45 protein-coding genes (1 of these 45 only partly in view) are annotated in these 49,673 nt (G+C 35.7%); 24 read left to right on the top strand and 21 right to left on the bottom strand.

All coding sequences use genetic code 11. From position 1 onward, the window contains the following. Positions 1-595: the start of a M14 family metallopeptidase gene (locus tag DFQ08_RS15270; protein WP_114310910.1), read on the bottom strand. 1,154 nt of this gene lie to the left of the window's left edge; the window shows 595 of its 1,749 coding nt (coding positions 1-595); it begins with the start codon at positions 593-595; the stop codon falls past the left edge of the window. Between the two features lie 39 nt (positions 596-634). Here DFQ08_RS15270 and DFQ08_RS15275 point away from each other — a divergent pair, with 39 nt between their 5' ends. Continuing rightward, complete coding sequence (locus tag DFQ08_RS15275) at positions 635-1,003, top strand: DUF7793 family protein (RefSeq protein ID WP_114310911.1); 369 nt, start codon at positions 635-637, stop codon at positions 1,001-1,003. Between the two features lie 68 nt (positions 1,004-1,071). After that, entirely contained in the window at positions 1,072-2,004 is a 933-nt protein-coding gene (ctlX, locus tag DFQ08_RS15280) for a citrulline utilization hydrolase CtlX (protein ID WP_114310912.1), read from the top strand. 45 nt (positions 2,005-2,049) lie between these two features. On the opposite strand, the gene DFQ08_RS15285 is transcribed toward ctlX, so the two are convergent. Further along, positions 2,050-4,092 carry an ATP-binding protein gene (locus DFQ08_RS15285; protein ID WP_114310913.1) on the bottom strand — a complete coding sequence of 681 codons (2,043 nt, stop codon included), beginning with the start codon at positions 4,090-4,092 and terminating at the stop codon, positions 2,050-2,052. A gap of 510 nt (positions 4,093-4,602) precedes the next feature. Between DFQ08_RS15285 and argS the strand changes: the two genes are divergently transcribed. Next, a complete protein-coding gene (gene argS, locus DFQ08_RS15290; RefSeq protein WP_114310914.1) occupies positions 4,603-6,381 on the top strand; it encodes an arginine--tRNA ligase in 1,779 nt (592 codons plus the stop codon). Between the two features lie 226 nt (positions 6,382-6,607). Continuing rightward, positions 6,608-7,900: a carboxypeptidase-like regulatory domain-containing protein gene (locus DFQ08_RS15295; protein WP_114310915.1), complete on the top strand. Its 1,293-nt coding sequence runs from the start codon at positions 6,608-6,610 to the stop codon at positions 7,898-7,900. Between the two features lie 121 nt (positions 7,901-8,021). Here the strand turns inward: DFQ08_RS15295 and DFQ08_RS15300 are convergent, their stop codons facing one another. The 3 genes from DFQ08_RS15300 to DFQ08_RS15310 form a co-directional block, all read right to left on the bottom strand. After that, positions 8,022-10,337, bottom strand: coding sequence for a TonB-dependent receptor (locus DFQ08_RS15300; RefSeq protein ID WP_114310916.1), 2,316 nt, complete (start codon positions 10,335-10,337; stop codon positions 8,022-8,024). Next, on the bottom strand, positions 10,330-11,226 hold the full coding sequence (locus DFQ08_RS15305) for a FecR family protein (protein ID WP_114310917.1): 897 nt from the start codon (positions 11,224-11,226) through the stop codon (positions 10,330-10,332). The genes DFQ08_RS15300 and DFQ08_RS15305 overlap by 8 nt, the downstream gene beginning before the upstream one ends. Before the next feature lie 144 nt (positions 11,227-11,370). Next, the gene (locus DFQ08_RS15310) at positions 11,371-11,886 is read right to left on the bottom strand and encodes an RNA polymerase sigma factor (protein WP_114310918.1); all 516 of its coding nucleotides are present in this window, start codon (positions 11,884-11,886) and stop codon (positions 11,371-11,373) included. 110 nt (positions 11,887-11,996) lie between these two features. Between DFQ08_RS15310 and DFQ08_RS15315 the strand changes: the two genes are divergently transcribed. The 3 genes from DFQ08_RS15315 to DFQ08_RS15325 all read left to right on the top strand — a co-directional run bounded on the left by DFQ08_RS15315 (position 11,997) and on the right by DFQ08_RS15325 (position 16,551). Continuing rightward, complete coding sequence (locus DFQ08_RS15315) at positions 11,997-13,919, top strand: hypothetical protein (RefSeq protein WP_147269484.1); 1,923 nt, start codon at positions 11,997-11,999, stop codon at positions 13,917-13,919. A gap of 294 nt (positions 13,920-14,213) precedes the next feature. Beyond that, complete coding sequence (ffh, locus tag DFQ08_RS15320; RefSeq protein WP_114310920.1) at positions 14,214-15,545, top strand: signal recognition particle protein; 1,332 nt, start codon at positions 14,214-14,216, stop codon at positions 15,543-15,545. 124 nt (positions 15,546-15,669) lie between these two features. Beyond that, on the top strand, positions 15,670-16,551 hold the full coding sequence (locus DFQ08_RS15325) for a bifunctional 5,10-methylenetetrahydrofolate dehydrogenase/5,10-methenyltetrahydrofolate cyclohydrolase (protein WP_114310921.1): 882 nt from the start codon (positions 15,670-15,672) through the stop codon (positions 16,549-16,551). Positions 16,552-16,635: 84 nt separating this feature from the next. On the opposite strand, the gene DFQ08_RS15330 is transcribed toward DFQ08_RS15325, so the two are convergent. From DFQ08_RS15330 to DFQ08_RS15355, 6 genes are read right to left on the bottom strand one after another with little or no spacing between them, the layout of a single operon-like run. Continuing rightward, complete coding sequence (locus tag DFQ08_RS15330; RefSeq protein ID WP_114310922.1) at positions 16,636-17,058, bottom strand: VOC family protein; 423 nt, start codon at positions 17,056-17,058, stop codon at positions 16,636-16,638. Beyond that, complete coding sequence (gene rluF / locus DFQ08_RS15335) at positions 17,058-17,825, bottom strand: 23S rRNA pseudouridine(2604) synthase RluF (protein ID WP_114310923.1); 768 nt, start codon at positions 17,823-17,825, stop codon at positions 17,058-17,060. The genes DFQ08_RS15330 and rluF overlap by 1 nt, the downstream gene beginning before the upstream one ends. 21 nt (positions 17,826-17,846) lie before the next feature. Then, the gene (locus DFQ08_RS15340; RefSeq protein WP_114310924.1) at positions 17,847-18,674 is read right to left on the bottom strand and encodes an alpha/beta fold hydrolase; all 828 of its coding nucleotides are present in this window, start codon (positions 18,672-18,674) and stop codon (positions 17,847-17,849) included. A gap of 4 nt (positions 18,675-18,678) precedes the next feature. Continuing rightward, positions 18,679-19,041, bottom strand: coding sequence for a cupin domain-containing protein (locus DFQ08_RS15345; protein WP_114310925.1), 363 nt, complete (start codon positions 19,039-19,041; stop codon positions 18,679-18,681). 23 nt (positions 19,042-19,064) lie between these two features. Further along, the gene (locus DFQ08_RS15350) at positions 19,065-19,619 is read right to left on the bottom strand and encodes a hypothetical protein (protein ID WP_114310926.1); all 555 of its coding nucleotides are present in this window, start codon (positions 19,617-19,619) and stop codon (positions 19,065-19,067) included. Positions 19,620-19,635: 16 nt separating this feature from the next. Then, positions 19,636-21,165, bottom strand: a complete 1,530-nt coding sequence (locus DFQ08_RS15355; protein WP_114310927.1) for a helicase HerA-like domain-containing protein — start codon at positions 21,163-21,165, stop codon at positions 19,636-19,638. A 184-nt stretch (positions 21,166-21,349) separates the two neighbouring features. Here DFQ08_RS15355 and DFQ08_RS15360 point away from each other — a divergent pair, with 184 nt between their 5' ends. Continuing rightward, the gene (locus tag DFQ08_RS15360) at positions 21,350-21,982 is read left to right on the top strand and encodes a 7-carboxy-7-deazaguanine synthase QueE (RefSeq protein ID WP_114310928.1); all 633 of its coding nucleotides are present in this window, start codon (positions 21,350-21,352) and stop codon (positions 21,980-21,982) included. 81 nt (positions 21,983-22,063) lie between these two features. Here the strand turns inward: DFQ08_RS15360 and DFQ08_RS15365 are convergent, their stop codons facing one another. Beyond that, positions 22,064-22,609, bottom strand: a complete 546-nt coding sequence (locus tag DFQ08_RS15365) for a DUF2911 domain-containing protein (RefSeq protein ID WP_114310929.1) — start codon at positions 22,607-22,609, stop codon at positions 22,064-22,066. Between the two features lie 270 nt (positions 22,610-22,879). Between DFQ08_RS15365 and asnB the strand changes: the two genes are divergently transcribed. The 5 genes from asnB (at position 22,880) to DFQ08_RS16425 (ending at position 26,890) form a co-directional block, all read left to right on the top strand. Next, on the top strand, positions 22,880-24,553 hold the full coding sequence (asnB, locus tag DFQ08_RS15370; RefSeq protein WP_114310930.1) for an asparagine synthase B: 1,674 nt from the start codon (positions 22,880-22,882) through the stop codon (positions 24,551-24,553). A gap of 96 nt (positions 24,554-24,649) precedes the next feature. Then, positions 24,650-25,246 carry a Crp/Fnr family transcriptional regulator gene (locus DFQ08_RS15375; RefSeq protein WP_114310931.1) on the top strand — a complete coding sequence of 199 codons (597 nt, stop codon included), beginning with the start codon at positions 24,650-24,652 and terminating at the stop codon, positions 25,244-25,246. 98 nt (positions 25,247-25,344) lie between these two features. Further along, entirely contained in the window at positions 25,345-25,686 is a 342-nt protein-coding gene (locus DFQ08_RS15380) for a hypothetical protein (RefSeq protein ID WP_114310932.1), read from the top strand. A gap of 19 nt (positions 25,687-25,705) precedes the next feature. Then, the gene (locus tag DFQ08_RS15385) at positions 25,706-26,587 is read left to right on the top strand and encodes a pirin family protein (RefSeq protein WP_114310933.1); all 882 of its coding nucleotides are present in this window, start codon (positions 25,706-25,708) and stop codon (positions 26,585-26,587) included. Between the two features lie 132 nt (positions 26,588-26,719). Then, positions 26,720-26,890 carry a pirin-like C-terminal cupin domain-containing protein gene (locus DFQ08_RS16425; protein WP_114310934.1) on the top strand — a complete coding sequence of 57 codons (171 nt, stop codon included), beginning with the start codon at positions 26,720-26,722 and terminating at the stop codon, positions 26,888-26,890. Here DFQ08_RS16425 and DFQ08_RS16040 read toward each other — a convergent pair. After that, positions 26,866-27,072 carry a hypothetical protein gene (locus tag DFQ08_RS16040; protein WP_147269485.1) on the bottom strand — a complete coding sequence of 69 codons (207 nt, stop codon included), beginning with the start codon at positions 27,070-27,072 and terminating at the stop codon, positions 26,866-26,868. The two genes, DFQ08_RS16425 and DFQ08_RS16040, sit on opposite strands and share 25 nt — an antisense overlap. A gap of 274 nt (positions 27,073-27,346) precedes the next feature. On the opposite strand from DFQ08_RS16040, the gene gyrB reads away from it, so the two are divergent. Further along, positions 27,347-29,296: a DNA topoisomerase (ATP-hydrolyzing) subunit B gene (gene gyrB, locus DFQ08_RS15395; RefSeq protein WP_114310935.1), complete on the top strand. Its 1,950-nt coding sequence runs from the start codon at positions 27,347-27,349 to the stop codon at positions 29,294-29,296. Between the two features lie 52 nt (positions 29,297-29,348). Here gyrB and DFQ08_RS15400 read toward each other — a convergent pair whose 3' ends face one another. From DFQ08_RS15400 to DFQ08_RS15410, 3 genes are all read right to left on the bottom strand, one after another. After that, a complete protein-coding gene (locus DFQ08_RS15400; RefSeq protein WP_114310956.1) occupies positions 29,349-29,945 on the bottom strand; it encodes a porin family protein in 597 nt (198 codons plus the stop codon). A 31-nt stretch (positions 29,946-29,976) separates the two neighbouring features. After that, a complete protein-coding gene (locus tag DFQ08_RS15405; protein ID WP_114310936.1) occupies positions 29,977-30,753 on the bottom strand; it encodes a membrane metalloprotease in 777 nt (258 codons plus the stop codon). 80 nt (positions 30,754-30,833) lie between these two features. Beyond that, a complete protein-coding gene (locus DFQ08_RS15410; RefSeq protein ID WP_114310937.1) occupies positions 30,834-31,886 on the bottom strand; it encodes a hypothetical protein in 1,053 nt (350 codons plus the stop codon). Between the two features lie 211 nt (positions 31,887-32,097). On the opposite strand from DFQ08_RS15410, the gene DFQ08_RS15415 reads away from it, so the two are divergent. From DFQ08_RS15415 to secDF, 8 genes are all read left to right on the top strand, one after another. Further along, positions 32,098-32,607, top strand: coding sequence for an RNA polymerase sigma factor (locus DFQ08_RS15415; protein WP_114310938.1), 510 nt, complete (start codon positions 32,098-32,100; stop codon positions 32,605-32,607). Between the two features lie 65 nt (positions 32,608-32,672). Beyond that, positions 32,673-33,590: a FecR family protein gene (locus DFQ08_RS15420; RefSeq protein ID WP_114310939.1), complete on the top strand. Its 918-nt coding sequence runs from the start codon at positions 32,673-32,675 to the stop codon at positions 33,588-33,590. Continuing rightward, complete coding sequence (locus tag DFQ08_RS15425; RefSeq protein WP_114310957.1) at positions 33,577-36,117, top strand: TonB-dependent receptor; 2,541 nt, start codon at positions 33,577-33,579, stop codon at positions 36,115-36,117. The genes DFQ08_RS15420 and DFQ08_RS15425 overlap by 14 nt, the downstream gene beginning before the upstream one ends. 70 nt (positions 36,118-36,187) lie before the next feature. After that, entirely contained in the window at positions 36,188-37,204 is a 1,017-nt protein-coding gene (locus tag DFQ08_RS15430; protein ID WP_114310940.1) for a DUF6588 family protein, read from the top strand. A gap of 133 nt (positions 37,205-37,337) precedes the next feature. Then, a complete protein-coding gene (mdh, locus tag DFQ08_RS15435) occupies positions 37,338-38,264 on the top strand; it encodes a malate dehydrogenase (protein WP_114310941.1) in 927 nt (308 codons plus the stop codon). Between the two features lie 93 nt (positions 38,265-38,357). Continuing rightward, complete coding sequence (locus DFQ08_RS15440) at positions 38,358-39,014, top strand: DUF4412 domain-containing protein (RefSeq protein WP_114310942.1); 657 nt, start codon at positions 38,358-38,360, stop codon at positions 39,012-39,014. Between the two features lie 77 nt (positions 39,015-39,091). Further along, the gene (locus tag DFQ08_RS15445; protein ID WP_114310943.1) at positions 39,092-39,703 is read left to right on the top strand and encodes a hypothetical protein; all 612 of its coding nucleotides are present in this window, start codon (positions 39,092-39,094) and stop codon (positions 39,701-39,703) included. A 179-nt stretch (positions 39,704-39,882) separates the two neighbouring features. After that, a complete protein-coding gene (gene secDF / locus DFQ08_RS15450; RefSeq protein WP_114310944.1) occupies positions 39,883-42,933 on the top strand; it encodes a protein translocase subunit SecDF in 3,051 nt (1,016 codons plus the stop codon). 439 nt (positions 42,934-43,372) lie between these two features. Here the strand turns inward: secDF and DFQ08_RS15455 are convergent, their stop codons facing one another. From DFQ08_RS15455 to folE, 5 genes are all read right to left on the bottom strand, one after another. Next, a complete protein-coding gene (locus DFQ08_RS15455) occupies positions 43,373-43,870 on the bottom strand; it encodes a DUF192 domain-containing protein (protein ID WP_114310945.1) in 498 nt (165 codons plus the stop codon). Continuing rightward, a complete protein-coding gene (gene lgt, locus DFQ08_RS15460) occupies positions 43,870-44,694 on the bottom strand; it encodes a prolipoprotein diacylglyceryl transferase (protein WP_114310946.1) in 825 nt (274 codons plus the stop codon). The genes DFQ08_RS15455 and lgt overlap by 1 nt, the downstream gene beginning before the upstream one ends. 65 nt (positions 44,695-44,759) lie before the next feature. Beyond that, positions 44,760-44,993 carry a membrane protein insertion efficiency factor YidD gene (gene yidD, locus DFQ08_RS15465; RefSeq protein ID WP_114310947.1) on the bottom strand — a complete coding sequence of 78 codons (234 nt, stop codon included), beginning with the start codon at positions 44,991-44,993 and terminating at the stop codon, positions 44,760-44,762. A gap of 3 nt (positions 44,994-44,996) precedes the next feature. After that, positions 44,997-46,478, bottom strand: a complete 1,482-nt coding sequence (cysS, locus tag DFQ08_RS15470; RefSeq protein WP_114310948.1) for a cysteine--tRNA ligase — start codon at positions 46,476-46,478, stop codon at positions 44,997-44,999. Positions 46,479-46,530: 52 nt separating this feature from the next. Continuing rightward, positions 46,531-47,208 carry a GTP cyclohydrolase I FolE gene (gene folE, locus DFQ08_RS15475; protein ID WP_114310949.1) on the bottom strand — a complete coding sequence of 226 codons (678 nt, stop codon included), beginning with the start codon at positions 47,206-47,208 and terminating at the stop codon, positions 46,531-46,533. Positions 47,209-47,392: 184 nt separating this feature from the next. Between folE and DFQ08_RS15480 the strand changes: the two genes are divergently transcribed. Continuing rightward, the gene (locus tag DFQ08_RS15480) at positions 47,393-47,848 is read left to right on the top strand and encodes a hypothetical protein (protein ID WP_114310950.1); all 456 of its coding nucleotides are present in this window, start codon (positions 47,393-47,395) and stop codon (positions 47,846-47,848) included. A gap of 27 nt (positions 47,849-47,875) precedes the next feature. After that, positions 47,876-49,673 (top strand): PKD domain-containing protein (locus DFQ08_RS15485; RefSeq protein WP_114310951.1); only part of this gene is annotated, 1,798 nt, incomplete at its 3' end.

Consider the following 49,673-nt stretch of genomic DNA (forward strand, 5'->3'; position numbering starts at 1 on the left):
CGGGTTGTACCATGTGGAAAATTTCAGCAAAAGTTTGTGCGTTCTTGGTGTCCGACTTTATAAAATCACGATTTAAGTCATAGTTTCTAGCATTTCCTCTAAAGCCATAGGTTTCAGGACCATTTTGATTGGTTCTAGAGTTTGCATTTCTATTTAAACTACCTCCAACATTATAAATAGGGATGGTAACAATAACCGTATTTGAGGGCGACTCTATTTTACCTTGGGCCAAATCTCTAAATAACATCATGGTGGCATCAATACCGTCCGGTTCCCCAGGATGAATACCATTATTAATGAAGAGAATTTGCTGCTTCTGTCTTAAAACTTCAAAATCAGTAGGAGTGTCTGTACTATTAAATGTAGCGACGTGTAAAGGTTTGCCGGCATCGGTTTCTCCTATCTCTTGTAATAAAATTTGAGGGTAGGTTTCAGCTAGAGCGTTATAATAGGTGATGGTTTCTTGGTAAGTTGCCGTTTTTTGACCTTCACTTTGCTCAAAAACGGTAGTGAAATTGTAAGAAACTTCAGGTTTATCAACCTTATTTTTTTTACAAGCAACTAGTAATAAAGCGAGTACAAAGAGTTTTTTCATAACAGAGAATTTGAGCTAAATTTACTTATATTTATTGACATGAAGACCTATAAATTAAGCTTTGGGGAGATCAGTATTCTTAACCCTAAACTCGCGGAAGTTATTATTAACGAAGGCGTAATCATGGACGTTGACATAGTTGTAGATTATCATAAATTTCTCATGGATCACCTTGAGGCACCCTTTACCCTCTTGGTAAATAAAAAACATTCGTATACCTATACGTTTGAAGCCCAAAAAAATATTGTTAATCACGATGTTACTAAGGCTATTGCAGTGGTAAATAGGGTTTATGCCTCTAAATTGGCGACTGATGTTTTAATCAACATTAACAGAGAAAGTAAGTGGAATATAAAAACCTTTAGGGAACGTGAAGAGGCTTTAAAGTGGTTAGAAGAACAAGCTTAGTTTTAACTTTATTTTCGCTTAAAAAATTATAACTTCGCATTTCATTATTTACCCCTATTTTATAATAAATGCAACAAACAACAAATACGATATTGATGATTCGTCCTATCAACTTCAGGATGAATGAACAAACCGCAGTTAACAATTATTTTCAAGAAGATTTAGATCTTAAAAACGCAGAAATAAACGCCAAAGCTCAGGAAGAATTTGATGCTTTTGTTGAAAAATTAAGAGCGGTCGGAATTCAGGTTATTGTAGAAAATGATGACGTTTTAAACGATACGCCAGACTCTATTTTTCCTAACAATTGGGTGAGTTTTCATAGTAATGGTGATGTGGCCAAGTATCCTATGTTTGCAGAAAATAGAAGACGAGAACGTAGAGATGAAATTTTTGTAAGACTTGAAGAAGAAGGGTTTTTAATTGAGAATATTATAGACTATACTTCAGCAGAACACGAAGGTTACTTTTTAGAAGGCACTGGGAGTGTTATTCTAGACCGTACCAATAGAAAAGCCTACTGTGCTTTATCACCTAGAGCGGATGAAGAATTGTTTATTGAATTCTGCGAAGATTTTGAATATAGTCCCGTTATTTTTACAGCCTACCAATCTGTAGATGGCGAACGCTTGCCAATTTACCATACCAATGTTATGATGTGTATTGCAGATCAGTTTGCTGTGATTTGCTTAGATAGTATTGATGACAAAAAGGAGCGTAAAAATGTAGTGAAGAATTTAAAGCAAGAAGGAAAAGAAATCATTTCTATTACTGAAGCTCAAATGCACAATTTTGCTGGAAATATGCTACAATTGTTAGGAGCCAATGATAAGCAATATCTCGTAATGAGTGAAGCGGCACACCAGAGTTTAACAGCAACACAAGTGGCAAACATAGAAAAGTATTGCCCTATTATTTCGAGTTCTTTAGAGACTATTGAAACTTGTGGTGGCGGTAGTGCCCGTTGTATGATGGCAGAAGTGTTCTTGCCTAAAAAATAGATAAATAGATAGAAAAGAAACGAATTTAAAGCTTAGGTGTTAGGCTTAAGTTTTAAATTCTGACTTTGGGAGTTCAACGTAAAATTTACTTCCTACGTTTTCTATACTTTCCACCCAAATCTTACCATTATTAAGTTCTACTAAGTCCTTAGCAATAGAAAGCCCTAAGCCGGTACCTTTTTCATTTTTAGTGCCTTTGGTCGTAAAGTTTTTATGGGCTGCAAATAATTTGGAAATATTACCATGAGAAATACCAACACCGGTATCTTCTATAGTAATACGACAGCTACCGTCGACCTCACGATTAGAAATGGTTATAACATCTCCTGTTCTGCTGAATTTAACCGCATTGGTAATTAAGTTCTGGATTACAATTTCTACCATACTACGGTCGGCATAAATTAAATCGTACTGCGATTCATCATTCAGAACAATGCGTTTGTTTTCTATCTTTTGTTCTACTAAGGCAATCTTAGTATGGAAGACTTCTTGTATGTTAAAAACTTCGGGTTTAGGTTCTAAACTTTGTAGTTGCGATTTGGACCAATTCAGTAAATTAAATAATAGGGAAGAGGCATTGTTCGCATTTTCGCTTAACTCCGGAATTAATTCAAAAAACTCTTCTTTAGAGATATTATCTTCAGTTAAGAGGTCTATAAACGCTTTTATTGAGGATATCGAATCTTTTAAGTCGTGAGATACAATAGAAAATAATTTATCTTTCACTTGGTTAACTTCTTCCAAATGTTGCGTTTTTTCTAATATGCTTTCCGTTTTTGTCTTCGCTTCAGCCAACTTGAGTTGATGGGCTTTAATAGCTTCTTTATGCGCTTTCAGTTTTAAGAGCGTAAAGGCTAAAAATAGCATTAACAACAAGGCAAGAGTTATAGAACTGTATAAAACATAAGGCTTATCTTTTGTTGGTACTGCAAGCTTTGTGTTGTCTGTAGTTTTTTTTGCATCTGAACTATTAGCAATAAGATCTAGGTGCTCAATATGCTTAGGAACAACGGGCATTTCTATTTTATTAAGTGTGGCTTTAAGCGCGTAATATTTACTTTGCCAGGTAAAAGCTTTTTGGAAATTACCGCGTATAGAGTCTAAACTCGTACGGAGTTTATAGTTCTCTAAAAGTGCGGGATTGTGGTTAAGTTCTGTTGCAATACTATAGGCTTCACTTAACTGTTCTTCTGCAATACTAAGCTTGTTATTTTTAATATTTAAGTTTCCTACAGCATTTAACGCATCTAATAAACCTGCTTTATTATTGTATTTACGGTTATAGACTAAACCTTCGTTTAAATATTCTGAAGCTTTATCGTATTCTTTAAAATGTAAGTATTCTGTTCCTATTTTTGGAAGAATTTCACCTCGTAATTTCTGATCTTCCAAAGGGTCTAAAAGTCCTAATGCATCTTCATAATAATGAATGGCTCTTCGGTGTTCTTGTAAAACAGAATAAAGTTCCGCAATATTTATTGTTGTGGTTTTTATCCCTTCGGTATCTAGTATTTGTTTTCTAACCTCTAAGGTTTTAAAGTTAAACGCTATTGCTTCATCAATCTGGTTGATTTTATAATAGGCTTCGGCGAGATTATTATAGGCAGAACTCAGCTCGTGTTTTAAAGAGAGCGTTTCAAAAATATCGATAGCGGATAGCGAGTTTTGTAAGCCGGTTTTGTAATTGCCTCGCTTTAGTTCTATAAGGCCAATACGGTTACTTACACGCGCTACCCCTAAGGTGTCTTTTAATTGTTGGTATAGATCTCTAGACTTTTCATAACTATCAATAGCATTGTAGTAATCATTACGATTGGCATAAATTAAAGCTCTGTAGTAACTGCTTTCGGCTAAACCTCTAGTGTAATGAAGTGTTTCAGAGAGTTTAGTAGTTTCATCAATAAAAAGTAAGGCCTTACTGTGGTGGTTGTTCTCGTAAAGTTCATTTATAAGCATAAGCGACACTTCTACTTTTGTAGTGTCGGCATTTAAGTAAGCTAATTGAATAGTGAGTCTATCTATTTTTTCATTTTGAGAAAAAACAGTAAACGACAAGAGACAAACAGCTATGGTAAGGTACTGTTTCATCTCAAATAGCGTTATAACAAATTGCGCTGTTTCGGTGTAAAAAACTTTTATAGAGGGATAGCAAAAGTAAGTTAACACAAAACAATAACAATCTTGTTAATGTTTGATTATTAGGCTTCATCAATGTTTGGGACATAAATTAATAGCAGACCAAAAGTGCTATTCTGAATGCAGATATGCTAATTATTAGGATTTAATACCAATATATTAGTTAAACTGACTAAAAATATTTCCTTAATTCCTAATAATGCAATATTAAATATAGATTAAGAATTCTGAGTGTTTTCTTCGGGCTGATATCCCTGATAATAAAGCGGTTTGAAATAATGCGTTAGTTTTAGAACCTAAAGACGCTGCATTCTATAGACTTTATACAGCGCTTTGAAAAGTGATTTAGAGTCTGTAATACTCACCGAAACCGACTTCCTTAATTATGTGTCCACTGAGGAAGAATAAAATAATAAAACTGCTATCTTTGCCAACGTTTTAAAATAGATAATACGTCAAAATATGAAGCTTCAAGAAACTTTAGAATTACATGTAAAAGCAGCGATACAAGCGTTGTTTGAAAAGGAATTACCATCAGTAGAATTTCAAGCAACTCGCAAGGAGTTTGCAGGAGATGTAACCGTGGTTGTATTCCCTATGTTACGTGTAGTAAAAGGTAACCCTGTGGTTATTGGCGAGCAAGTTGGTCAATATTTACAAGATCATGTAGATTTAGTCAAAGGATTTAATGTAGTTAAAGGATTTTTAAATATTGAAATTAGTGATCAGTATTATTTCGATTTCTTTCAATCTATAAAAAACGATGATCAGTTTGGTTTTGTAAAGCAAACCGATGATAAAGCGATTATGGTGGAGTATTCTTCGCCTAATACTAATAAACCTTTGCATTTAGGACATGTTAGAAATGTGCTTTTAGGGTATAGTGTTTCAGAAATTTTAAAGGCTTCAGGAAGAAAAGTTTATAAAACGCAAATTATCAATGATAGAGGAATTCATATTTGTAAAAGTATGTTGGCTTATCAGAAGTTTGGTGAAGGTGAGACTCCAACAGAAACCTTAAAAGGCGATAAATTAGTTGGGAATTACTACGTAAAATTCGATCAAGAATATAAGTCTGAAATTGAAGAATTAGTAGCCCAAGGCCAATCGGAAGAAGCCGCTAAAAAGAATGCCCCAGTATTATTAGAGGCTCAAGAAATGCTTTTAAAGTGGGAAGCTGGTGATGCAGAAGTGGTTGCTCTTTGGGAAAAAATGAACCAGTGGGTTTATGATGGTTTTGATGTGACTTATAAAAATATAGGGGTAGATTTCGATACCTATTATTACGAAAGTAACACCTATTTATTAGGAAAGGAGTTTGTTGCTGAAGGTTTAAAAACCGGAGTCTTTTTTAAGAAAGAAGATGGCTCGGTGTGGTGCGATTTAACGGAAGATGGATTAGACGAAAAAATTGTTTTGCGTAGTGATGGTACTGCTGTTTATATGACGCAAGATATTGGGACGGCTATACAACGTATTAAAGATTACCCTGATGTAGGAGGGATGGTTTATACCGTAGGAAATGAGCAAGACTACCACTTTAAAGTGTTGTTTTTAATCTTGAAGAAATTAGGATTTGAATGGGCTGAAAACTTATTTCATTTAAGTTATGGTATGGTCGATTTACCAAGCGGGAAAATGAAGAGTAGAGAAGGAACTGTTGTTGATGCTGATGATTTAATACAGGAGATGTCCGATACTGCTGAAGAAATTTCTAAAGAGTTAGGTAAACTTGAAGACTATTCCGAATCAGAGAAAAAAGCACTTTACAGAACTATTGGTTTAGGAGCGCTTAAATATTACATCCTAAAAGTAGACCCTAAAAAACGAATTTTATTTGATCCTAAAGAGTCTATCGATTTCCAAGGGAATACAGGGCCGTTTATTCAGTATACTTATGCTAGAATTCAATCTATTTTAAGAAAAGCGAATAGTGAGGCGTCTGAAACTAGCGATGTAACAACTTTTAACTTCCATGAAAAAGAAAAACAATTAATAAAGCAATTAGAGCAATTCCCTGAAGTTATTCAGAATGCAGCAGATCAGCATAGTCCTGCTTTAATTGCTAACTATACGTATGAATTGGTGAAGGACTTTAATTCGTTCTACCAAAATGTCTCTATTCTTGGAGCCGATACAGAAGCCGAAAAAACATTTAGAGTGGCCTTATCTAAAACGGTAAGCCAAACTATTAAAAATGCTTTAGCGGTATTAGGTATAGAAGTTCCAGAACGTATGTAGTCATTTGGCTTAAACATGCCTTAATTAATATCCTTATAATATTTTGAGTATTATAAGATGAGTAACGGTTTCTTAGTCTTTTTATAAAGATGAAGAAACCGTTTCTTTTTTAAGATTCATAGAGGGTTGTTTTTTTTTTTTTTTTTTTTTTAACATTCTGAATACGAGTAGTTTCTGCTGTTTTTCGTATCTTAAGGATGTTGTTGATTCATTAAATCTTATTGTTATGGAAAAATCTTACCGATTAAAATCTTTAGGTGTTACCCTTATAACACTTTGTTTTGGGCTTTTCTTTTTAAACGCTCAATCGGATTTCAAAACTTATCAGGGAACAGTTATAGATGGTGTAACGGAAGAGGCTATTGAGTTAGCGAGTCTTAATGTTTTAAAAACGAACATTAGTACCATTTCAAATTCGGAAGGCGCCTTTACATTAAAAGTTCCTGAAGCCCATCTTAATTCTAAATTAAAAATCGCTTACTTAGGGTATAATTCTTACGTTATCCCTTTATCAGAATTAGAGAATGATAAAGCGGTTATTAAACTTTATAAAGCCGTTACAGCCTTATCTCCTGTAAGTATTTCCGCTTTTAAAAATGCAGAACGTTTAGTTCGAAAAATATTTGAAGACAAGCATCACAATGTTGGGACCCCCTCAGTATTTATGACGGCTTTTTATAGAGAGACCATCAAACGCCGTAATCGAAATGTCTCTCTTACTGAAGCCGTTGTTAATATCTTAAAAGAACCTAATACCTCACAGCAGCGTGATGCTATTCAATTGAGCAAGGCCAGAAAGAGTACCGATTATAAACGTCTCGATACCGTGTCTGTAAAATTACAAGGAGGTCCGTTTTCTACGATTTATATGGATATCATGAAATATCCTGAATACATTTTTACGGATAAAAGTATTTCTGGATATCAATTTTCTTTCGATACGCCTTCGGTAATTAATAATCGTTCGGTTTACGTGGTGAATTTTGTGCCTAAAAGTGAAAAGCAACCGATTAAGTATCTAGGGAAACTTTACGTAGACGTAGAATCTTTAGCTTTAGTCAGTGCACATTATACCTTAGATCTTAGCGATCAGAAACAAGCTAGAAATTTATTGGTGAAGAAAAAACCTCGAGATGTTATTGTCTATCCTTTAGAAGCTAATTATCGTGTAGACTATCAGCAAAAAGGAGACCAATGGTACTACAGTTATTCAAATTTAAATTTGACCTTTAAGGTGAATAAAAAACGTCAGTTGTTTAATAAGGTTTATACCCTTGCTAGTGAAATGGCGGTGACGGATTGGGAAGTTAATAGTGAGATAAAACGGATAAAAAATAAAGATAGATTAAAGCCTACCGTAATTATTACGGATGCGATTTCCGGATTTTCAGATCCTAACTTTTGGGGGAAATACAATCTTATAGAACCTAATAAATCTATAGAATCTGCTATTGATAAGATTCGAAAAAATATTAAAAAGCAAAAGAAACGCGAAAATAAGAACACTGCAAATGGCTAGATCATAGTCATAAAAATTATAAATTGTGTTAGTCTGAACGTCTGCCTTCCCTAAGGTGGACGTTTTCAGTTAAGGACGTAACTTATGCTGAGGTTATAGCGTGTGCGACGTAAAGCTTTTACTAAAAATTAATTCTCACACTAAAATTAGGCGTGAATTTCAAGGATTCATTGTTAATTTCTGAAAGCGCTCCTTCAGCATCCTTAATATAGTAACGGTTAATAATATTGGTGTGATTAAAAATATTCCAAAGTGCAATACCAACTTCAGTATTACTAGTGTCAGAGAGGTCTATACGGTAGGACGCTGAGACGTCTGTTCTAAAATAATCCTCTAAACGTGCACCGTTAGGACTCTTGTATTGTATCGTATTGGTATTAGGGTCTTGAGATTCTGAAGGTAAGGTATACGGCCGTCCTGAATGCCAATTAAAACTCATGCCTAGTTGTAAAGCGTTTTTATTGTAGGTGAGCGAAGCGTTAGCAACATGTCTTAAATCTAAGGTGTTTGGAAATAACTCGCCTTGATTTAAAGTTTCAAAATGGTAATCATTTTTACTATATGTATAGCCCAACCAAGTATTAAACAGGCCTAAGCGTTTATGAATTAAAAAATCAACCCCTCGTACTTTGTAAGATCCTATGGTGTTTATAAACTGATATTGGTTCTGAAACCCTTGGCTTCTCGTAGTGATATCATTGACCACTTTATAATAGCCTTCTACAGAGACTAGTAAATTATTATGGTTATAGCTAAGGCCTAAAGAGGCTTGTTCGCTTGTCATTAAAGGCACGTCATTACCATTGGCTAATTGCCAACGACGCTTTTCTATACCGAAAAAATCTTGTTGTAGATCGATGATTTGTGTAATGGATTGGCTTTTTAATTCGCCTAAAATTTCAAGTCTGAAAAAATCAAAAAACTGATAATTTACCGAAAACCGAGGTTCTATTTTAAAGCTGGCTAATTGGTCAAAATAATTAATTCTAGACCCCAATCTAATATGGGTTTTACGAGAAGGGGTGTACCATTCAATTTCACCGAATAAGGCATGAGATCGTATGATTTCTTTCGTATAACTCGTAAAATTTGGAGCGCTTACATCTTCAAAATAAGCCACACTGACTTCATTAAATTGATAGCCTGTATTAATATTCAGATCCGTATTTACGGTTTTTGTAAAGTCTAAGCGTAAACCATAGTCTTCAACTTTATTTTCTTGTGTTAGTACAAGATTATCGTGTACGTTTTCATTTTTGGCATCTAAGTCGTACTGCGAATAATAAAGTTCAATAGTGCTTTTAAACTGGTTATTGAACGCTTTTGTATAATTGGCGCTTGCCCCGTAGGTCAATTGGTTGAGTTTACTTTTTGTTTCTTCTAAACGGTGTTCTGTAGAAATGTAGGCTTGGTTGTAATCCAAACGATTCCGAATCGCTAAAGCATTAAACCTGAATTTTGAAGTTGCATTAATATCGTATAAAAACTTCGCATTAAAATCGTAAAATAAAAATCGTTCGTCTAAGGCTAAAGCATTGTTTGTGGCATTGCTGTTATTGAGTTCAGAATCTTGAAAGATGCGTTTAAAATAGGCATCATAAGTTTGGGTCACCATCACATCTGTATAGGCGCGTCTGGCCGAAAGTTGAATTTCGGATTTTGGAGATATCGGGGTTTTGGCAAATCCGTCAACACTGAGAAGATTACCACCAATGCTGGCTTGCGTTTTATGGTCAATGACATCTTTACTTTTAATAGCAATGGTACTTGATACGGCATCGCCAAACCGTGCACTCGTTCCATTTTTTGAAATAGAAATCTCTTCCGTGAGATAGGGATTAAACGCTGAAATTAATCCGAAGAAATGTCCCGATTGATACATGCGAATCCCTTCGTATAAAATTAAATTTTGGTCGTTGGTTCCGCCTCTAATATTAATGTTAGAGATTCGTTCGTCTATACTGATAATTCCAGGTAAATTTTGAATAATTTGTAAAACATCCGGTTCTATAAGACCAGGGAGCATATTAAAGCCTTTAGTGTTCGCTTTAATGGTTCCGTTGTTTAATTTTGAAATACCCTTGGTTAAATAATTGGTCACAACGACTTCATTAAGACGCTGTGTGTGCTGAGGCTCATTTTTGACAGCTTTTAGCGCAATGGTTATAAACCGACTATTTAAAATTTTAAAATTTAAAGGGGTGTTAGTGCGGAGTTCCTGTAAGGCTTCTTCTAAAGAATAATTAGGATTTAAAGGCTTTACTGATAGGTTTGCAATGGTTTGAGGTTCATAAGAAAACGTGACCTGATGTTTTTTTTCTAATACGGAAAGAATCTGTATAAGTGGCAGTGCATTGGGCTGCGTTTGGCTATAGGCCAACGGTGATAGGGATAAGCTTAGTAAGAAAGATATTAAAATGAGTAGGGGCTTATTCACGTTGTATTAAAATAGACTTTCCTGAAATAGTATAGTTTAAATTTAAGGGAATTGTAACAGATTGCAAGGCTAAATCTAAATCATTATGCGTAAAACTTCCGGTAAACAAACGCGAGCTATCAATATCTTGAGGTGTTATCGTAATGTCGTATTGGTTTTCTAACTCCATAAGAACATATTGTAAGGGTACACTTTTAAAACTACTTTCTCCTAAAAGCCATTCCGGTTGTTCTGGGTTATTTGCTGTTTTGGTTGAGGTCATACCGTAAATAGAGCTGTAGGTATCTCCCGGTTTTAAATTAAAGGATTGATCTTGATGTGTTACGGCTACTGCACCTTCATAACAGGTGACTTCAAAATAATTTTGGCGTTGTTTAACATTAAATTGCGTTCCTAAAACGGTGACTAAACCTTGTGGGGTAATCACATCGAAGGTGGCGCCTTTCGCAACTTTAAAAAAAGCTTCACCTTCTAAATTTACCGATCGAGTTTCGCTCCAACGTCCTTTGTTAAATACAAGTTTAGAATTGGCGTTTAATTCTACAACCGAAGCATCGGGTAAGGCTACTGTAGATTGCTGAGCAATGGGCGTCTCTACGGCAGTATCTAAGGTCGCGGTATAATAATAGAGGCTTAGGCCTAATACTAAAATGGCGGTGATTTTTAAAGCTGGTTTTAACCAAGAACTCTTTTTATGTTGACGCAGTTTTAATTCCTTTTGTAAGGCTAGGTAAGAATGGTCTATGGATAATCCTTCGTTCTTAAATCCTTTTAAAGTCTCATCCATTTGTGTTAAGGGCTTGGCATCTTCAAGTTGCTCAAAAGCAATTTGCTCTTCAGGAGTGAGATTATGGTCTAACCATTTTTTTATGAGTTCTTCTCTATTCATTCGCTTTGTATCCCTTTATAGGGTTTCATTTCTACGGGACTATTTTTTTTGCTTATTACGGCTTCTGTGTATATAACAAGTTAAGAGGTAAATCTCCTACTTTACGGATTCCTTATTTATTATTGAAGCGTTTTAGCGGTGCTATTAGAGTTCTTCAATATCATGTCTTAATTTTTTTAAAGCGCCATAAATACGTTTTTCTACCGCCTTAACGGAGATGCCTAAGAGCTCAGCAATCTCTTTAAACCGTTTGCCTTCAACTCTATTCATTAAAAAGGCAACGCGCTGCGCTTCGGTTAAATTACTGATTGCTTTTTGCAGTTTAAGATGGTATTCTTTCTCCTCAAGTACAAATTGTGGGGTTTCTAGAGTGGTCTGCTTTTTGGGGATTTTATGATATTTTAAAACCACTTTTTCATGGGCCACAGCATTTAACATTAAGTTATTGGCGGTGGTAAATAAATAACTCTTGGCTTTGTCTGGCGTTACTTTTTTACAATTCTGCCAAAGTTTAATAAAGGCCTCCTGAACTTTGTCTTCCGGATTACGATGGTCTCCAAATTTGTAATATAAAAAGTCGTGCAAATTTTTGGCGTGTTTTTTATACAAACGCTCAAATAAATGCGATTCACAAATGTTATTTTGTAAAGGTTGACTCATGGGTATTTTACGGTGCTACAAATTAGAAATAAATTTTTACATAATCAGGGTAGGGGATTTTTGCTCTAACTTGTTATGTAATAAAAAGATAAGGTTCTTAGATTATAAAAATGAAAAGCAACAACATTCTATTTCATGTCCTTTTTGCCCTTTTTTGCCTGATGTCTTGTCAAGAGGAGGTCAGTCAGATTGAAGATCCTACAGATCAGGAAGCCTTAGTTTTTAATTCTAGCTTAGTAGAGGTGTTGCGTAGTACAACTTCTAATTATAAGAGTTCAGATGACTTTTTAGATGGTGCCAGTTGTGTTTCTGTGCAATTGCCTGTAACCCTCATTGTCAATAATGTTGCGATGACTTTAACGAGTGATGCAGAATTGCAGGAATTTCAACTCATGTTGAATACGGCTAATACTACTGAAATTGATTTTAATATCGTTTTTCCTATAACGGTGATTTTATCGGATTATACCACAAGCCTTATTGCTGAAGAAGAAGAACTTGAAAATTTAAGTGCTGCCTGTGAGGGTATAGATTCGTCTTACGCGTCTTGCCTAAATTTTATCTATCCAATTTCGTTTTCCGTTTTTAATGCCAATTTTAATACGGTTGAAATTGTTCAGGTTGAAGACGATCAAGCGTTTTATGAGTTTTTAGGAACGTTGAGTCAGGCTGAAAACAATCTAATTGTAAGTTTAAATTACCCGTTGCATCTAAATCCTTCCTATGGAGACAATTTTACGGTTACTGATAATGATGACTTACTGGTTAATGTAACTTCGGCTGAAACCTTTTGCAATGAAGAGCCTACAAACTGTGTGGAAGATGAAGTCTTAACCCGTTTAGAAGCTTGCTCTTGGTCGCTTGTAGAAAATTCTGATTTTAATAATTTACGTTTTGTGTTTCATGCTGACGGGAGCTTAGAACTTTTAGAAGGTCTTATTGAATCTGAAATTATAGGGAGTTGGAATCTATCTTCAACAAATGGTGAGATAATGTTGACGTTTTCAGATTTAACCACATTTGAAACCGATTTAGAAGGAAATTGGATTATTGAAGATTGTAGCGGTGACGACTTCACCATAAGTCAAAATTCAACAACATACCTTTTAGAGCAGCAATGCGACTTGGATGCACTTTTTAATTGTTTTAATGATTTTGAATTGGTAGCATGTGCGGACCTTAACGGTGAGGCCGTATTTAATTTAAGCGCCCAAACGATAGAAACGATAAGTTGTACTGAAACTTACAATGCCACTTTTTTTACTTCTCAAAGTGATGCGCAATCCCACAGTAATCCTATTCCAGATCCAGAAGCTTATATCTCAGCAACCGAAACGCTATTCTTAAAAATAGAAGCGGCAGAAGGCGAGTTTCAACTGTATTCCGTGTTCTTAAATGCCGTTGGTTGTAATGATTTCGAATGTTTTGATGCTGAAAATCAGGTGTTGGAAACCTGCTATACCGATACAGCGGTGCTGTATGCCTTTAATCTTATGTTTGCTTATCAAGAGTGTACTGCGGAGACCATCACCTTTTATGAACAATTAATGGAGGCGGAAACCGAAGTAAATCCTATTTCAGATCCTACCGCATATCAAACCGCTTTACTTAACACTACCGTATATGCTCGAGTTGAAATTAATCAGCAATTTCAAATCTATCCGATAACCTTAAATGTGGTGACTTGTAATGAAGAAAGTTGTAATGCAACGACTGTTGAAGCACGTTTAGCCACATGCCTGTGGACCATGAGTAGTTACAACGGAAGCGATAATTTAGACGGGTATACTTTAGATTTTCAATCAGAACCTGGAGTGCTTGAGGTGTATGACGATTCTATTTCAGTAACAGCAGCTTGGTCGGTTTATGAAAATTATGATGGTGTGGGCATTGATTTTTATGGGATATCGACTTCAAACATTCAAGTGATTAACGGCAGTTGGCTCATCATAACATGTCATAGTGATGAGATGATGCTACAGTCTTTAAATGATAATAATCTAGAGATGGTTTTAAACCGTACCTGCGAATAAAATTTTAAGTTGAGTTGATTGAAAAGGAGCCGCTTGCCATGAGGGGCTCTTTTTTTTATTTAAACAACAAAAGGCTTGAGCTAATAGGTTTCGGGCTTGCTACTCATGACAGTTATTTTAGGAGTATAAATCTCATAACTTAAGGCTTCAAATTTAGATTGAACAGAGCCGCATTGCATTCAGAAATCATTTTTCAATATCACATTCGTATTTCCCTCATAAATTCTTAAATTTGCAACTTATTAAAATAACACAGACTGCTTATTTGCAGGCTGGAAACTTAAGACGAGAAACATGTTCAATAATTTAAGTGATAAGTTAGATAAAGCGTTACACGTATTAAAAGGTCATGGAAGCATTACAGAAGTGAATGTTGCTGAGACATTAAAAGAAGTTAGACGTGCGCTTTTAGATGCCGATGTTAACTTTAAAATTGCTAAAGAATTTACCGTTCGTGTAAAAGAAAAAGCACTAGGGCAAGATGTATTAACCACCTTGCAGCCAGGTCAGTTAATGGTGAAAATCGTTAAAGATGAATTAACTGAATTAATGGGAGGTGATGCCGAAGGAATTAATCTTTCTGGTCAGCCAACAGTGATTTTAATGTCTGGTCTTCAGGGATCTGGTAAAACAACCTTTTCAGGTAAACTTGCCAATTATTTAAAAAATAAAAAAACAAAGAAGCCTTTATTAGTGGCTTGTGATGTTTACCGTCCGGCGGCGATTGATCAATTACACGTGGTAGGAGATCAAATTGGTGTTGAGGTTTATAGCGATAAAGGAAATACAGATCCTGTTGCGATTTCTCAAGCTGGTATAGCACACGCTAAAGCTAATGGGCATAATGTGGTTATAATTGATACCGCAGGTCGTTTGGCAGTAGATGAAGCCATGATGACTGAAATCTCTAACATTCATAAAGCTATTGAGCCACAAGAAACCTTATTTGTGGTCGATTCTATGACGGGTCAAGATGCTGTTAATACAGCGAAAGCCTTTAATGATATCTTAAATTTTGATGGTGTTATCCTTACTAAATTAGATGGTGATACCCGTGGTGGTGCTGCCATTTCGATTAAGTCGGTTGTAGATAAGCCAATTAAATTTATTGGTACAGGTGAAAAGATGGAAGCTATTGATGTTTTCTATCCTTCTCGTATGGCCGATCGTATTCTTGGTATGGGAGATGTGGTGTCTTTAGTGGAGCGTGCTCAAGAGCAGTTTGACGAAGACGAAGCAAGAAAACTTCAAAAGAAAATTGCTAAAAACCAATTCGGGTTTGATGATTTCTTAAAACAGATTCAGCAGATCAAGAAAATGGGTAACATGAAAGATTTAGTAGGCATGATTCCTGGTGCAGGAAAAATGATGAAAGATATAGATATTGATGATGATGCATTTAAAGGGATTGAGGCTATTATTCATTCTATGACGCCTGATGAACGTGCTAACCCATCAATTATTAACGCAAGCCGTAAAAAACGAATTGGAAAAGGTTCAGGAACCTCTGTACAAGAAGTGAATCAGCTTCTAAAACAATTTACTCAGATGAGTAAAATGATGAAGATGATGCAAGGTGGTGGCGGAAAACGTATGATGCAGATGATGCAGAATATGCCTAAATAAACCTAAGTACACTATAGAGGGTTTGTTTTACATACAGACTTCAGTAGATTTTAAAATATTTTAATTTATAACCCAGTAATTTTTTGCGCAATAGCGCTTTTGCTAGAAAACAATAACCAAAAGCATGACAATTTTAGACGGAAAGAAAGTAAGTAACGATATTAAAAACGAAATCAAAGCTGAGGTCGATAAGATGAAGGCTAATGGTGAAAAGGTTCCGCATCTCGCAGCAGTTATTGTTGGTAATGATGGTGCCAGTTTAACGTACGTTGGTAGTAAGGTAAGAGCTTGTGAGCGCGTAGGGTTTGAATCTACAATGGTACGTTTATCTAATACGACAAGTGAAATTGAATTATTAGATAAAATTGATGAGTTAAATAAGAATGACGATATCGATGGTTTTATTATTCAATTGCCATTGCCACCGCAAATTAATACCCAAAAAGTATTAATGGCTGTAGATCCTAACAAAGATGTTGACGGATTCCACCCAATGAACTTTGGTAAAATGTCTTTAGACATGTCTACTTTTATTCCTGCGACACCGTTTGGAATTTTAGAATTATTAGACCGTTATGGGGTAGAAACAAAAGGGAAGCATACTGTTGTAATTGGCCGTTCTCATATTGTGGGACGCCCAATGAGTATTTTAATGGGAAGAAAAGGTTTTCCAGGAAACTCTACAGTAACCTTAACGCACAGTCATACAAAGAATATTACTCAGATAACTTCTCAAGCGGATATTATTATTTCTGCCTTAGGTATTCCTAAGTTCTTAAAAGCTGAAATGGTGAAGGATGACGCTGTTATTATTGATGTTGGAATTACAAGAGTTCCTGATGATTCTGAAAAAGGATACTATATCACAGGAGATGTCGATTTTGCTACAGTTAGTAAAAAAGCGAGTTTTATAACACCTGTTCCTGGTGGAGTAGGACCAATGACTATTGCGATGCTGTTAAAGAATACATTAATAGCAAGAGATCAACATAGAAATAATAACTAAGAATTAGTTAATCATAAAATAAAAGGGCAATAATTTTAATTATTGCCCTTTTATTATGTGCTAGATTTAAATTTGAAAAGCTTTTTATTTCGCAAATAGTTGACTTCGGTCTTTAAAGGCTTTAAACTCTAAAGCATTTCCTGACGGGTCTTTAAAAAACATCGTGGCTTGTTCACCTACCTGACCTTCAAAACGAATGTAAGGTTCTATAACAAATTCTATAGACTTAGATTTTAATAATTCAGCAAAGTCATGAAAAACATCCCAATCTAAAACCACCCCAAAATGAGGAACCGGCACATCTTTACCGTCAACCACATTGATAATGTTTTGGTCGGCTTCTTTTTCTTTATAATGAATAACCAATTGGTGGCCAAAGAAATTATAATCAACCCAATGTGAACTGCTTCGTCCTTCTTCAAAATTTAAAACCTCGGTGTAAAAATGTCTACACTCAGAAAGGTTGTCTGCAGGGATTGCAAGGTGAAAGGGGGATAGAGCCATAATTAACGTCTGTTTTTTCTAAGGGTGTTTTGACTTTCTTCAAAAGTTTTATCAGAATCGGCAATAAGGGCACTCAAAGTTTTAAACTCCTCTTGTGTTAATTCTCTATACTGTCCTATAGGCACATCAAGTTTTATATTCATAATTCTTACTCGCTTTAAGGTTTGTACTTCGTAATTTAAGTATTCGCACATACGACGGATCTGACGGTTTAGACCTTGAGTTAGGATAATACTAAACGTGAATTTATCTATTTTTTTCACAACACACTTTTTAGTACGTTGCCCTAAGTCTTCAATATAAATTCCTCCAGACATACGTTCTATAAAGGTTTGAGAAATAGGAATATCTACAGTGACAATGTACTCTTTTTCGTGATTATTACTTGCTCTTAATATCTTATTAACAATATCGCCATCATCAGTGAGTAAAATAAGACCTTCACTAGGTTTATCTAAACGACCAATAGGAAATATACGCTTTGGATAATTAATATAATCTATAATATTATCTTTCTCTACACGTGTATCTGTGGTACAAACAATACCAACGGGTTTATTAAAAGCGAGGTATACGAAATCTTGTTGACGTTGGCCAATGACTTCTCCGTCTACTTTTACAATATCGTCTGGAGATACTTTTGTGCCCATTTCTGGGACCACATCGTTTATAGTTACACGACCCGCATCAATTAATCGGTCTGCAGCTCGGCGAGAGCAGTAACCGGCTTCGCTGAGGTATTTGTTAAGGCGTTTTAGTTCTTGTGACATCTTGCAAAAATACAATAAAGATTACGCATTAATGAAATCTATAATCTTTGGGGTTAAGGATTCGTCTTTTAAACCATGGCCAAAACCAGAGGTGGTTACAAACTCTGCGTTTTTGTAACGGTTTGCTATGAGTTGCCCATCTTCATAAGGAATAATTTGGTCCTTTTTATCATGGATCACTAAGCCTTTTGCCACAATAGACTCCGTAAAGTTAGCCGTAGAAAAGTAAGACACAGGTTGTTTAAAACGATTTAATATAATGGAATCTAAACCTTTTGAGATTCTTTTGTTAAACCCCATCATACTTTTATACCGATCAAAAACACCTGTAAAGTGTGCCGGTGCTCCTAATAAGACCAGTTTTTCAATAGAGGGAAGTTCATGGTTATGCAACGAGAATACACTTGCCATACCACCAACAGAATGTCCCATGAGAACTTCTGGTTGAAACTTTTTAATTATAGTTGCAATAAATTCTGAATATAAAATGGCATTAAACTGTTTGCCATCAGATCGTCCATGTGCAGGTGCATCTAAGGCTATAATATTATAGTCTTGTGCCTGTAGGTCTTTTAGAATATAATTCCAACGTGAGGTGTTACTTTCCCAACCATGCGCTAAGAGAACGGTTTTTCCTTTTCCTACCCATCGGTAAGTAGCGATGTCCATGTTATTATACCGGGTTTCTTCAAAAAAAGCCGAATTAATAATCTGTTTTTGGTAATCGTTATAACGCCCTTTTCTTGGCGATGCAAATAGGTTAATGGCTCTCTTAGCTGCAAATTTTGTTGAGATGATACTCGATGCATTAAGTGCGCCGCCTATAGATTTTACAATAAAACTACTCATAGGACTAATCTTCTCTATTAACCGCATCCATAGTAAAGGCTGGGCGGCAAATGGCTAAATATTCACAAGGTTCTGTAAACGGATTTGAGTATTGAAGCCTTGTGTTTTTTTCAACTTTAATAGATTGACCGGCTTCTAAAATAATAGTTTCACCGTCTATAATAAATTGCTTCTTACCTTTTATAATGAAGGTGTATTCGTCAAACTCTGGTGTCTGAAAAGGTTCAGACCAGCCTGCTGGCGCTATCATATGTGCAATGCTTATGTCGCTATTACCGTCACTAGCTTGCCCAAAGTGTTCTTTTATTACTTTTCCGTCTGTTGTAGGAACAACAAAAGGAGCATTCTGTATGGTGTATTTTTTCATGTTATCTCGTTCTATTTTTTATATTACCAATGCAACATAAAAAATTTAATTTTTGCTTTTTCAGGAATTTGAAGCGGGTCTATAACTAAGTCCCTGTCAAATCGCATACTTGCAGGTAATTCATTTTTATCAATAGTGAAAGAGGCATTGATCTCATTTACAGAGACCACAATAACATTGATAAGGTTATCTATTTTAGAGATTTTGTAATTGTCTCTAAGCGCTTTAAATGTACTTATTGTAGAAATATCTTTGTCCGTCTTATAACGTTCGTCAATAATACGTACAGTAGAAATGACAGACATGGAATCTAAAGGTGTTTTAGGAGATAAATCTAAAAGTTTTTTACCGCCTTTCTCAAAGACTTCAATAGTGTTTCCTCCACCATAAATTTGGTTTCTATTATTAACGTTTACTACAGAGTCTTTGCTAAAAATGGTTTCTAAATCTTTAACTTTTGTAGAATCGTTTAATAACCCGATATGATCTTTTTTTATTAAAAACGGATTGCTATTGTCCGTTGTACAACTTGTAATGATAAGCGAAGCAGCAAGGGCTGCTAAAAAGGGTTTATTCATGTTTAATTTTTACAATTTATTTAATCATTTTACTGAGAATACCAAGAACGCTTCTAATAACTGTAGCGCTCGTTAAAACCTTTACTAAAGGATTCATACGCGTGCTTTGACGTCGCGATGTTTTTTTAGTGGCCGCACGTTTTAGGGCTTCCTTTTCTTCTTGGGCTTTTTGTTTGGCTTCTTCAGCTTCAGCTTGTTTAATTTTTTTATTAAGCATCTCGTAAGCACTCTCACGATCTATAGTTTCATTGTATTTCCTAGCCAGTTTAGATTCTGCTATAAGTCCGCTTAATTCACTATCCGTTAAAACATCCATTCTACTCATTGGTGCTCGTAATAGTGTTGCAGCTAATGGAGTAGGTTTTCCTTTTTCATCTAAAGCAGAGACTAAAGCTTCTCCAATTCCTAATGACGTCAGCACATCAGCAGTGTCGTAATATTCCGTGTCAGGGTAATTCTGTGCTGTAAGTTTTATGGCTTTTCGGTCTTTTGCTGTAAAAGCTCTTAAAGCATGTTGCACTTTTAAACCAAGTTGGCCTAAGACTTCCTCAGGAACATCCGTTGGATTTTGAGTTACAAAATATAAGCCGACCCCTTTACTACGAATTAGTTTTACAATACTTTCTATCTGATCTAATAAGGCATCAGAAGCTTCATTGAAAATTAAATGAGCTTCGTCAATAAACATAATGAGTTCCGGACGTCCACTATCGCCTTGTTCCGGAAATGTAGAATAAATTTCGGCGAGTAAACTCAACATAAACGTTGAGAATAACTTAGGTTTATCTTGAATATCGGTTAGTCGAAGTATATTGATATAACCTCTTCCTTGGTCGTCAACACGTAATAAATCTTCAGTATCAAATGATTTTTCACCGAAGAATAAGTCACCACCTTGTTGTTCTATTTCTATTATTTTTCTAAGAATAGCACCGGTAGAGGCTGTTGAAATTCGTCCATAAGCTTTTTGAAACTCTTCTTTCCCTTCATTAGTGGCATATTGCAAGATCTTCTTAAAATCTTTTAGGTCTAATAGCGGCAGGTGGTTATCATCACAATATTTAAAAATAACCGAAATAATACCAGCTTGGGTTTCGGTAACATCTAAAATTCTTGAGATTAACACCGGGCCAAATTCACTTATGGTAGCCCGTAAGCGCACGCCGTCTTGTTCTGATAAGGTTAGCATTTCAACAGGAAAAGCTTGAGGATTAAAAGGTAAGCCAATTTGTTGGTGACGCTCGTCTATTTTAGCATGGCCAGGACTTGGTTTTGCAAGTCCACTTAAATCCCCTTTTATATCCATAAGTAAAACCGGAACCCCTTTTTCTGAAAGATTTTCAGCCAAAACTTGTAGTGTTTTAGTTTTTCCGGTACCTGTAGCCCCAGCAATTAGCCCATGTCGGTTCATGGTTTTTAGCGGCACATTAACAAAAGTATTGGTCATGGTTTGGCCCTCTAACATTGCAGCGCCTAGGGTAATATACTCACCTTTACAGGTGTTTCCGTCAGTAATTTCTTTTACGAAAGCTTCAGAGTTCTTCATTCATCAGAAAATTTGTATAAAAATAATGTAATTTACTCAGCTATGAAACAGTTTTCACATTCATACTTTAGCAAAGATAGCTGTTGGTCCTTGTGTTTATTGGACTTGCCGAATAAAATTTAACCTGTAGATTAGTGGGTGTAGAGATGGTGACTGACAACTAAATAACTATCTTTGCAGCCTTATGACAAGAAGAGAACGACAAGAATTAATAGATAAAGGTTTATTATTACCTTTAATGGAAGAATTTTACACCATTCAAGGTGAGGGATTTCACAAAGGAACAGCGGCTTATTTTGTAAGAATAGGAGGGTGTGATGTGGGATGCCATTGGTGCGATGTAAAAGAAAGCTGGTTGGCCGAGTTACATCCGCCTACAGCAACAGAGAAGATTGTAGATAATGCTGTAAAATATAGTAATACTATTATTGTTACCGGTGGAGAGCCTTTAACTTGGGACATGGGGCCGCTTACAGCGCAGTTAAAAGCTAAAGGGGTTCAAACACATATTGAAACTTCTGGAGCTTACAAACTAACAGGGGAGTGGGACTGGATCTGTCTATCGCCTAAAAAAATGAAATTACCTACAAAAGAAGTTTATGAGAAAGCTCATGAGCTAAAATGTATTATTTATAATAATGACGATTTTAAGTTTGCTGAAGAGCAAGCAGAAAAAGTTAACGGAGATTGTATTTTGTATCTGCAACCCGAGTGGAGTAAACGCGATAAAGTTATTCCTAAAATTGTAGATTATGTTATGGACCATCCAAAATGGAAAGTGTCGTTACAAACCCATAAATATTTAAATATTCCTTAGTGAGCCTAAAGCGAATTATTTAAAACAAAAAAAGTTCCGTTGATATAATCAGCGGAACTTTTTTACTTTATAAAAAGGATATTATTTTGTAAACGGTACAGCAGCTCTTATTGTGCCCCAACCTAAATGCATATCAACACCTTTTTCAGATTTATCAAAAGCAATAGAAAATGCTTCTAAAGATTCTTTAGCTGTTGTTACAGGCACAGAAATACGTGCTACATCATTGTCTTCATTATAAAAATAGCTTCCCCAAACATTAAGGTCTGTATTTATAATGGCTGTCCATTCTTTCTGACCAGGAATAACATAAAATGTGTAGGTTCCTGCTTTTACCAATTGTCCGCCTAATTTCATGTCTGTATAAAGCGTAAGCTCAGCTGCTTCATTAGCACCAACGCGCCATACATCTCCTTCTTTTACTAATTCTTCTACGGCACGTCCCTTTAATTGAGGACGACTGTAAGTAATTTTAATCAGTTTGTTAGCCTCTTTGTAACTCGTAGGAAATGATGCGGCATCCATTGGGCTTTTGTCTAAACCTTTAAATTCTTGTGCACTCACATTCAGCGTTAAAAGGAATAGCAATGCAAAAGCTATTGAGGTCATTAGGTTTGATTTTTTCATAAGTCTTTAGGTGTTAGTTGTTTTTGTTAAATGCGTTTATAATTTACTAACTAGTCGTAATTAATGTGTAAAATTTACAGTTTCATAGCTAAAGGAGTTATAAAGTCGTTATTTTGTTTTAATATGAATATAATAGATGGTTTTAAGTTGTAATTTAAAACCATTATGTGTTTATCTGTTTTTAAAATGAAAGTTTAATTTCATATTTGTACTGTAATTAATAATTAATGGCTTGATTTTAGAAGTCATATCCTAATAAAAATAAAAGTTATGTGCGGAATAGTATGTGCGTTTGATATAAAACAGAAAGTAGACGATTTAAGACCTCAAGTATTAGAAATGGCGAAAGTTATCCGTCATCGTGGTCCAGATTGGAGTGGTATTTTTAGTGATGACAAGGCGATAATGGCGCATGAGCGTCTAGCGATAGTAGATCCAGCTTCTGGTAAGCAACCTTTATTCAGTCCTGATAAAAAATTAGTTTTAGCAGCAAATGGAGAAATCTATAACCACAGAGAACTGCGTCAGCAATTTGAAGGGAAATATGATTTTCAGACCGAGAGTGACTGTGAGGTGATTCTTGCTTTATACCAAGAAAAAGGTGTGGATTTTGTAGATGAAATGAACGGTATTTTTGGCTTTGCCATTTATGATGCTGAAAAAGATGAGTATTTTATTGCAAGAGACCATATGGGAATTATTCCTTTATACATCGGATGGGATAAAAGTGGAACTTTCTATGTGGCATCAGAATTAAAAGCTTTGGAAGGTATCTGTACTAAAATTGAACTGTTTCCTCCAGGACATTATATGTCGAGTAAAGATGGTGAATTTGTACAGTGGTACAAACGCGATTGGAAAACCTATGAGGCGGTAAAAGAAAATGAAACTAGTATAGCTGAAGTTAAAGAAGCTTTAGAAGCGGCCGTACACAGACAATTAATGAGTGATGTGCCTTACGGGGTATTATTATCAGGAGGTTTAGATTCTTCAGTGACCTCTGCTATAGCAAAAAAATATTCTGAAAAACGTATTGAAGCCGATGACCAAGAAAAAGCATGGTGGCCACAATTACACTCGTTCTCTGTTGGATTAGAGGGGTCTCCAGATTTAGCGGCAGCTAAAAAAGTGGCCGATCATATTGGTACGGTACACCATGAAATTAAATTTACCATACAAGAAGGGTTAGATGCTATTAAAGATGTAATCTACAACATTGAAACTTATGATATAACAACTATTCGTTCGTCAACACCTATGTATTTAATGGCTCGTGTAATTAAATCTATGGGAATAAAAATGGTGCTTTCAGGGGAGGGAGCTGATGAGTTATTTGGAGGATATTTATACTTTCATAAAGCGCCAGACGCTCAAGAGTTTCATGAAGAGACTGTACGTAAACTCGATAAGTTACATATGTACGATTGCTTAAGAGCGAACAAAAGTTTAGCCGCTTGGGGTATTGAAGGTCGTGTGCCATTTTTAGATAAAGAGTTTATGGATGTGGCTATGCGCATTAACCCTAAGGATAAAATGATTAACGGGGAGCGTATGGAAAAATGGGTTATCCGTAAAGCTTTTGAAGATTATATTCCTGAAAGTGTAGCATGGCGACAAAAAGAACAGTTTTCAGATGGTGTTGGGTATAGCTGGATTGATACCTTAAAAGAATTGGTAGAAAAAGAAGTTTCTGATGAGCAAATTGAAAATGCAAAATTCCGTTTTCCAATTAACACGCCATTAAACAAAGAAGAGTATTATTACCGCTCTATATTTGAAGGTCATTTCCCTAGTGACGCTGCGGCATTAAGTGTGCCACAAGAAGCTAGTGTTGCCTGTAGTACAGCCACGGCTTTAGAATGGGACGAAGCCTTTAAAAACATGAACGATCCTTCGGGGAGAGCGGTTGCTAAAGTGCATTCCGATTCGTACGTAAAAGCTTAAACTATTTTAATTACGATGATAAAAGACCAATCAAAATAAGATTGGTCTTTTTTTTTATACCCACATTGTTGTAAATTCATCATCTTAATTAAAGTTATGAGCTTACCAAATTTTACAAACTTTCTTATTGAAAAAGGAGGACTGACAGCAGAAGAAGTTCTTCAGGTTACACCTTTTATGCGAACAGAAACCGTAGCTAACAATGCGTTTTTATTAAAAGCAGGTGAGGTGTGTTCGCATTCGTTTTTTGTTGAAAGTGGTGTGCTTCGTCTTTATGCCTTAAATGAAGAAGGAAAAGAGAATATCTTACAATTTGCAACTGAAAATGGTATTGTTAGCGACCGTGGAAGTGTGTTTTTTCAAGAACCCTCTACCTATTATATCGATGCTATAGAACCTACCGTTGTGGTGTTGTTTGATGAAGCATTTGTAAATGAAGTCGCCAAAGTGAATTCAAGTTTTAGAGTGCATAACGAAAAATTATTACAGAATCATATTCGTCATTTATACAAACGCGTCAGTTTGTTAATTGGTGCTTCGGCTAAGGTGCGCTATTTAGAATTTGTACAGCGACACCCCGACCTTATGCTGCGTGTACCACAATGGATGATTGCTTCCTATTTAGGGATTACTCCAGAAAGTCTAAGTCGGGTACGTAAAGCCTTGGCGGCAGAAAACTTTAAATCTAATTAAAGTCCATTCTTAAATGGTATAGCACAGTGCTTCTTATCAAATATCAATGCACATGCTTTTATGTTCCCGTAATTTTACAGTCATAAAACAAAGCAGCTATGAGACAATTAGAAGTGTTAGTGGTAACCAAAGCGACTACAAATCCGAGAATTTTAAATTGGAAGGTCTCTACAGTGCGTCATGTAGAGCAAGCAATTGAGCACCTGCAACGGCATCATTTTGCTGTGGTTGCGCTCTCTAGTACGTTAAGTGAATCCGATAAAAAGAAGTTAAACTCTCTTCTTCCTCTACTAAAGGAGAATTTAGTGTTGGTGGAATATACCGAGGATAGCAGTTTAGCTGAAACGGTTAAAGCAGCGTATTGGAAGACCAAGAAGCCCAACGCTCAGACCAATTATCTCGATAACTCATTAGCATTAAACTTAGCGCAACGCTTATAATTTAATACCTAAAACGATTATGAAAACATATAAAGAAAGACAAATAGAAAAAGTAACCGCACCAGGAACACCACATTTTGTTGGTGATGGATTTAGAGTTCACAATTTTATACCGGGGAGCTCAAGCATGCAGCGTATGGATCCGTTTATTATGCTCGACTATAATTCCAAGTATAATTTTCCGGCGACCGATAAACCAAAAGGTGTGGGCGTACATCCGCACCGTGGGTTCGAAACCGTAACCATTGCTTACAAAGGTTGTGTAGAACATGGCGATAGTGCTGGTGGTGGCGGTATTATTGGCGAAGGAGATGTGCAATGGATGACGGCAGCTTCAGGGGTGTTACATAAAGAATTTCATGAAACCGAATGGAGTAAAACAGGAGGTGAATTTCAAATGGTACAGTTATGGGTTAACTTACCGGCTAAGGATAAAATGAGTGCGCCCAAATACCAAGCCATTGCAAATGCTGAGATTACCAAAGTAGCTTTGCCAAACGCTGCCGGAGAATTAGAAGTAATTGCCGGTGCGTATGAAGGAGAACAAGGTCCGGCGTCTACATTTTCGCCAATTCACATGTATAATGTCAAATTAAAAACCGGAGCTAAAACCCAATTGTCATTTCCTGCTCATTACACCACGGCTATTTTAATGGTTGAAGGCGATGCTGTTATTAATGGAGATACCAAAGCAGAGGAAGATCATTTTGTAATGTTTGGTAACGATGGGGAATCTTTTACCGTTGAAGCTGAAAACAATGCCGTGATTTTAGTGTTAAGTGGAGAACCTCTCAAGGAGCCCATCGCGGCGCATGGTCCTTTTGTAATGAATACAAAAGAGGAATTGATAGACGCATTTCAAGATTTTAATACCGGTAAATTTGGGTACTTAGAAGATTAGTACCTATAAGAAAGCAGCACCATTTTGGGCTGTTTTTTCTTTGTAAGCAAGGACGTCTAATAAACGATAGACCTACTTACTAGGCCAAACAGTTAGGGGGCGCCAAAGACAGTATATTTTTTTACTTTTGAAATTGAAGCCAATTCTACCATTTATAATTTTGGCGGAGAGGCCTTTCTAGATGAACAATTTATAGAATGGAATTTTGTGGCGTCAGATAAAATACCAATTGCAAAAGCTAAAGCAGCTTGGAAGGCAGGCCAGTTTCCAAAAGTCCTTCATGATACCCGGCGTATTCCTTGACCACAACCTAAAGGGGGTGCAGGTGAATCACCATCGAATAAATCTGAAGATTGAAGACGAATTTTATCAGTTTTAATAAAAAAGTCTTCCGTAGAAAAGAAAATAAGCCTAAAAAATAAGCGGTTTGCGCCCATTTTGATTTTTGAAATAGAATCAAAGCGTTGAAAATTACTAAAATCCATTTTAAGGTTGTTTTTAGCCTTTTTAAGCGACTTTTTTAATTTTGAACAAATGTTGATAATTATTGGCTTAGAGGGGTAAAAAGCTTTTTAAATGCGTTTAAAATCCTTATATTTGTTAGTATTCTAAAAATGATACAGCTGTGTCATTTTTTTATGTCAAAAAAGCTCTTAATTTTCGAAATGAAATTGAAGGAAATTGAGATAGCTGAATTGATTCCGTTGAAGAACGGAACCTTTTATAAAATAAAGATTAGAACTAAACGTATTCAAAATAATGAGCGAAAAAAGAGAAGAATTTAATAAGGATAATTATTCCGCAGATAGTATTCAGGCCCTAGAGGGTATGGAGCACGTGCGTATGCGTCCTTCCATGTATATCGGTGATGTGGGGGTTCGTGGTTTGCACCATTTAGTATATGAAGTTGTAGATAACTCTATTGACGAAGCTTTAGCCGGTCACTGTGATAACATTAGTGTTACTATTAACGAAGATAACTCAATTACTACCGAAGATGATGGACGTGGTATTCCTGTAGATTTACATAAAAAAGAAGGCGTTTCTGCACTTGAGGTTGTGATGACTAAAATTGGAGCCGGTGGTAAATTCGATAAAGATTCTTATAAAGTTTCTGGTGGATTACACGGTGTTGGTGTAAGTTGTGTTAACGCCTTATCAGAGCACTTAAAAGCTACGGTTTATAGAAAAGGTGAAATTTGGGAGCAGGAGTACGAGCGTGGTAAAGCCATGTATCCTGTAAAGAAAGTTGGCGATACGGATAAGAGAGGTACAATTGTAACCTTTAAACCAGATCCAACCATATTTACTCAAACTTTAGAGTATAGTTATGATACCCTTGCGAGTCGTTTACGTGAATTAGCGTACTTAAATAAAGGGATTACCATTCATTTGATTGATAAACGTCATAAAAAAGAAGATGGTGAATATGAAGGTGAAACGTTTCATTCTGAAGAAGGACTTAAAGAATTTATTAAGTTTTTAGATGAAACACGTGAGCCTTTAATGAAAGATGTTATTGCTTTTGAAGGTGAAAAAAATGGCGTTCCTGTTGAGGTAGCCATGGTTTATAATACTTCTTATGCTGAAAATTTACATTCTTATGTAAATAATATTAATACGCATGAAGGAGGAACACACTTATCTGGATTTAGAAGAGGTTTAACACATACCCTTAAAAAGTATGCTGATGAATCTGGAATGTTAGAAAAGTTGAAATTTGATATCTCTGGAGATGATTTCCGTGAAGGATTAACCGCGATTGTTTCAGTAAAAGTTGCTGAACCACAATTTGAGGGGCAAACGAAAACAAAATTAGGAAACCGTGAGGTCTCTGCTTCTGTGAGTCAGGCCGTTTCAGAAATGTTAACGGATTACTTAGAAGAGCATCCTGATGATGCTAAAACCATTGTACAGAAAGTGATTTTAGCCGCTCAAGCCCGTCACGCTGCACAGAAAGCGCGTGAAATGGTGCAACGTAAAACCGTTATGAGTATTGGTGGTTTACCTGGGAAATTATCGGATTGTTCTGAACAAGATCCTGCAAAATGTGAAGTATTCCTTGTCGAGGGAGATTCGGCAGGTGGTACGGCTAAGCAAGGTAGAGATAGAGCCTTTCAAGCGATTCTACCATTAAGAGGTAAGATTCTTAACGTAGAAAAAGCGATGACCCATAAAGTTTTTGAAAACGAAGAAATCAAAAACATTTTTACCGCTTTAGGGGTGACCATCGGAACGGAAGAAGATAGTAAAGCCTTAAACCTTTCAAAATTAAGATACCATAAGGTTGTAATTATGTGTGATGCCGATATTGATGGTAGTCATATTGCCACACTAATTTTGACTTTCTTCTTTAGATATATGAAAGAATTGGTAGAAAACGGATACATCTATATTGCAACACCGCCTTTATATTTAGTTAAAAAAGGAGCGAAAAAACAATATGCATGGTCAGATAAAGAGCGTGATGCTATTTTAGCTGAATTTGGTGATAATGCTAAAATTCAACGTTATAAAGGTCTTGGAGAAATGAATGCGGAGCAATTGTGGGATACAACAATGAATCCAGAATTTAGAACCATGCGTTTAGTACAAATAGAAAATGGTGTAGAGGCAGACCGTGTGTTCTCAATGTTAATGGGAGATGAGGTTCCGCCACGTAGAGAGTTTATTGAAAAGAACGCTATTTATGCTAATATTGATGCCTAAATAGAATATTATAGTTACAAAAAAACGCATATTTAATATGCGTTTTTTTTGCTTAAAAGTCAAAACCTAAGGAGAATTTCCACACTCTATTTCTAGGGTTTCCGTCGTCGTAGATGTCTCCTAGTCCTAAATGATATCTTACACCAAAGCTTACACCGGAGTCCGTTTTAACACCGCCTCCAAAATTCATTCCCCAATCAAAACGATTAGGATTAAACTTTTGTTCGGTATCAAAAAGATTAAAACTACTATCAAATTCTTCTTTATGAGAGATTGCTAAACCAATTTGTGGTCCAGCCTCTAAAAAGAAATTGTTACTAGGATATAACTTTAAAAGTAAAGGCATATTGATATAATCTAATTTCTGTGTGAAGGTGCCACTGTTGTCTTTCACTTCATAACCTTGTTGCGCGTATAAAATTTCAACCTGAAAGGCTAGCTTGTTAGTGGCAAATGATTCACCATAAAAACCAGCATGGAACCCATGACGCTGTCCAGTTTCAGTGTCTCCATCAAAACTTACTGCGGCTAAATTGTAACCAAATTTTAAACCTGCATTAGATTTGTTATTTGCGGTCTGGGCGTCTTGAGCGTAAAGATTAGTAAGCATTGAGAATGCTAATACGAGATAGATATAAGTTGTTTTCATAATGTTATTTTTAATTAAATTTGAGATGATTTTATTTCCCGCCATGGGCTAAAAGGTCATTAAGACAAGCGTTGTCTAATTCAGGTGCAGCGCTCATGTTAATCATGTTTTCTAAACCTGCAGACGATTCTGAAGACCAATACATTAAACAGTTTTCATTATTACAATGTTTGGGGTGAGCCTCATCTTCATGTTCGGTTTCCATTGGGGTGCCTAAGTTTGTAAGTCCAAGGAGGTGGCCAAATTCATGAGTAATCACTGTGGTTTCTAATAATTCCCGATCAGGGTCAAATGGACCGTTGCTTACACTTTGAATACTGTCTTCAAAAAGAACAAAGGAGGAGTTCCAATAAGCGGTACCTAAGACTACATTGGTTTCGGTATTGCTTGAAGCTTGTCCGTCAGAAAAATAGACCCATAAGGTCATTTGATCTTCCGTGTTGTAATGGGTTCGCTCTGCCATTTCAATATCAGCAATATCCTGAATACTATAAGTTTCTAAACCAGGTGAGGCGATACTTCTTTTTTCTACCGTAACACCATCAGGTTTGTAGGTTCTGTTGTTAATAAACGTTATTAAATTACTGATGCTGCTTTGTTGGGGGTCAAAACCTTCAACATAAACCATTTCAATAAGAAGACTTGTATAGGTGTCATCTGATAAAAAGTCATGCGCAGAGGTTCCTACATTTTGTCGGTTGAGGCTAACATTGACATCGTCTGCTTGCCCATCATTGAGCGTGTTTTCTGTAGCACACCCTGTGATTAAGAGTAGTAAAACCGATATTGCTAAAATTTTATAAACCATCGTTATTTGTTTTAATTAAAGCAGCTACCAAAACGGTAGCTGCTTACCATAACCTGTACATTTCACCTGAAGCTTTGGTCTTATATTTGGGCTAAAACCAAAGTGACTGCTCCATTTGTTGTACTTTGTAGGGAAATTGTGCTTTCAGAATATTGGGTAACTTTCCATGTGTCGTTTAAGATTTCAAAATTTGAACTTTGAGAAAACGTTAAGCTAACAAAGATGTCTAATTCAGATGCGACTTCATAGGTGCCGTTTACAGCTTCTACAGTTGCATTCGTGGTGTGTTCAGCTGTTACCGTAAGATCATTAGCAAAGTTTAAAGTGTAGTCGCTAAAATCATTTGCAGTATCTACACCTGCTGTAATAAACGCGTCTATAGTAAATATGCCTTCAACTAAAATTTCCTCTACATCTTCAGCATCATCTTCAGCGTCTTCCATATCATCCTCTATTTCTAAACACTGGTTAATATAACTTTGTAAATCGGCATCCGATGTAATTTCAACAGTGGTATTACTATTTAAAGTTGCTGTAATTGGGTAACTCACGGCAAAGAATTCCGTATCGTCAAAATTGTTCATATACGCATATAGATGTTGTTCAGATTCAATCACAACACTTCCTGTTTGTTCAATATTAGTACTGTAAGTTAGGATGGTAATTGGAAAATCTATGTTTAAACAATTAATGGCATCTTCCGCTTCATCTTCTGCGGTTTCGCAAGCCTCCATTAAAGTCTCAAAATCAGCTTCATTAGTAACAAGAACTTCATTGTAGTTACTAAGCTTTACGGTTAATGGAAATTGAAATTCAATCGTATCTTCATCATCGGTATAGGTTCCAAGAAGCTCTAAAACAAGGCTGTAATCTGAAGCCGTTACTAAAGAAACCTGGGTGTTATTTACCGTTACCGTAGCTGGTAATAAAATAGAAGAGCAAGAGGTGTCGTCTAAAAAGTCATCAAAACTTCCATCGTACATTGCTGAACGCTCTAAATTTTTTGCTGTTGTAGAATTGGCTGTATTGGTATTAGGGTTGTCTCCGGTTTCATCGTTGATTTCATCTTGACAAGACGACAATACCAAAGCGGCCATAAATAATAATGCGGTTAAGAATTTTGAATTTTTCATACTATTGATTTTTGGGTTTAACAAATATAAATTCAAAAGCGTGTTTTTACGCTTTCTATAACTAAGACGTTTAACTTGTAATTTACCCTATGCTTTTTTGCTATTTTTTAAAGTTTTTTATAAAACGTTCATCATTAGGGGATTTAAACTTGATTTTTTTATACTTATTTTTGCCTTTAGATATTTGCCATTCTAATTTATAAGTGACCTTATGTCCAACCTTTGCGAAGAAAAGCATTTTAACGCCTTCTACCTTTCTCATGTAAAGGCGGCTCATAATTTTGCCTTTTATAAATGTGGCGACCAATCTAAATCGTATGATTTGGTGCAGGACGCTTTTGCCAAAATATGGGAGAATTGTTCGCAAATCGATTATAGTAAAGCAAAAACCTACTTGTTTACTACTGTAAATAATCTCTTTTTAAATGTAATGCGCCACCAAAAAGTAGTATTTACTTACGCCAAGGAAGCCCCTTATAGAGACCAAACCAACTTGAACCCTGAATACCTATTAGAGGAAGAGGAGTTTAAAACTAAATTACAAAAGGTTATCGCAAATTTAAGTGCCGAGCAACGCGAAGTGTTTTTACTCAACAGAATAGAAGACAAAAAGTATCGTGAGATTGCAGTGCTCTTAAATATATCTCAAAAAACGGTGGAAAAACGAATGTCTGCAGCCCTAAAAGCAATACGATCTCAGTTAGACGGCATTAAAATTTAAATTTTTTAAGAGGTGCCGTAGGGTAATATAATGTGAAGGTGTCTTAATACTGAATAGCTCTAGATATGACTAAAGAACGTGACATATTAAAATGGTTTAATGACGAAATTTCTAGTGAAGAAATAAAACGTTTGTACCCTGATGAAGATTTTTCAGTATTAGAGAAATCAAGATTCTACACCAAACAATTTAGTCTCCCAGAACTGGATGAAGAGAAGGCACTTGCCGATTTTAAAGCAAGGCAAAAGCAGAATAAACCGTCTAAGGTTGTGTCTCTAACCTTCAAAACCTTTTTTAAGGTTGCTGCGGTTTTAGTTGTGATGTTGGGGCTTTCTTATGCTTTATTCTTTAATGACGCTTCGGTATCGTATAGCACCGAGATAGCACAAACGGAAACCTTTAACTTACCCGATGATTCAGAGGTGATTTTAAATGCAAAATCAGAGCTTAGGTTTAATAAGAAAACCTGGGCGTCAAACCGAAATTTAAATCTAGACGGAGAAGCTTTTTTTAAAGTTACACAAGGTAAGACCTTCACAGTAGAAACTAGTGCTGGAGCTGTTCAGGTTTTAGGTACCGAATTTAATGTTAAAGAACGTGAGGATTATTTTGAAGTGACTTGTTATGAAGGATCGGTAAGCGTCACTCATAATACTAAGAAAACCATATTGACACCAGGGAAAACCTTTAGAGTTGTAAAGGGCGAGGTGATGGCAGTTACAGAGGTTATTGCTAAAAATCCGGCATGGATTATAAAAGAGTCTAACTTTAATAATGTACCGTTGTGGCAGGTTATAGACGAATTAGAAATCCAATATGGTATTACAATTTTAGCAAATGCGGTGGATACGTCTCAATTATATACAGGAAGTTTTACACATAACGATAGAAGTATAGCATTGCAATCGGTAACGATTCCTTTAAAATTAAGCTATAAAATTAAAGGCAATACGGTTGAATTCTACAATTATGAATCGCACTAAATATGTTTCACTTGTTGTTTTGCTTTTTTTGAGTCTTAATGCGGTTGCGCAAATTCAAAAGCAACTGCCATTGGTTCAGCTTCTACAAGATTTAGAAGCTAAGTTTGATGTGAAATTCTCCTACAAATTAGATGATGTTGATAATATTTTAGTTGAAGAACCTGAGGGAAATACAGCTTTAAAAGCTATTATTTCGGCGCTAAATGAAACCACCTTATTAAATTTTAAATTCTTAACGGCACGCTACATAACGATTTCTACCATAGAAAAAACAATTTCAATTTGTGGTGTACTCAAGACAACAGATAACATACCATTGTATGGTGCTTCGGTTTATGTAGAAGGGCAATTAAAAGGGACAGTTACAAATGAAGAAGGCCATTTTAAACTTGAGGCTGTTCCGGTAGACGCAACCATTAAGATGTCATTTTTAGGGTTTAAAACACAAACGCTTTTGGCTAAAACCTTGTGGGCAAAGGACCACTGTGAAACGGTGGTGATGCCTATTGAGAGCGAATGGCTTAATAAAATTGTAATCTCAAAATTTTTAACCACAGGTTTGCAACAACGTATTGAAGGGAGTACCCAATTAAATACGGCAAAATTCGGAATCTTACCCGGACTTACAGAGCCCGATGTATTACAATCTATACAAGCTTTGCCAGGGGTAGAAAGTTTAAATGAAAGTATTGCTCATATCAACGTGCGTGGCGGAACTAATGATCAGAATTTAATGCTATGGGATGGGATAAAAATGTACCACTCGGGGCATTTTTTCGGGCTCATATCGGCCTATAATCCTTATTTAACGGATAAAGTAATTGTAACTAAAAACGGAACGTCCAGTGCTTATAGCGATGGGGTTTCGAGTACAATTAATATGTTCACTAAGGATGAGGTGACTGAGGAATTGTCTGGCGGCTTTGGAGCTAATCTTATTCATGCAGATGCGTTTTTAGAAATTCCTTTTAGTGATAAAATAGCTTTACATATTTCGGGGCGACGTTCGTTTACCGATGTTTTAAATTCCCCAACTTACGATAATTATTTTCAGCGTAGTTTTCAAGATAGTGAGGTGGCTACAAACCCAGATCCAGTTCAAGAACAGCGCAGTGATTCTGAGTTCTATTTTTATGATTATTCCGCAAAATTATTATTTGATTTAAATACGAAGCATCACTTTAGAGCGCATGTTATAGGAATTAGTAATAACTTAGATTATGAGGAAGGGTATACCAATACATCTAATCAAAGTTTGTCTAAAGCAAGCCGTTTAAAACAAGAAAATTTAGGATTCGGTGGGCATTGGGAGGCGCTGTGGAGTGATAAATTTCAAACCAATTTAAGAGCTTATTATAGCCAGTATAATGTTGATGCCACAGATTATCGCTCAGAGACCGATCAGCAATTAATTCAAACAAATGAGGTGTTAGAAACAGGACTAAAGTTTCATGGGCATTTAAAACTTCATGAAAACCTAACCAGTTTTAGTGGCTACCAATTTACAGAAACAGGAATCTTAAACGGAACCTCTGTTAGCAATCCGGCTTATAGTCGTACCAAAAAGGATGTACTTTTAAATCACGCCATGTTTACAGAATTAGAATGGCAATCCAAGCAGTTGTATTTAAGAGGTGGGGTTCGCATGAACTACTTTCAAAAATTCAATAAACTACTCGTAGAACCTCGTCTAAATTTGCGTTACCAATTTCTAAAGGATATAGCGCTTAAGGTGCAAGGCGAATTTAAAAATCAGTCTGCTACACAGATTATAGATTTTCAAGATGATTTTTTAGGTGTTGAAAACCGACGTTGGATTTTAGCTGATGAGCAAAGCATTCCTATTTCAGAAAGTCAACAAGCCGCATTAGGGTTTCAGTATAAAAGGAAAGGATTTGTTGCTGATGTAGAAGGTTTTTATAAAACGGTAGAAGGGATTACCGTTTCTAATCAGGGCTTTTATAACAATTTTCAGTACCTCAATGCTATTGGGAGTTATACTGTGAAAGGAGTAGAGGTACTGTTAAATAAAACAGCCAATCGTTTTAGTACATGGGCAAGTTATACCTATAGTGTAAACAATTATAAATTTGAGACCTTGAATCCGTCTGTTTTTCCTAATAACGCAGATATAAGACACTCCGTTTCCTTTGCTTTCAATTACGACCTTTTTAAAAATTTTAAACTTGCTTTTGGAGGTATTTGGCGATCCGGACAGCCTTATACCACGCCATTAGAGACCAATCAAACGGTACAAAACGGAAATACAACCTACGTGAATTATGATACGCCTAATAATAACAACTTAAGAGATTTTATGCGTTTAGATGCGTCTTTAAATTATAAATTCAAAATTAATGACGCGCTGTATTCTTCAGTAAAAATAGGTGTGCTTAATCTTTTAGATAGAAAGAATGTTATTCAGCAATATTATGAGGTAGACCCTAATAATGAGAATGCTGCAATTGCGATTCAAAACACAGCCTTAGGACTTACACCCAACATCAGTGTGCGTTGTAATTTCTAAAGTAAAAAAACATAATTTTAAACCCCACTACAAATACAGCGATGTGTAATCGCTCATAAAATTGAAACTTATGAAAAGACTAATTCTGTTTACCCTTTTGGGCTTTTTAGCCAATGATCTTAAAGCTCAAAATGATATTGACGTATTTCTTGCTGCCGGTATTGATGATGCGCAGCGTTTTGCTAACGACTATTTAGCACCGGGAACCAATGGTATAATGCATAGTATGAATGCCAATTGGTTTAATTCTGCAGAGGTAAAACCCTTAGGCGGATTTGAAGTGTCGGTTGTTGTGAATGCGGCCTTAATTAATGATGAACACAAGACCTTTAGCTTAGATACGGATACCTATAATAATGTGCAATTTGTTGCAGGGCCAAATGCGCAATTGGTGTCTTCAGTACTCGGAAAAAACGAACCACCGATATTTGTAGAAGTCACTTATGAAGATCCTATTTTCGGTACCCAAACCACAGAGGTAGAATTACCAGAAGGCATTGGTGAAAATAGTGCCAACATGCTACCAACAGCTTTTATTCAAGGAGCCGTGGGACTTGGTAAAGGCGTTGAGCTTAAAGCCCGATTTGTACCCAAAGTTGATACGGATGATGTAAGTTTAAGTATGTACGGCGCAGGGTTACAATTAGAGGTTACGGATTGGCTTCCTACAAGTCAACTATGGCCTGTAGCCTTATCGGGATTAGTCGCCTATAATCATGTGGATGCCTCTTATAATTTAATGGAGTCTTCAGGGATTGATGGAGAAAACCAACGCTTAGAAAATGATACCAATACTTGGTTGTTTCAAGTTATTGCTTCTACAAAATTACCGGTTATTAATGTCTATGGAGGAGTGGGCTTAATTAACGGAACATCAGAGTCTGATTTATTAGGAAGCTATAGAGTTACCAATGGTTTACTGTCTTCCGAGACTATTGTAGATCCTTTTTCTGTGTCTAGCAACGTTAGTTCGGTTAGAGGGACTATAGGTGCAAAATTAAAAGTCGGATTTTTTAGATTAAATGCCGAGTATCATATGTCAGAATACGATGCATTTTCTGTAGGAATCAATTTTGGATTTAGATAATCTAATTTTTTACCCTAATAACATGCAAAAGCACAAGATTTAGACTTGTGCTTTCTTCTTTTAAAGTAATTTTATTTGTAAATTTACAGTGATTTTTAACACTTAATTTTCACATTAAAAAAATATAACAAACATGAAAGTAACAGTAGTTGGTGCAGGTGCCGTAGGAGCAAGTTGTGCAGAGTATATTGCAATTAAAAATTTTGCATCAGAAGTAGTCATCTTAGATATTAAAGAAGGATATGCTGAAGGTAAAGCGATGGACTTAATGCAATGTGCCTCTTTAAATGGTTTTGATACTAAAATCACAGGAAGTACAAATGATTATTCTAAAACTGCAAATAGTGATATTTGTGTTATTACTTCTGGAATTCCTCGTAAGCCAGGGATGACCCGTGAAGAGTTAATTGGAATTAACGCTGGAATTGTAAAAACAGTATCTTCAAGTTTAGTTGAACATTCTCCAAATACAATCATTATTGTGGTAAGTAACCCAATGGATACAATGACGTATTTAGTGCATAAAACAACAGGTTTACCTAAACATAAAATCATCGGAATGGGTGGAGCTTTAGATTCTGCTCGTTTTAAATACAGATTGGCTGAAGCTTTAGAAGCTCCAATTAGCGATGTAGATGGAATGGTAATCGGTGGTCATAGTGATACTGGTATGGTGCCATTAATTTCTCATGCGACTAGAAATAGTATTAAAGTTTCAGAATTCTTATCTGAAGAGCGTTTAGAGCAAGTTGCTGCAGATACTAAAGTTGGTGGAGCAACCTTAACTAAATTGTTAGGGACTTCTGCTTGGTATGCGCCAGGAGCTGCAGTAAGTGGACTTGTTCAGGCTATTGCTTGTGATCAAAAGAAAATTTACCCATGTTCTACCTTATTAGATGGTGAGTACGGTTTATCTGATCTTTGTATTGGTGTACCAGTAGTTTTAGGTAAAAACGGTATCGAAAAAATCGTTGATGTTTCTTTAAGTGATGCAGAAAAAGACCATATGAAAGCAAGTGCTGAAGGTGTTAAAAAAACAAACGCCTTATTAGAGTTATAAGCCTCATATAGATACACAGACTTTAAAAACCTTACCGACATTATTTGTCAGTAAGGTTTTTTGTATAATAAAACTAAATTAAAAAATAACAAGATGAAAAAAATACTATTCTTAAGTGTTGCAATGCTCTTAACAATGAGCTTATTTGCTCAAGAAAAAATTAATGAGGGGATCCTTATTGCAAAGCAAAGCATGTCTAGCGATAATGAGCAGATGAATGCCCAGTTAAAAGCTATGGGAGATACCAATGCAACAACTTATTTTAAAGGTGAAAAATCTAGAAGTGAAACTAGTAGTCCTATGACGGGTGACGTTACTATTATTATTGATGCGGCAGAGCAGCAAATGTTAATGATGATGGACCGTCCGGGGATGGGTAAAAAATACATGCTTCAATCTTTTGCACCTAGTGAAGAAGATTTAAAAAATGTTACGGTTGAAAAAGGAACGGCAACTAAAACGATTTTAGGTTACGAATGTCAACAGTACATAATTGGCATGAAACAAAATGGTCAAGATGTAAAAATGGAAATGTATACCACAGATCAAATTTCTGCAGTAAGCCAAAATACAACGGCTATGGGAGATAAGGTTGAAGGTTTTCCTCTTTATTTTGTAATGACTATGAACCAAATGGGGGCTACTATTGAAGTGACTTCAGAAATTGTAGAAATTAAGAAGACTACAGTTACAGATGAGAAGTTAAGTTTAACACCTCCAGAAGGCTACACTAATATGGGAGGGCTTTAAGAGCATCACTACCAAGACTGTAAATTAAAAATAAGACTGTAGAAATACAGTCTTTATTTTTAGCTATATTTGCGACAATGAAAACCAAATTGCATTTCGGAGTACTACTGTTATTCTTAGCGTTTCTAGGAACGTATATAGAGCAGACCACAGTACCTAACCAGCAAATGGTTGTTCAATTTTCAGATACTAACATTACTTTAGAAGAATCTGAAAACGCCATAACGGCCCTTCAAGAGCAACTCTTAACCTTAGGAGTTACCCATATTCAAATTGGAGAAAATGCACAAGGGCAATTAAAAATCACTTACCACAGTGATCTTGAGATTACAAGGATTCAGCAAGCTATATTTAATGCAGATCACGTTAATGTAGCGTTTCATACCAACCAACACACTTCGCTTCCTTTATCAGAATCTCATGGGGAGAAGCAGTATAAAATTAATATCTCTGAAATTACCACTTCTAATGATGGGAATTGGGATTTTAATGGCCTACAAATTGTAGAGCACAATCAGAAATTTGATCGTTTTTCATATTTTAAAACGCCTAGCTCAGGACTTCAAAATGAGCAAACACCACATAATTACAATCTGCAAACCGTTGTTGTACGCCGTGCGAATACGGCTTGGCTTAGAACCCCAATTTCAGATGTAATTCCAGAGGTCAGGGCAGGCCCCAATGCTTAAATAAGGTTAAGATCCTATCTTAATTTTACATTCACTTCAAGCGCTTTTTTTCAATAAAAAGCCAATAATCAATTTATTAAAAAATATTGTCGGATTATCGTGTAAACTATATATTTGCGCGCTAGTTTCAATAGCTATTGAAATATATTAACAATTCGACATTAAACAAACAATTAACAATGCAAAACAAAGGACTAATTAAGCTTTTTGCGCTTTTATTTGGTTTGGTAAGTATTTATCAATTATCATTTACTTTCAAAGCCGGACAAATAGAAGATGAAGCAGAAGCTGCAGCAATTGCAAAATATGCTGACAATGTAGAGGACTACCAATCAAAACGAAATGCTGAAGAGCTTCGTTATTTAGATTCTCTGAAAACTTCTAAAATTAAAGTAGGGGATACGTTTGAGCCTATTGAAGTTTATAACTTAGGAGTAGCACAATTTACCTACACCGATGTTGAAAACAATGCCATGAACCTTGGTTTAGACCTTAAAGGTGGTATTAACGTTATTCTTCAAATTTCTGTAAGAGACATTTTAAAAGGTTTAGCAAACAACAGTAAAGATCCTGTGTTTAATAAAGCTTTAGATGATGCTGAAGAATTACAAAAAGATTCACAAGATTCTTATTTACAATCGTTCTTTACAGCTTTTGATGCTATTAAAGGGGATACTAAATTAGCATCTCCAGATATTTTTGCTAATCGTACCTTAAGTGAAGAGATTAAATTTGATATGTCTGATGATGAGGTAAAGAGCATCATTGAAACTAAAATAGACGAATCTATTGTTTCTGCGTTTGAAGTTTTACGTAAGCGTATTGATAAATTTGGGGTAACTTCTCCAAACATTCAGCGTTTAGGAAATTCAGGACGTATTCTTTTAGAATTACCTGGAGCTAAAGATATTGAGCGTGTTAAAGATTTAGTAACTAAAACGGCACAATTACAATTCTGGGAAACTTATAAAACTGAGGAAGTTGTTCCTTATTTATTAGAAGTAAACCAAGCTTTAGTTGAAGCGAATAAAAAAGCGGAAACAAAAGAAGAAGGCGATGCTGCAGTAACAGAAGCTCAAGAAGAAGACAATGCTGATGCTATTGATGAATTAACAGGACAAATTGAAACGGATGCAGCAGATGTTGCAGAGGTTAATCCTTTAGGGATTCAAGGTTATGGTAATGGAAATTCTGTAATAGGAATGTTCTTATCTAAGGATAAAGAGTTTGTAATGGAGCAATTAAACGCACCAAAACACAGAGCATCTTTACCAGCAGATATGCGTTATGTAAGATTTGTTTGGGGACTTCAAAATGAAGAGTCTGAATTTTCAGAATTATACGCTATAAAAAGTAATAGAGACGGTGAGCCAGAATTAAATGGTGCTGTTATTACAGATGCAAGACAAGAATATGACCCATTAAATAGACCAGCAGTAAGCATGTCTATGGATGCTAGAGGAGCTAAAATTTGGGAAGAAATGACCAAAAAAGCTTACGAAACTCAAGGTTTTATAGCTATCGTTTTGGATAATGTGGTGTATTCTGCACCAAGTGTAACCTCAGGACCTATTTCTGGAGGAAATTCTCAAATCTCTGGGTCGTTCTCTTTAACAGAGGCAATCGATTTAGCTAACGTTTTAAGAGCCGGTAAATTACCAGCTTCAGCTCAAATTGTACAAGCGGATGAAGTAGGACCATCTTTAGGTCAAGAAGCTATTGATAGCGGAATGCAGTCGTTCCTTATCGCTTTAGTTTTTGTATTACTTTGGATGATTTTTTATTACGGAAAAGCAGGTGGATTTGCTGATGTAGCTTTATTATTAAATATCTTATTAATCTTTGGTGTCTTATCGAGTTTAGGAGCGGTATTAACATTACCTGGTATTGCCGGTATTGTATTAACCATCGGTATGTCGGTAGATGCGAACGTTCTTATATTTGAAAGGATAAAAGAAGAGATTGCAAAAGGTAAAACACAAAAAGAAGCCGTTAAAGACGGATTCTCTAACGCTTTATCTTCAATTTTAGATGCTAACATTACAACAGGATTAACAGCCTTAATCTTATTTGTATTTGGAACAGGACCAATTAAAGGTTTTGCTACAACTTTAATCATTGGTATTTTAACCTCTTTATTTACAGCGATTTTTATTACACGTTTATTAGTAGACTGGTACCTAAATAAAGGTGGAAAATTAGAATTCTCAACAGGATTAACGAAGAACTTATTTACCAACTTAAATATTGAGTTCTTGAAAAAACGTAAGATTGCTTACATTATCTCAGGAGCATTTATTCTTGCGAGTTTAGGATCATTATTTACAACAGGATTAGATCAGGGTATTGACTTTGTTGGGGGTAGAACTTACCAAGTACGTTTTGATAGAGATATGAGTGTAGAAGAAGTGAAAACGGATCTTCATGAAGTTTTTGAAAGTGCTGAGGTAAAAACAATTGGTGGACCAAACCAATTAAAAATATCTACGAAGTACAAGGTAGAAGATAGTTCTATTGAAGCAGATGAAGAGGTGCAAGCCATGTTGTTTGAAACCCTTAGAAAGTACCTTCCAGATGGAATGACGTATGATGAGTTCCGTGACGGTTCAGGAGATAAGAAAATCGGAAAATTATTATCAAGTAAAGTGAGTCCGACGATTGCAGATGATATTAAGAAATCTTCAATTTGGGCGATTTTAGGATCTTTGGTGGTTGTATTCTTATACATCTTATTAAGATTTAAGAAATGGCAATTCTCTTTAGGAGCTGTAGCTGCAGTTTTCCATGATGTATTAATCGTATTAGGAATCTATTCTTTAACATGGAGAATTATGCCATTTAGTATGGAGATTGATCAAACCTTTATTGCGGCGATCTTAACCGTAATTGGTTACTCTCTGAATGATACTGTGGTTGTATTTGATAGAATTAGAGAATACTTTAATGAGAACTATGGTTGGAGTTTTGATACAACTATTAACCGTTCAATTAACAGTACAATTAGTAGAACTTTAAATACCTCTTTAACAACTTTAGTGGTGTTATTAGCAATGTTCTTATTTGGAGCAGATTCGCTTAAAGATTTATTATTTGCATTAATTGTTGGGGTTATAGTTGGTACTTATTCTTCAATTTTTATTGCAACGCCTATTATGTATGATACGGCTAAAAAAGGTAATGCAACAGAAGCACTTAAAAATAAAATAAAAGAAGAGGATGAAGAGGCTTAATCGTCTTGTTATTCTTTTCTGAAACGATTCAGAATGAAAAAAGCCCTTCTTAATTGAAGGGCTTTTTTTTGGTATAAAAACACGAAACTTATATGAAACATTAAAAAAAAGATTGCTTGTATTGTTGTATGATGTCACGGGGTAACATATCAGAACTAAGGAAACTCTTATAATGTCTAAATCTTAAGACGTATAACGGTGTTGAAGAGGTGTAATGTTGAAAAAATAGACGTGCGTATAGGGTTTCCTCTTAAGAGTTAAATCCTGTCAAATAGGCGTATAAGGCATTATGTGGCCCTTATTGTTTTCAGGGTTAAAACTAGGCCATGTTTTAATACACAACGTATTGTGTGCTAGTTTTTCAAAAGGATTATTAAAAGGGATTTAGCGCTGAAGTGTATCTATTGAGAGTCAATAGATTTACGGGTATAAACAAATCTTATAAAAGGTCAAAATCAATACGGTCACCGATCTGTATGCCCCAAGTGTCAGAAAGCCCGCCGTTAATTTCTAAGACATAAGTGGCAGGTGCTTCCGATGGGAGAGAAGTAAGATCCATAGGTTGGGCTTGCTTTTGAATACTTACAATCCTGTTCGCCTTATTGATGTAAATGATGTCTAATGGAATTTTAGTATTCTTCATATAGAAATTGCGCATCTGCTCATCAGGAAATATAAATAACATCCCCTGATTCGTTTCTAAGCTTGTTCTATACATTAAGCCGGTTTGTATGCTGTAATCGTCATCAGCAACTTCAATAGTAAGGGTTTTGATGACCTCTGCCGTTTCGGCTTTTTTTAAATGTAATGTGCCCTCCTTTTTAAAACTCACCACTACCTTATCGGTTTTGGTACGTTGCTGTTCTTCTTTACAAGAGGCCAATGTACCCAACACGATGAGAAGGATAAGCGTTTTAATAAATGAGGACGAACGCATTAGTTCAATTTTGTTTTTGGCTTATACATAAACATAAAATACAGGCCAATAAGGATAAAAGGAATACTTAACCATTGTCCGGTGTTTAAAGCCCAATCGGCACGTTCTACATTCTGTGCTTCTTTAACAAACTCAACGAAAAATCTTACCGTCCAAAGTAACACTAAAAATAAGCCGAATAAAAAACCTTGTTGTTCCGATTTTTTGGTTTTCCAATAGAAGTAAAATAATATGATAAATACAAAGACATAACAGAAAGCCTCATACAATTGTGCTGGATGTCTAGGGGCGGTTTCTCCAAGTTGTTTAAAGACTACACCAAAATCATTACCGGTATATTTTCCTATAATTTCTGAATTGATAAAGTTTCCAATTCGTACAAAGACGGCACCTAGTGCAACGGGTACTACTACACGGTCTAAAATCCAAAGGACAGATTTGTGCAATACTTTTTTATTATAGAGGTACATAGAAATGATCATGGCAATGGCAGCACCATGACTGGCTAAACCTTGAAATCCTGTGAATTCTACCCCTCCTTTAAATTTAAACGGTAAAAAGATACTGAAGAAGTCTTCAGAAATAAGTTCGGGTTGGTAAAAAATAACGTGGCCCAATCGAGCTCCAAGCATAATACCAACTACCGAGTAAATAAATAAAGAATCTAGAGCCTCATCCGATTGCCCTTCATTTTTATAAATACGTTTTGTAATATAAAAGCCTAAAATAAAAGCAGTAATCCACATTAGGCTATAAAAGTGAAGCTTAAAAAATCCTAAATCAATAAATTTTATAGGATCCCAATCAATCGATAATAAAAACATAGATATTCTATTTATTCGGTAAATATAATATTTTGGAAGGGATTGAAAATGACATTAACGTAATATTAATCCTCTTTTGGTGGCACAGGATCAAAACCTTTACCACCCCAAGGATGACAACTAAAAATCCGTTTAATAGCCAAACATCCGCCCTTAAAAAAACCATGAACTTCTAAGGCTTCTTTAGCATAATGCGAGCAGGTGGGGTGGTAACGACAAGTCGCAGGTGTAAAGGGTGAAATAGCAGTTTGATACACCTTTATTAAAAACAGAAAAGGATAGGTCAACAGCTTTTTCACAATTTAATTGGTTGTAAAAGTGGTTCCTTCTCTACTGTCGTTTAGTTGAATTCCGGCTTGGGCCAAATCATCTCTAATTTTATCCGATAGCGCAAAATCCTTATTTAAACGGGCTTCTTTTCTTAAGTTAATTAAAATCTCAACCGCACTTGTTAGTTTATCGCTTCCTACTTGATCTTTAGAAATGTTTACAAGTCCTAAGATGTTAAAAACAAAGGTGTTAAGTGTACTTTGTAAAAGCTCTAAATCTTCAGAAGTGATTGTAGCGCTCCCATCTTTAATCTGGTTAATAAACTTAACTGCCTCAAATAATGTGGCGATTAAAATTGGGGTGTTAAAATCGTCATTCATAGCATCGTAACATTTCTGCTTCCATGCTTGTACGTCTAAAGACGATGTTTTTGAAGGTTTTAAATTAGGAATAAGACTAATAGCGTCCATTAATCTGTGAAATCCTTTTTCAGCAGCAGCTAAGCCGTCATCAGTTAAATCTAAGACACTTCTGTAAGAGGCTTGCATGATAAAGAAACGAATAACACTTGGGTTGTAAGCCTTAGACATAATATCGTTATCACCAGAAAGTAATTCCGCAGGGTTAATATAATTACCTGTAGACTTACTCATACGTGCACCATTAAGCTCTAACATATTGGCATGCATCCAATATTTTACGGGGATTTGACCTTTAGCGGCTTGGTTTTGTGCAATTTCACATTCGTGATGTGGGAATTTTAAATCCATTCCACCACCATGAATATCAAAGAAATCACCAAGATATTTAGTGCTCATTGCTGTACATTCTAAATGCCATCCCGGAAATCCATCACTCCAAGGTGAAGGCCATCTCATAATGTGGGTAGGCTCAGCTTTTTTCCAAAGCGCAAAGTCTTGTGGGTTTTTCTTGTCGCTTTGCCCGTCTAATGCTCTAGTATTATGGATTAAGTCCTCTAACTTACGTTTGCTTAAGATCCCATATGTATTTGAGGTGTTGTATTTATGCACATCAAAATAAACGGAGCCGTTAACAATATAACCAAAGCCATTGTCTATTATAGATTGAATTAATTCTATTTGTTCTATAATATGTCCCGTAGCCGTAGGTTCAATACTTGGAGGTAGAAAATTAAACGTGTTTAAGACATTATGAAAATCTACGGTATAACGTTGCACAATTTCCATAGGTTCTATGGCTTCTAATCGTGCTTTTTTAGTAATTTTATCTTCACCAGCATCAGCATCATTCTCTAAATGCCCAGCATCAGTAATATTACGGACATAGCGTACCTTATAACCTAAGTGCTTTAAATAACGAAATATCATGTCGAAAGACATAAAGGTTCTTACATTACCTAAATGAACATTACTATAAACTGTAGGGCCACAAACATACATTCCAACATAACCTTCCGTTATAGGTTCAAAAATTTCTTTTTCACTAGTAAGTGTGTTATAGAGTTTTAAAGATTGTGTTTGGTACAAAGGCATATTTAGAGGTAGATAAAATGAATCAATAAATTAATTAACGGTATTTGGGCTATTAAAACTTGGTTTCAAGTTTAATATATTCTAAAAGTTCTCTTCGGGTATTGGTTTCATTGAATTTTCCACCAAATTCAGAAGTAACAGTGCTGCTTTCAATATCTCTAATTCCACGAGAGTTAACGCAAAGGTGCTTGGCGTCAATAATACAAGCTACATCATCTGTGCCTAAAACTTCTTGAAGTTCCTTAACGATTTGTATGGTAAGACGTTCTTGTACTTGTGGGCGTTTGGCATAGTAATCTACAATTCTATTCATCTTAGATAAACCTACTACGGTACCATTAGAGATATAAGCAATATGCGCCCGACCAACTATAGGTAGTAAGTGATGCTCACAGGTTGAGTACACCGTAATGTTTTTTTCAACCAACATTTCACCGTACTTATATTTATTGTCAAAGGTAGAAGCGTTTGGTTTTTTTTGCGGATCTAAGCCACCAAAGATTTCATTTACAAACATTTTAGCTACACGGTTTGGTGTGCCTTTTAGACTGTCGTCATTCAAATCGAGTCCTAAAGTTTCTAAAATATGAGTTACATCAGCCTTTATACTGTCTATTTTTTCCGCATTAGAAAGCTTAAAAGCATCCGCTCTTAATGGGGTGTCGCTAGAGGTGCCAATATGGTCGTCACCTATAGCATCAACGTCGTTAAAATCACTTTCGATTTTCATTATAAAATTATTGTTATCAGTTTTTAAAAAACGAGTCGCAAAGATAAGCAATAAAAATAGGATGTATAAGGTAGGAGTTTTATAATTACAGCTGTTATATAAGTAAAAGTGTTAAATCCCCGATATTATTGATGAAATAACAATTCAATTCCTTAATTTTCGAGATTAAATTAAATAATAATTCATGAAATTAAAATTACTCCCTCTAGCTACTTTGCTGTTCTTTAGTATTTTTCTATTCGGTCAGGATAGCAAAAAAAATGAAATTAATTATCCAGATAATGTAAATGCGCCTTTATCAAAGAACGAAAGGGCAATGATTGATGAAGTTTATAAGGATCAAGCAGATTCAAAAGTTTATAATAATGCTACATTTCTTAAGGATATAAAACATCTTTTAAGAAACAGAATTTTAATTTATAAGGATGAGAATCCTAAAACTCAAAAAGGGAAGCAACTGTCTCAAGTACCACTTTTCGATTCTTATAATAAGAATCTTAAACGCGATGTGGATTTTAAAGTAAACAATTTTAATCCTCTAAAATATCAATTAGATTTCTTTTCTAAAGGAACCTATGTATATAAGGTGGATAACACCAATTATTTTATTCAGGTGACTTCACAATACAGAAAACTTTAAGAGAATAGCAATCTATAGCTGATTATAATGAAAAATTTTTTACTTGTACTTACACTTATAGCAACTCAAATAGGGTTGTCTCAAGACATTTTTATGTCAGACGGAACTTATAACCAATGTAGCGGGATGTTCTATGACTCTGGAACACAATATGCTAATTATAGTTCAAATGAAGATTATGTAACCACAATATGTGCTGATGTTGCAGGAAATTCTACGGTGTTAGATTTTTCGACATTTTTCTTTATCGGTACAGATGGTGACGAATTAAAAATTTACGATGGTGATGATACTACAGCCCCTTTAATAGGGACATATACCGGTGGTAATAACCCAGGTGTTGTCTTAGCTTCTGATACCAACACTACGGGATGTTTAACCATTTCATTTATTTCTAATGGCTCAGGAACACAGCCAGGATGGGAAGCAAGTATTGGGTGCTTTACACCTTGTCAGACCATTACGGCTTCTATAGATAACGTAGATCCTGTTCCTGTAGCTGGAACGTTAGATGTAGATCCAGGTGATTTAATTACGTTTGAAGGTAGTGCTACCTTTTCAGAGGGTGACGATGTTGGTGCCACTTATGTGTGGGATTTTGGAAATGGAGATACGCTTGAAGGCCTTAATGTAAATTACGCTTATGCTGTACCAGGAACCTATACCGTAACTTTTACCGTGACAGATACTAATCCTTTAGGCTGTTCTGGTTCGGACAATTCTGTGATAGTTAATGTCTTAGATAATGATGCTTGTATTGGAGCCTTACCAATTTGTGATGGTATTGTGGATGTCCCTTCACCAGTAGGATCGGGAAGTGCAGAAGGGGGAATAGATTATAGCTGTTTAGCGTCTCAACCTAACCCAAGATGGTACTTTATACAAACAGGAGATCAACAGGGGAATATTGAGCTGACTTTAACCCAATCTACAGGTCAAAACGGAACAGGGTCTTTAATTGATGTCGATTTTATTATTTGGGGACCTTTCAGTGAACCGCAATGTGGAACATCGAACTTAAATTCGGCAACGCAACAGGATTGTAGTTACTCAAGTTCAGGAGAGGAAGATATCTTTGTGCCTAATGCACCTGCAAACTCCTATTTTGTTTTGTTAATTACCAACTTTAGTAATTCCCCAGGATATATTAACCTTGAAAATACAAATCCAGATCCGGCAATGGCCTTAAACTGTGACATTATTTGTCAGGTAGATTTGGGAGAAGATCAAGAAATATGTAGTGGAGGAAGTTACGAAATTATAGCGAATACCACAGGGGCTTTTAACACCTTTGAATGGCAATTAGATGGCGTAACTATTCCTGGTGCAACGTCTTCATCTTTAACAGTGACGGAATCAGGTACCTATACGTTGTTAGCGGAAGGCTTTGATGCGGTTTATGGAGATCCATGTAGTGCGAGTGATGAGGTTGTAATTTCTATAGCGGAGGCCTTTAATGTTAATGATATCTCTATCTCAGAGTGTAGTCAAACAACAACTTTCGATTTTAATTTAGAAAATGAAATTCCATTTATTTTAGATCCTTTAGCGGTTGATGATTATGTAGTTTCTTTCCATAATAGTCAATTGGATGCTGAAAATGATGTTACTGCAATTACAAACCCAACAGCGTACAGTGGAACAAATGGTGAAGTGATCTACGTTAGAGTAGAAGCGGATGGAGCAGCAGGATGTTATTCTTTGGCGACCATAACTCTTGCAATTACTTCAGCCCCAACCATCAACGCAGTGTCTAATTTAGAGCTTTGTGATGATGATTCTAACGATGGAATCGGCGAGTTTATGCTAAGTGACCAAACTGCAA

The sequence above is a fragment of the Winogradskyella arenosi genome, from assembly GCF_003337305.1.
GTDB lineage: Bacteria > Bacteroidota > Bacteroidia > Flavobacteriales > Flavobacteriaceae > Winogradskyella > Winogradskyella arenosi.

Coding starts and splice junctions, on each gene's coding strand:
- DFQ08_RS15375 (WP_114310931.1), top strand. CDS start 24,650: ATGAGCTTACCAAATTTTACAAACTTTCTTATTGAAAAAGGAGGACTG.
- DFQ08_RS15480 (WP_114310950.1), top strand. CDS start 47,393: ATGAAATTAAAATTACTCCCTCTAGCTACTTTGCTGTTCTTTAGTATT.
- DFQ08_RS15315 (WP_147269484.1), top strand. CDS start 11,997: ATGAAAAGCAACAACATTCTATTTCATGTCCTTTTTGCCCTTTTTTGC.
- DFQ08_RS15440 (WP_114310942.1), top strand. CDS start 38,358: ATGAAAAAAATACTATTCTTAAGTGTTGCAATGCTCTTAACAATGAGC.
- DFQ08_RS15420 (WP_114310939.1), top strand. CDS start 32,673: ATGACTAAAGAACGTGACATATTAAAATGGTTTAATGACGAAATTTCT.
- DFQ08_RS15275 (WP_114310911.1), top strand. CDS start 635: ATGAAGACCTATAAATTAAGCTTTGGGGAGATCAGTATTCTTAACCCT.
- DFQ08_RS15380 (WP_114310932.1), top strand. CDS start 25,345: ATGAGACAATTAGAAGTGTTAGTGGTAACCAAAGCGACTACAAATCCG.
- DFQ08_RS15305 (WP_114310917.1), bottom strand. CDS start 11,226: ATGAATAGAGAAGAACTCATAAAAAAATGGTTAGACCATAATCTCACT.
- rluF (WP_114310923.1), bottom strand. CDS start 17,825: ATGTCACAAGAACTAAAACGCCTTAACAAATACCTCAGCGAAGCCGGT.
- DFQ08_RS15385 (WP_114310933.1), top strand. CDS start 25,706: ATGAAAACATATAAAGAAAGACAAATAGAAAAAGTAACCGCACCAGGA.
- asnB (WP_114310930.1), top strand. CDS start 22,880: ATGTGCGGAATAGTATGTGCGTTTGATATAAAACAGAAAGTAGACGAT.
- argS (WP_114310914.1), top strand. CDS start 4,603: ATGAAGCTTCAAGAAACTTTAGAATTACATGTAAAAGCAGCGATACAA.
- mdh (WP_114310941.1), top strand. CDS start 37,338: ATGAAAGTAACAGTAGTTGGTGCAGGTGCCGTAGGAGCAAGTTGTGCA.
- DFQ08_RS15350 (WP_114310926.1), bottom strand. CDS start 19,619: ATGAATAAACCCTTTTTAGCAGCCCTTGCTGCTTCGCTTATCATTACA.
- lgt (WP_114310946.1), bottom strand. CDS start 44,694: ATGTTTTTATTATCGATTGATTGGGATCCTATAAAATTTATTGATTTA.
- folE (WP_114310949.1), bottom strand. CDS start 47,208: ATGAAAATCGAAAGTGATTTTAACGACGTTGATGCTATAGGTGACGAC.
- DFQ08_RS15400 (WP_114310956.1), bottom strand. CDS start 29,945: ATGAAAACAACTTATATCTATCTCGTATTAGCATTCTCAATGCTTACT.
- DFQ08_RS15425 (WP_114310957.1), top strand. CDS start 33,577: ATGAATCGCACTAAATATGTTTCACTTGTTGTTTTGCTTTTTTTGAGT.
- DFQ08_RS15345 (WP_114310925.1), bottom strand. CDS start 19,041: ATGAAAAAATACACCATACAGAATGCTCCTTTTGTTGTTCCTACAACA.
- cysS (WP_114310948.1), bottom strand. CDS start 46,478: ATGCCTTTGTACCAAACACAATCTTTAAAACTCTATAACACACTTACT.
- DFQ08_RS15405 (WP_114310936.1), bottom strand. CDS start 30,753: ATGGTTTATAAAATTTTAGCAATATCGGTTTTACTACTCTTAATCACA.
- DFQ08_RS15455 (WP_114310945.1), bottom strand. CDS start 43,870: ATGCGTTCGTCCTCATTTATTAAAACGCTTATCCTTCTCATCGTGTTG.
- secDF (WP_114310944.1), top strand. CDS start 39,883: ATGCAAAACAAAGGACTAATTAAGCTTTTTGCGCTTTTATTTGGTTTG.
- DFQ08_RS15415 (WP_114310938.1), top strand. CDS start 32,098: ATGTCCAACCTTTGCGAAGAAAAGCATTTTAACGCCTTCTACCTTTCT.
- DFQ08_RS15325 (WP_114310921.1), top strand. CDS start 15,670: ATGACAATTTTAGACGGAAAGAAAGTAAGTAACGATATTAAAAACGAA.
- ctlX (WP_114310912.1), top strand. CDS start 1,072: ATGCAACAAACAACAAATACGATATTGATGATTCGTCCTATCAACTTC.
- DFQ08_RS15285 (WP_114310913.1), bottom strand. CDS start 4,092: ATGAAACAGTACCTTACCATAGCTGTTTGTCTCTTGTCGTTTACTGTT.
- gyrB (WP_114310935.1), top strand. CDS start 27,347: ATGAGCGAAAAAAGAGAAGAATTTAATAAGGATAATTATTCCGCAGAT.
- ffh (WP_114310920.1), top strand. CDS start 14,214: ATGTTCAATAATTTAAGTGATAAGTTAGATAAAGCGTTACACGTATTA.
- DFQ08_RS15355 (WP_114310927.1), bottom strand. CDS start 21,165: ATGAAGAACTCTGAAGCTTTCGTAAAAGAAATTACTGACGGAAACACC.
- DFQ08_RS15360 (WP_114310928.1), top strand. CDS start 21,350: ATGACAAGAAGAGAACGACAAGAATTAATAGATAAAGGTTTATTATTA.
- DFQ08_RS15295 (WP_114310915.1), top strand. CDS start 6,608: ATGGAAAAATCTTACCGATTAAAATCTTTAGGTGTTACCCTTATAACA.
- DFQ08_RS15310 (WP_114310918.1), bottom strand. CDS start 11,886: ATGAGTCAACCTTTACAAAATAACATTTGTGAATCGCATTTATTTGAG.
- DFQ08_RS15365 (WP_114310929.1), bottom strand. CDS start 22,609: ATGAAAAAATCAAACCTAATGACCTCAATAGCTTTTGCATTGCTATTC.
- DFQ08_RS15340 (WP_114310924.1), bottom strand. CDS start 18,674: ATGAGTAGTTTTATTGTAAAATCTATAGGCGGCGCACTTAATGCATCG.
- DFQ08_RS15445 (WP_114310943.1), top strand. CDS start 39,092: ATGAAAACCAAATTGCATTTCGGAGTACTACTGTTATTCTTAGCGTTT.
- DFQ08_RS16040 (WP_147269485.1), bottom strand. CDS start 27,072: ATGGATTTTAGTAATTTTCAACGCTTTGATTCTATTTCAAAAATCAAA.
- DFQ08_RS15410 (WP_114310937.1), bottom strand. CDS start 31,886: ATGAAAAATTCAAAATTCTTAACCGCATTATTATTTATGGCCGCTTTG.
- DFQ08_RS15430 (WP_114310940.1), top strand. CDS start 36,188: ATGAAAAGACTAATTCTGTTTACCCTTTTGGGCTTTTTAGCCAATGAT.